This is a genomic window from Paenibacillus xylanilyticus (assembly GCF_047246825.1).
GTDB classification, from domain to species: Bacteria; Bacillota; Bacilli; order Paenibacillales; family Paenibacillaceae; genus Paenibacillus; species Paenibacillus xylanilyticus_B.
Genome location: NZ_JBFOLB010000001.1, coordinates 2,314,367 through 2,370,877 on the forward strand (window position 1 = coordinate 2,314,367; position 56,511 = coordinate 2,370,877).

The 56,511-nt window shown below is 45.1% G+C and carries 68 protein-coding genes and 1 pseudogene (2 of these 69 only partly in view); 10 read left to right on the forward strand and 59 right to left on the reverse strand.

Annotated features, from left to right (window positions below):
* The 3 genes from AB3N00_RS10095 to AB3N00_RS10105 all read right to left on the reverse strand — a co-directional run.
* Positions 1-286: the 5' portion of an S-layer homology domain-containing protein gene (locus tag AB3N00_RS10095; protein ID WP_413034398.1), read on the reverse strand. Its footprint begins 1,826 nt before the window's first position; the window shows 286 of its 2,112 coding nt (coding positions 1-286); it begins with the start codon at positions 284-286; its stop codon lies beyond the left edge, outside the window.
* Between the two features lie 132 nt (positions 287-418).
* Positions 419-3,049, reverse strand: a complete 2,631-nt coding sequence (locus AB3N00_RS10100) for a LuxR C-terminal-related transcriptional regulator (protein ID WP_413034399.1) — start codon at positions 3,047-3,049, stop codon at positions 419-421.
* Positions 3,050-3,222: 173 nt separating this feature from the next.
* Positions 3,223-3,804, reverse strand: coding sequence for a hypothetical protein (locus AB3N00_RS10105; protein WP_413034400.1), 582 nt, complete (start codon positions 3,802-3,804; stop codon positions 3,223-3,225).
* Between the two features lie 406 nt (positions 3,805-4,210).
* Here AB3N00_RS10105 and AB3N00_RS10110 point away from each other — a divergent pair, with 406 nt between their 5' ends.
* The gene (locus tag AB3N00_RS10110) at positions 4,211-4,711 is read left to right on the forward strand and encodes an SRPBCC family protein (protein WP_413034401.1); all 501 of its coding nucleotides are present in this window, start codon (positions 4,211-4,213) and stop codon (positions 4,709-4,711) included.
* 76 nt (positions 4,712-4,787) lie between these two features.
* Here the strand turns inward: AB3N00_RS10110 and AB3N00_RS10115 are convergent, their stop codons facing one another.
* The 12 genes and pseudogenes from AB3N00_RS10115 to AB3N00_RS10170 all read right to left on the reverse strand — a co-directional run bounded on the left by AB3N00_RS10115 (position 4,788) and on the right by AB3N00_RS10170 (position 14,661).
* Positions 4,788-6,713 carry an FtsX-like permease family protein gene (locus AB3N00_RS10115; protein ID WP_413034402.1) on the reverse strand — a complete coding sequence of 642 codons (1,926 nt, stop codon included), beginning with the start codon at positions 6,711-6,713 and terminating at the stop codon, positions 4,788-4,790.
* Positions 6,710-7,465 (reverse strand): ABC transporter ATP-binding protein, encoded by a 756-nt coding sequence (locus AB3N00_RS10120; protein ID WP_413034403.1) that lies wholly within the window; start codon positions 7,463-7,465, stop codon positions 6,710-6,712. Before AB3N00_RS10120 ends, AB3N00_RS10115 begins: the two co-directional genes overlap by 4 nt.
* Before the next feature lie 100 nt (positions 7,466-7,565).
* A complete protein-coding gene (locus AB3N00_RS10125) occupies positions 7,566-8,570 on the reverse strand; it encodes a sensor histidine kinase (RefSeq protein ID WP_413034404.1) in 1,005 nt (334 codons plus the stop codon).
* Positions 8,567-9,256, reverse strand: a complete 690-nt coding sequence (locus tag AB3N00_RS10130; protein WP_413034405.1) for a response regulator transcription factor — start codon at positions 9,254-9,256, stop codon at positions 8,567-8,569. Before AB3N00_RS10130 ends, AB3N00_RS10125 begins: the two co-directional genes overlap by 4 nt.
* 215 nt (positions 9,257-9,471) lie before the next feature.
* Positions 9,472-10,212 carry an SDR family NAD(P)-dependent oxidoreductase gene (locus AB3N00_RS10135; RefSeq protein ID WP_413034406.1) on the reverse strand — a complete coding sequence of 247 codons (741 nt, stop codon included), beginning with the start codon at positions 10,210-10,212 and terminating at the stop codon, positions 9,472-9,474.
* 2 nt (positions 10,213-10,214) lie between these two features.
* The gene (locus AB3N00_RS10140) at positions 10,215-10,952 is read right to left on the reverse strand and encodes a class I SAM-dependent methyltransferase (RefSeq protein WP_413034407.1); all 738 of its coding nucleotides are present in this window, start codon (positions 10,950-10,952) and stop codon (positions 10,215-10,217) included.
* 292 nt (positions 10,953-11,244) lie between these two features.
* Positions 11,245-11,757: a GNAT family N-acetyltransferase gene (locus AB3N00_RS10145; RefSeq protein WP_413034408.1), complete on the reverse strand. Its 513-nt coding sequence runs from the start codon at positions 11,755-11,757 to the stop codon at positions 11,245-11,247.
* Between the two features lie 23 nt (positions 11,758-11,780).
* Entirely contained in the window at positions 11,781-12,257 is a 477-nt protein-coding gene (locus AB3N00_RS10150; protein ID WP_413034409.1) for an NUDIX domain-containing protein, read from the reverse strand.
* A gap of 18 nt (positions 12,258-12,275) precedes the next feature.
* On the reverse strand, positions 12,276-12,800 hold the full coding sequence (locus tag AB3N00_RS10155; RefSeq protein ID WP_413035240.1) for a YfiT family bacillithiol transferase: 525 nt from the start codon (positions 12,798-12,800) through the stop codon (positions 12,276-12,278).
* Between the two features lie 90 nt (positions 12,801-12,890).
* A pseudogene (locus tag AB3N00_RS10160) lies at positions 12,891-13,352 on the reverse strand (GNAT family N-acetyltransferase); the annotation flags it as partial.
* Entirely contained in the window at positions 13,349-13,900 is a 552-nt protein-coding gene (locus AB3N00_RS10165; RefSeq protein WP_413034410.1) for a hypothetical protein, read from the reverse strand. The pseudogene AB3N00_RS10160 and the gene AB3N00_RS10165, both read right to left, overlap by 4 nt.
* 62 nt (positions 13,901-13,962) lie before the next feature.
* A complete protein-coding gene (locus AB3N00_RS10170) occupies positions 13,963-14,661 on the reverse strand; it encodes a class I SAM-dependent methyltransferase (protein ID WP_413034411.1) in 699 nt (232 codons plus the stop codon).
* A 224-nt stretch (positions 14,662-14,885) separates the two neighbouring features.
* Between AB3N00_RS10170 and AB3N00_RS10175 the strand changes: the two genes are divergently transcribed.
* Both AB3N00_RS10175 and AB3N00_RS10180 read left to right on the forward strand, forming a co-directional pair.
* A complete protein-coding gene (locus AB3N00_RS10175; RefSeq protein WP_413034412.1) occupies positions 14,886-15,659 on the forward strand; it encodes a sporulation protein in 774 nt (257 codons plus the stop codon).
* A gap of 170 nt (positions 15,660-15,829) precedes the next feature.
* Positions 15,830-17,200, forward strand: a complete 1,371-nt coding sequence (locus tag AB3N00_RS10180) for an FAD-dependent oxidoreductase (protein WP_413034413.1) — start codon at positions 15,830-15,832, stop codon at positions 17,198-17,200.
* Positions 17,201-17,316: 116 nt separating this feature from the next.
* On the opposite strand, the gene AB3N00_RS10185 is transcribed toward AB3N00_RS10180, so the two are convergent.
* Genes AB3N00_RS10185 through AB3N00_RS10195 form a run of 3 tightly spaced genes read right to left on the reverse strand, consistent with a single transcriptional unit; the run spans position 17,317 to position 18,755 of the window.
* Positions 17,317-17,607 (reverse strand): hypothetical protein, encoded by a 291-nt coding sequence (locus AB3N00_RS10185; RefSeq protein WP_413034414.1) that lies wholly within the window; start codon positions 17,605-17,607, stop codon positions 17,317-17,319.
* 27 nt (positions 17,608-17,634) lie between these two features.
* Positions 17,635-18,162 carry an AAA family ATPase gene (locus tag AB3N00_RS10190; protein ID WP_413034415.1) on the reverse strand — a complete coding sequence of 176 codons (528 nt, stop codon included), beginning with the start codon at positions 18,160-18,162 and terminating at the stop codon, positions 17,635-17,637.
* A 23-nt stretch (positions 18,163-18,185) separates the two neighbouring features.
* Entirely contained in the window at positions 18,186-18,755 is a 570-nt protein-coding gene (locus AB3N00_RS10195) for a hypothetical protein (protein ID WP_413034416.1), read from the reverse strand.
* A gap of 231 nt (positions 18,756-18,986) precedes the next feature.
* Between AB3N00_RS10195 and AB3N00_RS10200 the strand changes: the two genes are divergently transcribed.
* Positions 18,987-20,144 carry a glycosyltransferase family 4 protein gene (locus AB3N00_RS10200; protein WP_413034417.1) on the forward strand — a complete coding sequence of 386 codons (1,158 nt, stop codon included), beginning with the start codon at positions 18,987-18,989 and terminating at the stop codon, positions 20,142-20,144.
* A 175-nt stretch (positions 20,145-20,319) separates the two neighbouring features.
* Here the strand turns inward: AB3N00_RS10200 and AB3N00_RS10205 are convergent, their stop codons facing one another.
* From AB3N00_RS10205 to AB3N00_RS10345, 29 genes are all read right to left on the reverse strand, one after another.
* The gene (locus AB3N00_RS10205; protein WP_413034418.1) at positions 20,320-20,982 is read right to left on the reverse strand and encodes an HAD family hydrolase; all 663 of its coding nucleotides are present in this window, start codon (positions 20,980-20,982) and stop codon (positions 20,320-20,322) included.
* A 328-nt stretch (positions 20,983-21,310) separates the two neighbouring features.
* Positions 21,311-22,087: a Cof-type HAD-IIB family hydrolase gene (locus AB3N00_RS10210; RefSeq protein WP_413035241.1), complete on the reverse strand. Its 777-nt coding sequence runs from the start codon at positions 22,085-22,087 to the stop codon at positions 21,311-21,313.
* Between the two features lie 120 nt (positions 22,088-22,207).
* Complete coding sequence (locus tag AB3N00_RS10215) at positions 22,208-22,768, reverse strand: GNAT family N-acetyltransferase (protein ID WP_413034419.1); 561 nt, start codon at positions 22,766-22,768, stop codon at positions 22,208-22,210.
* A 462-nt stretch (positions 22,769-23,230) separates the two neighbouring features.
* The gene (locus AB3N00_RS10220; protein WP_413034420.1) at positions 23,231-23,932 is read right to left on the reverse strand and encodes a hypothetical protein; all 702 of its coding nucleotides are present in this window, start codon (positions 23,930-23,932) and stop codon (positions 23,231-23,233) included.
* An 86-nt stretch (positions 23,933-24,018) separates the two neighbouring features.
* Positions 24,019-24,798, reverse strand: coding sequence for a hypothetical protein (locus AB3N00_RS10225; RefSeq protein WP_413034421.1), 780 nt, complete (start codon positions 24,796-24,798; stop codon positions 24,019-24,021).
* 217 nt (positions 24,799-25,015) lie between these two features.
* On the reverse strand, positions 25,016-25,471 hold the full coding sequence (locus AB3N00_RS10230) for an NUDIX hydrolase (protein WP_413034422.1): 456 nt from the start codon (positions 25,469-25,471) through the stop codon (positions 25,016-25,018).
* A gap of 45 nt (positions 25,472-25,516) precedes the next feature.
* Positions 25,517-26,107, reverse strand: a complete 591-nt coding sequence (locus AB3N00_RS10235) for an HD domain-containing protein (protein WP_413034423.1) — start codon at positions 26,105-26,107, stop codon at positions 25,517-25,519.
* Positions 26,104-26,256 (reverse strand): hypothetical protein, encoded by a 153-nt coding sequence (locus AB3N00_RS10240; protein ID WP_413034424.1) that lies wholly within the window; start codon positions 26,254-26,256, stop codon positions 26,104-26,106. Before AB3N00_RS10240 ends, AB3N00_RS10235 begins: the two co-directional genes overlap by 4 nt.
* 14 nt (positions 26,257-26,270) lie before the next feature.
* Positions 26,271-26,726: a GNAT family N-acetyltransferase gene (locus AB3N00_RS10245; protein WP_413034425.1), complete on the reverse strand. Its 456-nt coding sequence runs from the start codon at positions 26,724-26,726 to the stop codon at positions 26,271-26,273.
* Positions 26,727-26,745: 19 nt separating this feature from the next.
* Positions 26,746-27,177: a cytidine deaminase gene (locus tag AB3N00_RS10250; protein WP_413034426.1), complete on the reverse strand. Its 432-nt coding sequence runs from the start codon at positions 27,175-27,177 to the stop codon at positions 26,746-26,748.
* 76 nt (positions 27,178-27,253) lie between these two features.
* Positions 27,254-27,991, reverse strand: coding sequence for an aminoglycoside adenylyltransferase domain-containing protein (locus AB3N00_RS10255; RefSeq protein WP_413034427.1), 738 nt, complete (start codon positions 27,989-27,991; stop codon positions 27,254-27,256).
* Positions 27,992-28,051: 60 nt separating this feature from the next.
* A complete protein-coding gene (locus tag AB3N00_RS10260) occupies positions 28,052-28,945 on the reverse strand; it encodes a PhzF family phenazine biosynthesis protein (protein ID WP_413034428.1) in 894 nt (297 codons plus the stop codon).
* Positions 28,946-29,041: 96 nt separating this feature from the next.
* On the reverse strand, positions 29,042-29,608 hold the full coding sequence (locus AB3N00_RS10265) for a histidine phosphatase family protein (RefSeq protein ID WP_413034429.1): 567 nt from the start codon (positions 29,606-29,608) through the stop codon (positions 29,042-29,044).
* A 52-nt stretch (positions 29,609-29,660) separates the two neighbouring features.
* A complete protein-coding gene (locus AB3N00_RS10270; RefSeq protein WP_413034430.1) occupies positions 29,661-30,509 on the reverse strand; it encodes an adenylyl-sulfate kinase in 849 nt (282 codons plus the stop codon).
* A gap of 61 nt (positions 30,510-30,570) precedes the next feature.
* Positions 30,571-31,089, reverse strand: a complete 519-nt coding sequence (locus AB3N00_RS10275; RefSeq protein ID WP_413034431.1) for a hypothetical protein — start codon at positions 31,087-31,089, stop codon at positions 30,571-30,573.
* 78 nt (positions 31,090-31,167) lie between these two features.
* Entirely contained in the window at positions 31,168-31,833 is a 666-nt protein-coding gene (locus tag AB3N00_RS10280; protein WP_413034432.1) for an HAD family hydrolase, read from the reverse strand.
* A gap of 181 nt (positions 31,834-32,014) precedes the next feature.
* Positions 32,015-32,518, reverse strand: a complete 504-nt coding sequence (locus tag AB3N00_RS10285) for a GNAT family N-acetyltransferase (protein ID WP_413034433.1) — start codon at positions 32,516-32,518, stop codon at positions 32,015-32,017.
* A 208-nt stretch (positions 32,519-32,726) separates the two neighbouring features.
* Positions 32,727-33,152, reverse strand: coding sequence for a hypothetical protein (locus AB3N00_RS10290; protein ID WP_413034434.1), 426 nt, complete (start codon positions 33,150-33,152; stop codon positions 32,727-32,729).
* Positions 33,153-33,167: 15 nt separating this feature from the next.
* On the reverse strand, positions 33,168-33,578 hold the full coding sequence (locus AB3N00_RS10295) for a hypothetical protein (protein WP_413034435.1): 411 nt from the start codon (positions 33,576-33,578) through the stop codon (positions 33,168-33,170).
* On the reverse strand, positions 33,575-34,021 hold the full coding sequence (locus AB3N00_RS10300) for a LytTR family DNA-binding domain-containing protein (protein ID WP_413034436.1): 447 nt from the start codon (positions 34,019-34,021) through the stop codon (positions 33,575-33,577). The genes AB3N00_RS10295 and AB3N00_RS10300 overlap by 4 nt, the downstream gene beginning before the upstream one ends.
* 214 nt (positions 34,022-34,235) lie before the next feature.
* Positions 34,236-34,580 (reverse strand): hypothetical protein, encoded by a 345-nt coding sequence (locus AB3N00_RS10305; RefSeq protein WP_413034437.1) that lies wholly within the window; start codon positions 34,578-34,580, stop codon positions 34,236-34,238.
* Between the two features lie 52 nt (positions 34,581-34,632).
* Positions 34,633-35,175 carry a hypothetical protein gene (locus tag AB3N00_RS10310; protein ID WP_413034438.1) on the reverse strand — a complete coding sequence of 181 codons (543 nt, stop codon included), beginning with the start codon at positions 35,173-35,175 and terminating at the stop codon, positions 34,633-34,635.
* 177 nt (positions 35,176-35,352) lie between these two features.
* The gene (locus AB3N00_RS10315; RefSeq protein ID WP_413034439.1) at positions 35,353-35,835 is read right to left on the reverse strand and encodes a GNAT family N-acetyltransferase; all 483 of its coding nucleotides are present in this window, start codon (positions 35,833-35,835) and stop codon (positions 35,353-35,355) included.
* On the reverse strand, positions 35,823-36,470 hold the full coding sequence (locus tag AB3N00_RS10320; protein ID WP_413034440.1) for a hypothetical protein: 648 nt from the start codon (positions 36,468-36,470) through the stop codon (positions 35,823-35,825). Before AB3N00_RS10320 ends, AB3N00_RS10315 begins: the two co-directional genes overlap by 13 nt.
* 35 nt (positions 36,471-36,505) lie before the next feature.
* On the reverse strand, positions 36,506-36,967 hold the full coding sequence (locus AB3N00_RS10325) for an NUDIX domain-containing protein (protein ID WP_413034441.1): 462 nt from the start codon (positions 36,965-36,967) through the stop codon (positions 36,506-36,508).
* A gap of 45 nt (positions 36,968-37,012) precedes the next feature.
* Positions 37,013-37,270, reverse strand: coding sequence for a hypothetical protein (locus tag AB3N00_RS10330; RefSeq protein ID WP_413034442.1), 258 nt, complete (start codon positions 37,268-37,270; stop codon positions 37,013-37,015).
* Positions 37,271-37,466: 196 nt separating this feature from the next.
* Complete coding sequence (locus AB3N00_RS10335) at positions 37,467-37,871, reverse strand: hypothetical protein (RefSeq protein WP_413034443.1); 405 nt, start codon at positions 37,869-37,871, stop codon at positions 37,467-37,469.
* Positions 37,872-37,886: 15 nt separating this feature from the next.
* Positions 37,887-38,375, reverse strand: a complete 489-nt coding sequence (locus tag AB3N00_RS10340) for a cysteine hydrolase family protein (protein ID WP_413034444.1) — start codon at positions 38,373-38,375, stop codon at positions 37,887-37,889.
* Positions 38,376-38,504: 129 nt separating this feature from the next.
* Entirely contained in the window at positions 38,505-38,702 is a 198-nt protein-coding gene (locus AB3N00_RS10345; protein ID WP_413034445.1) for a DUF1272 domain-containing protein, read from the reverse strand.
* A 171-nt stretch (positions 38,703-38,873) separates the two neighbouring features.
* Here AB3N00_RS10345 and AB3N00_RS10350 point away from each other — a divergent pair, with 171 nt between their 5' ends.
* The gene (locus AB3N00_RS10350; RefSeq protein ID WP_413034446.1) at positions 38,874-39,296 is read left to right on the forward strand and encodes an Lrp/AsnC family transcriptional regulator; all 423 of its coding nucleotides are present in this window, start codon (positions 38,874-38,876) and stop codon (positions 39,294-39,296) included.
* Here AB3N00_RS10350 and AB3N00_RS10355 read toward each other — a convergent pair.
* Entirely contained in the window at positions 39,285-40,118 is an 834-nt protein-coding gene (locus AB3N00_RS10355; RefSeq protein ID WP_413034447.1) for a metallophosphoesterase family protein, read from the reverse strand. The genes AB3N00_RS10350 and AB3N00_RS10355 overlap by 12 nt on opposite strands.
* A gap of 12 nt (positions 40,119-40,130) precedes the next feature.
* A complete protein-coding gene (locus tag AB3N00_RS10360) occupies positions 40,131-40,838 on the reverse strand; it encodes an AAA family ATPase (RefSeq protein ID WP_413034448.1) in 708 nt (235 codons plus the stop codon).
* 372 nt (positions 40,839-41,210) lie between these two features.
* Here AB3N00_RS10360 and AB3N00_RS10365 point away from each other — a divergent pair, with 372 nt between their 5' ends.
* The 3 genes from AB3N00_RS10365 to AB3N00_RS10375 are packed head-to-tail and all read left to right on the forward strand — an operon-like array spanning position 41,211 to position 44,086.
* A complete protein-coding gene (locus AB3N00_RS10365; RefSeq protein WP_413034449.1) occupies positions 41,211-42,095 on the forward strand; it encodes a PRD domain-containing protein in 885 nt (294 codons plus the stop codon).
* Complete coding sequence (locus AB3N00_RS10370) at positions 42,092-42,598, forward strand: PTS glucose transporter subunit IIA (protein WP_413034450.1); 507 nt, start codon at positions 42,092-42,094, stop codon at positions 42,596-42,598. Before AB3N00_RS10365 ends, AB3N00_RS10370 begins: the two co-directional genes overlap by 4 nt.
* Before the next feature lie 30 nt (positions 42,599-42,628).
* Positions 42,629-44,086, forward strand: a complete 1,458-nt coding sequence (locus tag AB3N00_RS10375) for a PTS transporter subunit EIIC (RefSeq protein WP_413034451.1) — start codon at positions 42,629-42,631, stop codon at positions 44,084-44,086.
* 147 nt (positions 44,087-44,233) lie between these two features.
* On the opposite strand, the gene AB3N00_RS10380 is transcribed toward AB3N00_RS10375, so the two are convergent.
* The 6 genes from AB3N00_RS10380 to AB3N00_RS10405 form a co-directional block, all read right to left on the reverse strand.
* Positions 44,234-45,250 (reverse strand): GtrA family protein, encoded by a 1,017-nt coding sequence (locus AB3N00_RS10380; protein WP_413034452.1) that lies wholly within the window; start codon positions 45,248-45,250, stop codon positions 44,234-44,236.
* Positions 45,251-45,252: 2 nt separating this feature from the next.
* Positions 45,253-46,242 carry a phosphodiester glycosidase family protein gene (locus AB3N00_RS10385; protein WP_413034453.1) on the reverse strand — a complete coding sequence of 330 codons (990 nt, stop codon included), beginning with the start codon at positions 46,240-46,242 and terminating at the stop codon, positions 45,253-45,255.
* A 246-nt stretch (positions 46,243-46,488) separates the two neighbouring features.
* Positions 46,489-47,445 (reverse strand): radical SAM protein, encoded by a 957-nt coding sequence (locus AB3N00_RS10390; RefSeq protein ID WP_413034454.1) that lies wholly within the window; start codon positions 47,443-47,445, stop codon positions 46,489-46,491.
* 302 nt (positions 47,446-47,747) lie between these two features.
* Positions 47,748-48,320, reverse strand: coding sequence for a GNAT family N-acetyltransferase (locus AB3N00_RS10395; RefSeq protein WP_413034455.1), 573 nt, complete (start codon positions 48,318-48,320; stop codon positions 47,748-47,750).
* A 70-nt stretch (positions 48,321-48,390) separates the two neighbouring features.
* Positions 48,391-49,047 carry a pyridoxal 5'-phosphate synthase gene (locus AB3N00_RS10400; RefSeq protein WP_413034456.1) on the reverse strand — a complete coding sequence of 219 codons (657 nt, stop codon included), beginning with the start codon at positions 49,045-49,047 and terminating at the stop codon, positions 48,391-48,393.
* A 331-nt stretch (positions 49,048-49,378) separates the two neighbouring features.
* Positions 49,379-50,512, reverse strand: coding sequence for an exosporium leader peptide (locus AB3N00_RS10405; protein ID WP_413035242.1), 1,134 nt, complete (start codon positions 50,510-50,512; stop codon positions 49,379-49,381).
* A gap of 985 nt (positions 50,513-51,497) precedes the next feature.
* On the opposite strand from AB3N00_RS10405, the gene AB3N00_RS10410 reads away from it, so the two are divergent.
* Positions 51,498-52,820 carry a hypothetical protein gene (locus AB3N00_RS10410; RefSeq protein ID WP_413034457.1) on the forward strand — a complete coding sequence of 441 codons (1,323 nt, stop codon included), beginning with the start codon at positions 51,498-51,500 and terminating at the stop codon, positions 52,818-52,820.
* Positions 52,821-52,954: 134 nt separating this feature from the next.
* Here the strand turns inward: AB3N00_RS10410 and AB3N00_RS10415 are convergent, their stop codons facing one another.
* The 4 genes from AB3N00_RS10415 to AB3N00_RS10430 all read right to left on the reverse strand — a co-directional run bounded on the left by AB3N00_RS10415 (position 52,955) and on the right by AB3N00_RS10430 (position 55,696).
* Positions 52,955-53,161, reverse strand: a complete 207-nt coding sequence (locus AB3N00_RS10415) for a DUF5316 family protein (protein WP_413034458.1) — start codon at positions 53,159-53,161, stop codon at positions 52,955-52,957.
* A 729-nt stretch (positions 53,162-53,890) separates the two neighbouring features.
* Positions 53,891-54,364, reverse strand: coding sequence for an ASCH domain-containing protein (locus AB3N00_RS10420; RefSeq protein WP_413034459.1), 474 nt, complete (start codon positions 54,362-54,364; stop codon positions 53,891-53,893).
* Positions 54,365-54,564: 200 nt separating this feature from the next.
* Entirely contained in the window at positions 54,565-55,101 is a 537-nt protein-coding gene (locus AB3N00_RS10425) for a hypothetical protein (protein ID WP_413034460.1), read from the reverse strand.
* 100 nt (positions 55,102-55,201) lie between these two features.
* Positions 55,202-55,696, reverse strand: a complete 495-nt coding sequence (locus AB3N00_RS10430; protein ID WP_413034461.1) for a DinB family protein — start codon at positions 55,694-55,696, stop codon at positions 55,202-55,204.
* A 411-nt stretch (positions 55,697-56,107) separates the two neighbouring features.
* Here AB3N00_RS10430 and AB3N00_RS10435 point away from each other — a divergent pair, with 411 nt between their 5' ends.
* A protein-coding gene (locus AB3N00_RS10435; RefSeq protein WP_413034462.1) for a hypothetical protein crosses the window boundary here: on the forward strand, positions 56,108-56,511 show its 5' portion. The gene runs 145 nt beyond the window's last position; only the first 404 of its 549 coding nucleotides appear in the window; the start codon lies at positions 56,108-56,110; the stop codon falls past the right edge of the window.

A 56,511-nucleotide genomic window follows, 5' to 3' on the forward strand; every position in this document is an offset into this window, starting at 1 on the left:
CCGCAATGCGAACCAGTGTGTATGCCAGATCACCACGTGTAAGGTTCAATCCCGGATGAAACAAACCATCCTGCATTCCCGGAATCATCTCTTGTTCCATGACCATCTCAATAGCTTGTCTCGCCCAAGGTGCAGCCTGCTGCAAATCATCTATACTTCCTGCTCCCGCTGCTGCGCTCACTGCTTGAGGAACAGTAAGCGTTGATACAGATAACAGTACTGCCAGATACGGCAAGATTCTGTTGCTTTTGTTGCGTGCTTTTCGTTTCGATAGATGTGTCGACATGAATTAACGTTACCTCCTACATGACTCTAACCCTGCATCATCTTAAGCAGCAAAGTTACTGATTGTCTTTATTGTAGGAGAGTCCTCATGGAGAAAATAGTCTACAAAACGATAGACATCCTTTTGCGAGTTTCACAGCCACCCTTGCTGCTCGGCAATCTGTACGGCATGTGCACGACTATTGGCACCAAGCTTGGCAAACACCCGTCTTATATGGGTATTTACCGTTCCTGCCGAGATTCCGAACTCAGCTGCAATCTGTCTGCTGGTCAGCCCCTCGGCGATGTAACCAAATACTCTCTGCTCCATGGGACTAAGTCGGACGGAAGATACGCCCTCCCGGTTTTGTTTTGCAAAGGCAGCTAACAGTTCTTTCACATATGCCAATTTGATACCCGAATCTTGTATGGAATGTGTACGACGCAAATGAAGATAGTGCTGTAAGAGGCGCTTGACGGGTTCCCCTTCGTTTACAAAGGAACGAATGTAGCCCTCTGAGCTGCCAATCACGATGGCACGTGACAGCGGGACCATACTCTCAACCTTATGCCCTTGGCGTTGAAGGATCTGAGCCTCAAGCAGGCCGCATTCAACTTGTTCTGTTAACCAGCCTCGTTCTTCAGCTAGCTTGCGTAAGCGTTCCAGTTCAATGAGGGACAGTTCATTTTCTCCCAGCAGGATCCTGGCTCGTACACGTACAAGAGAGCTAAATACCTGATCACAACTGATCTCAGGGTTAACTCTTTCGACTATGGAGTCATCAATCATAAGCTGTGCTGTCTCTGTAGGTTGAATCTCGAGCTGCAGTCGATGCTGATGCGCCTGAATGATGGGATGCCAGTATTCGAGATCTTTGGCAGATAACAGCACGCTTAGCTGTTGCAGCAATTTTATCCCTGCATTCGGTCTGCCTTGGGCAAGCTCTATTCTGGCTCTAAGTACGTAAGCCGGAACCAGCAGTGCAGCCACTTTGATCTGAAGTGCTACTTCGAGAGCAAGGTCCGCATAACGCGTAGCTTCAGACAAGTGATTCTGTTCCAGCTTCACTTCAGCGTATCCAGTGCCATAATATGATGTCACATAAGAATTCTCGGAAAACCAACGATTCGTGATTGTACCGAAGCACATCTCACCTCGTTGCAAAGAACCGTTAACCCCGTGGAAACTGCGCAGGCGCATGCTTTCTCTCCGGTCGTAATCCATGTACTGAAACGCAATATCATCCGGATAACCCTGATCGATATAGGAAATCAAATAGTCGGACAACCCCTGCAGATCCCTGTTAAGATAAGCCATATAAGCCCTCATCACACAGACCACCTGGAGCAAATATCTCCTAATCTCAGGGGGTAACTGGTCATGCAAATGTACCTCAATCATGTGTTCCAGTTCATCAAGTTCCTTCATCATCTGACCATAAGGCCGTTCACGTGCAATGAGAAACAAATACGACATATACAACTTGGGGCGAGCCTTGACGACCTCTTGTGGCAAAACATCGAAATATTTTCGAAGTGTACACCATTCTCCCATTATAAAATGGGCAAACAATTCTTCCAGCAATCGGGCTGCATCCTGCATATGCTGACCGAGAATATAATGATCCAGTGCCTCAGCCGAGTATCCTTGCTGTTCATACCACTGTGCAGCCTTGGCATGAAGTGCATTCACCTGTTCGGTTCCATAACGAGCCAGCTCACGCCGCAAAAATGAAGAGAACATATGATGATAGCGGAACCAGTTCGCTTCCCGATCCATCGCAATCAGAAACAGATGCTCCTTTTCCAAATGTCTGAGCAATTGCGGAGCATCCTCCATACCAGTCAGCACTCTGCTTAGATCGCTGTTCATTCGGTGTACAACAGAGGTTCGCAGCAAAAAATGCTGCAGCTCCTGTGATTGTTGATAAAATACTTCCTCCAGCAAATACTCGGAAACCGAACGATCACCGAAGTGATGCGGATCTTCCCGCAAAGGTTGAGCCAGCGGACTGGTACTCCGCGTACTTTTATCTTCTTCTGCGCTTGCAATATGAGACAAAGCGAGCAGCTTAAGCCCGGCAACCCATCCTTCCGTCTGCAGCACCCAGTTACGCGCATCCGCGCTGGTAATGTTAAGCTTCATGGCTCCCTGACAGAACTCTATCCCTTCTTCTGCGGTGAATGCCAGATCTTGAAGCATAACCTGGCCGAGTTCCCCACGGAGCCTCAGCTTCTCCAGCCTGAAAGGAGGAGATGTGCGACTCGACAATACGAGATGCGTTGATGGAGGCATGTTTTCTATAAAATACTCCATTTGTTCATGAATCTCCGCTTGGGTTACAGCGTGGTAATCATCCAGAATAAGTAAGACAGGCTTATCGGACAAGGCAAGGTGATTCAGTAACAGCACCAGCGCTGATCGCGGCTGTATGCTATAGCCTCGCAAAAAATGCGGCAGAATATCTCGGCAGAATCCTGTTCTTACCCGGTCCAATGCATGAATAACGTACAACCAGAATTGAAGCGGATCCTGATCTTTGTCATCCAGACAGACACAGGCTGCTTGTTCATGCTGCACCCAGCTGCCTAACAGGGTAGATTTCCCGGAACCTGCCGGAGCAGTCAGCAGCGTAACTTTGAATTGGTATAATTGTTCTCTGTTTGAACTGAGCCTTGGACGATCCAATGTATCTGGGGGCAAGGGAGGCAGTTCCAGTTTGGTAGTTAGGATCATGAATTGAATCCAGTCGTCTTCTAGACCCCTGGTATGCTCTTGATGCATTAAAATCCTCCTGAGTCAGCACAGTTGTGCTCTTTTCCAATATGTATCTGTGGTTTTGGCTACTACTACAAGTATACTCGGAACGCTGCCGAGGCCCCATACTTTTTTGGGTTTTGTTATAACGGCCAAGAAACCCTGCATGTATCGTGCAGAGTCTGTTTTTTTAAATACGATTATTCGGGTAACTGAGAAACCCATTCATGCAAAGAATCAATCTCTATAAATATATCTTCACCGTCGTTTCTCGGTTTGGCAATATCGAGCCCACTCTGTGTATGGTACTCATGCAGCAGCTTGTTCCATAGAAATTCAATAGCTCTCAACAGCTCTAACAAAAACGCCTTTTCAGATGTAACGAACTGAGTGAATACATCCTGTGGGTCCAACTCCATACGAATAGCACACCTTAATTGTCCATTAGCCAAGCACTCCATCTCGAGCAAGTAAGGATCAATTCCGTAACTCACACAGGCTTTACCCTGCTCCATCAACTTGCGAATAGCTCGCAAATAATCTTGCCATATATTCATTCCACTTGGGACCTCATATCCGATTAATGGATGTCCACTCTGGTCGAATACATGAATAGCCATCTGAAGAGCATCAAGTCCAAATTTTTGACTCATCATCAACCGTTCTACCTGTTTGCGATCATATACATCGGCATACCGCACTTCCGGCATTTGTGTCACAGCAATCAGCCAGTTATCTATCCCTGTCTCCTCTTCAATGAATGACCCTGGTTTAACCAGCAAAACTCTAGCTTTAATCAGTTGCCCTTCACCTCCTTCACCCAAAAATAACGACAATTCTCTATCTCTCTACTTCCCTAATTGAAGCATTTTGTAGTTCACCCTTATGTAATCTGTCCCACATTTGAGGGCGATAAAGGAATATATCACAACATAAATAACGGGATTAAAGCCATCCTTGCCAGCGTGATTCGATTAGCCAAATTCATCGTACATGCCCCTTCCGATTTACGATATCCATCGCCGTATTCTACTTTACAATCATTTCGTTCACAGTCCCTCCATCACCTGTTTTTCCAAAAATTTCTTTCTTGTGATATCAATTTAACGTTTAAAAGTGGACTTATTAGCCAGTATACTTAACCTGTAGCTGGACAACTCCATTTCATTTAGCAGAGGAGAATTCATTATGAGTACGACATCAACCGTAACCTTAACGATGAAACGTCAATTCGTTGTATCTCCAGAGCAGGTATTTGATGCCTGGTTAGATCCGCACAGTATGAAGAAGTGGCTATTCACCTTGGAAACGACCAATAAAGTGACCCAAAATGACCCCCGGGTAGGTGGAACCTGGGAGATCGTTGATCATCGTCAAGGTAAGGATTACCGAGCGATTGGTGAATATCTGAAGATCAATCGGCCGGGCACACTCATTTTCACTTTCGAAATGCCACAATTTAGCGATACACAAGACATCATTACGGTTAGCATCATGGCAAATGAGCAAGGTTCTGAAATGACTTTTACACAAGAGATGGTTGTTCCCCATGAAGAGGGCTGGACAGCGGATGATATCGAGAAGGCAGAACGTGAATATATTACCGGCTCAGAGCAGGGCTGGAGTTTGATGTTTGATGGATTAAAGCAACTGCTGGAAACAGGTAAAATTGATTATCCATTACAATGACAAAAAGGTCAGGCTGTTCTTCACAGACAGCCTGACCTTTTTTCGGATTTTGTTTTGTCATGATCCTTATTCCGATCTATAATGCTTCCTTAATCACCCGTTTATAATACCACACCGATAACAGACCAAAGATCGAATATAACAGCGTGTACACAATCATGACAATGACCGTAGGTGTCATCAGTTCAGTACCGAAGAAGAACCACCCTGATTTTACGGCAAAATAACTATGACTCAGCCCCACTACAAGTGGGATCCCGAAATTAAAAACCTGTTTGAGCTGGATTCCCTTCAGCAAATCGCCCTGTGTAAAACCAAGTTTACGCAAGATGGTATAGCTTGGCTTCTCCTCTTCACTCTCATTCATTTGCTTGAAGTACAGAATACATCCTGATGTAATCAGGAAGGTCAGACCAAGGAAACCGACAATGAACATAATTAGGCCCATATTGGTACGTTGGTTATTTCTGAACTCAATCTGCGAGAAGCTTGGCGCCTCCAATTGCTGCTCCTCAAAAATGGCATATGCCTTCTCAGCCTGATCCTCGTTTATAATGCGAACACCATAATAGTCAGTCGGCTCGCCTTCCTGCAGTTTGGGATCGAGATCCTTCTGAAGCTGCTGATACACTGTTTCATCGACAACAGCTACAGGTGTACCTTTGGTATAGTACACAGGAAGAGCTCCTTTTTTGGTCGTGCCGATCAATTGTTGATCAATGGTTTGTTTATAGCCGTGCAGTACGATTGGACCCTTTTCCTGAATGGTAATCATCTGCTGAATGGCACTTCCGTAACCCATGAAGATTACTTCACCCGGTTTCAGATCGATATCATCTACCATGCTGTCACTGACCACGCTGCTGAACAAAAATTCTTCCGGAAAGGAATCATCCATTACTTTTTTGGCATCAATATCAATATAAACAGGCTGTCTGTGCTTCTCCTCATATGGGATCTGCTTATTCTCAAGTTCTGCTACAAAACGATTCTTCACATCCGCTTGAGCAAAAGAGAAATCCTCCGGCAAGCTTTCTTTCGCTTGAGACTCTGCCGAATAATACGAAATATAACTAAGTGACAGCATGCCAATGGCAAGCGCGGACACCGTCGTAATAATGGTAAGCAGCAGTGCATTCGATTTCATGCGGAACATGATGGAGGACAATGACAGGACCTCATGGATGGAAAGGTAGCCGTTTTTGCTTTTGCGAATCAGATTAAACAGAAAACTGACTGATCCCTTATAGAATAGATACGTCCCCAGAATGACCGAGAACAAAATCATCAACATCATATACATCAGCTGCTGCATATCCAGCGCCTCACCGCTGAACATCCTTGCTGATAATACATATCCATACACAATCAGGGCTATACCCAAAATGCCGATGATCATTTGTCCGGCGGACATCTTCTGCACCTGCTGCTCAGCCTTGGCCGTTACCCGAAAGAGCGAGAGAATGCTTTGCGCCTTAATGAAGGCATAGTTCATCAGCATAATGAGCAGATACAATACTGCAAATACAATCAACGTCTGGACCAGTGCCATCGGTGAGAAGTACAGTTTCGTAATCGCATCAATGCCGAGAATTTTGAACAAAATCATCAGCACCAGCTTGGAGCTGAGAAAACCGATCAGAACACCTACCGCCATGGAGCCAAAGTAGAGGATGCAATTTTCCGCACTCAAGATGCCAAAAATTCTTCCTTTCGTCAGCCCGATGAGCTGAAACAGTCCAATCTCCTTGCTGCGTCTCTTGATGAAAATGGTATTCGCATAGAGCAGGAAGATGCCCACGATGACAATAAGCAGCACCGAAGAAGCACCAATTGCAGCCGCTCCTTTGGTCGAAGCCGCCACCTCATCCATGGAAGGATCATATTGTAACGTCACGAAGGAAAAATACAAGGCCACGCTAAAGATTAGCGCAAATACATATAAATAATAACTCTTCAGGTTTTTTCTCAGGTTACGGAAGATGATGTATCGCAAACTCATTGCTGCACACCACCCAACACGCCCTGGGTTTTGATAATGTCGTTGAAGAAGGACTGCCGGGATTCGTCTCCTTTATTCAATTGGGTGTAGATCTGCCCGTCCCGAATGAAAATCACCCTGCTGCAATAACTCGCGGCAACCGGATCGTGCGTGACCATCACGATGGTAGCCTTGTGTTTGATGTTCATTTCGCTTAATTTGCCAAGCAGATCCGAAGCGGATTTGGAATCCAGTGCGCCTGTCGGCTCATCCGCAAATATGATGCTCGGATCGTGGACAAATGCTCGCGCAGCTGAAGTCCGCTGTTTTTGACCACCTGAAATTTCGGATGGATATTTGTCTTTCAATTCGTAGATGCCCAGTTCACGGGCAATTTCTTCGAACTTCCGATGTGCCTCCTGCTTCGGGATGCTCGTAATGGAAAGCGGCAGCAGCACATTTTCCTTCACGGTAAGCGTATCAAGCAAGTTATATTCCTGAAAAATAAAACCGAGATGATGTTTGCGGAATTCAGCGAGCTGTTTCTCCTTCATTCCGGTAAACTCCTTGCCTTCGATTTCAATGGTGCCCTGGCTTACCCGATCGATCGAGGAGAGCACATTAAGCAGTGTCGTTTTTCCTGAACCCGAGGGTCCCATAATCCCTACAAATTCTCCTTTGCCAACACCAAGATCGATTCCTTTCAGAACTTCCTGCTTATTGAGTTTGTTGCCATATACTTTACTAATTTTTTTGGCTTCCAGTATCCACATATCCCACACACTCTCCTTTGGTATGTCTCTATCATAGGCGGGATCTGCCAATTTATCGTGCGATTCACCGAACAAAACGAAAAAGCATGTGACAATGTTGTCACACGCCCGCAAGATGCACCATATCGTTTTTCCGCGGAAAGATAAGCTTGACGATTGTGCCTTCGCCGGGAGCAGACTCTACGTGAATATCCATATGAAGCGTTTGTGCCACTTGCCTAGTCAGATACAGTCCCATTCCGGTTGCCGCTCCCTCCAACCTGCCTCGGGTTGAAGTGAAGCCTTTATCGAAAATGCGCGGCAAATCCTGTGCTTCGATCCCTCGTCCATAATCCTGAATCGACAGAACATGGTGTCCATCCTGCTCCCAGCTCTCGATAACAATATCCGAGGAATCACTGTATTTCACCGCATTGCTCAGCAGCTGCCGGATGATGAAACCCAGCCATTTGCTGTCCGTCAGCACACGCGTAACATTCAGTGACATATCGAAACCTATGCCTTTGGAGATGCACCAGGACTTCAAGGCCCGAATCTCTGCATTCAGTATCGGTTCAAGTTCGGTCTCCTCAATATACAGATCATTATGCATAAACGGAATTCGTTTCTGATGCAGCTGCTGATCAAGCAGTTGATGAATTCGCAGCCATTCATACGTCATCTGATTCCGCAGTTTATCATCCGGCGTACGTTCAATCATTAACTGTAACGCTGTAAGGGGTGTCTTCACTTCATGGATCCAGGATAATATCTCATCCTTCTCCTGTTCGAGCAAAATGAGGTTGGATGAAGACTCCTTCCGATAGCGCTCTGTCTGGGAGGCTACGGCATCATGCACGATAAGTTCGTACGGACTTTCCGCTATATCCAACTCCCCCAGATCGTATGTATGGTCCCAGGTCGTTAATTTTTTATAGAAACGTGTCTCCCTCGGATATCTCGCCCAGATAAAACCGATGCAGACTACCACATTTAGAACGATCACGTATGTTAATGAACGAACGGGTATGGATGAATCAATATACGCCACAAACAAAATGATGAGCTGCATGCATACCAGCAATAAAATCCAGCTGAGTTTTTCTCTAATATACTTCCCGATCATCCTTCAGCCTCTTCTGTTGCCAAATATCCCTGACCAACCTTGGTCTCGATATACCCATCCAGGCCCAGCGGTTCCAGCTTCTTGCGAAGCCGGTTGACGTTAACGGTCAGCGTGTTATCACTCACAAAATGCTCATGATCCCACAAGCTCCGGATGAGTTCCTCGCGGGTGACAATCTGATTTTTGTGCTCTACCAGCACTTTAAGAATCAACATCTCGTTTTTGGTCAAAAGAACCGATTCCGAACCCAGCGTAAGTGTATTCTTTACATACTCTATCGCTGCCCCGCGCCAGGTTCGAAGTTCGATCCGTTCCGTGTTGTAATTGTATACTCTTCGCAATGTGGCCTGAATTTTGGCAATTAATACGTCGAAATGAAAAGGCTTCTGGATAAAATCATCCGCACCCAGCTGCATAGACATGACCATATCCGTCGGATGATCCCGTGAGGACAAAAAGATTATGGGCACATTCGAGTGTGCACGAATCATGCGGCACCAGTGAAAGCCGTCATACTTCGGCAATTGTATATCAATGATGACCAGCTGCGGTTGTACATCGCTATACTCCTGCATTACTTTGCCGAAGTCATGTATGCCGTATACGTCATAAGACCACTGGGATAACCGTTCCCTGATCTCACTGAATAAGGATTCATCGTCTTCAATGAGCATAATTTTAAACAAGTTCCTTCACCACATTTCTGTTCTTCTAAAGCTGAATAGGGTAATTAGACTCGGCTGTTGCGGGACAGCCGTTACGGGTTACTAATTTTGAAATGGATCAATGCCCGCTGATTAATTCCACGCGTGCACTATGTTGTCAGTTTACAGGGAAGATGGAGTTATATCAAAAGGATCCTCACACTGAGCAGTAAATCGAGAACAAGTACTGAATGATGCTAGCTCTCCATGGTATGAACGACCTTACTTGTATCACTATTCTCTTCAATTCGTTCAATTAGCCGCTTCGCCACTTCTCGTGGTGATTTTAATTGGCCTGCTTCATACACTTGATTAAATAAACCGGATAGCTCAAATTCACCGGTACTTTTGCCTCTCGCCACCGCCTGTAGTTCCGTATCCACCATGCCGGGATCAAATGCAATGACCTCAACCGGATTCAGCCTCTCGGCTAGCTCCATCGCCACACACTCCGAAAACATGTTCATTCCGGCTTTTGAGGTACAGTATGCAGCCATGGAAGGTGCCGGGTAACTGCCTGAACCAGAGGTCAAATTCACAATCTTCCGCCGTGCGGTCAGGTGGTTGGTTTGACGAATAAATGATGAACTCAAAATCATAGGAGCTGCCAAACTGATATTCAAATTCATGCTAATCTCCTCTGTGCTGCACTGGTCTATCGGCTTCAAGGGTTCAAGCATCGCTGCATTATTAATAAGTCCTAAGAACTCGGTTTCCTCTAAAGGAATCTGTTCCAGTATTTTTTTCACTAATTGCTCTATACCCATCAGATCACTCAGATCATACTGGAAATGAAAATACAGATCATTGCCATGCAGAAGCTCAGCAGTCCCCCGTGAAATTCCATAGACCCGATCTCCCTGTTCCAGTAACAGCTGAGCCAGCTGCATACCAATTCCTTTGGAAGTACCTGTAACAATAAAAGTCCTGTTCTGCATGCTTAGCCCCCCTTTTTTTCGACAGACAGCGGTTTTCTCCACAACGTCACCCACAGGATCGGCAGGCCAAATCGAGGATCATTCTGCCCCATCGCCATCATCGGACGCAGCTCCACACATTCAAACGGATCTTCCAGCAAATAGCGAAGCTTCTCTTCCGTAAAGGCCAGTCCACCCTTCATGGACTTCTCCTGGTATACTTCCCAGTCGCTCATCACGCTCTCTGGCCCACCCATATCTCCATAACCCGGAGCAAAACAAGTCATGCCAAAATAGCCTCCTGGCTTAAGTGCATCGTTAATCATCTGAATGTATGGGATACGCTGGTGTGGCAGTAAGTGGTGCATGCAGCCGGAGTCATAGACGAGGTCATACTCTTGCTGTGGTTGCAATTCAAATACAGATCGGCATTCAAAATTCACATTTACTTGCTCTTCCGCAGCTCGTTCCTTGGCCCACGCAATCGCCGTTTCCGAAAGGTCGTATGCATCCACGCGATACCCTTCTTTTGTTAGATAAAGCGCATTCCGGCCCGGCCCGCAGCCCAGCTCCATCGCTTTTCCTCCGGTCAGCAAACCTGAGTTCACTTGATCGACCAGATTCTCATCAGGCTTGTTAGGAAAAAAGGGAATGGGGCGATTCCTATCTTCATAAAATGGCTCCCAGAATTGCTTCGCTGATCTGAACTCTGCATCGAGCATATCGTACAGATCCTGGACATGTTTGATCGTTTTCTCCAATGTCATATTCCTCCTCGATTTCCTTCAAAATGTCCTGCTTGTTTCCTCTTATGTATGAATCTTTTCGTTAGTTATCATTGCAAAGCTTATTAGTATATAGCCCTTTTTTGCTCGTCACATGGCTTTCATACTGGACACTCTATTATACCATTTATACCCAATATATCTCTATTTTTCTTGTGAGTTTTCATAGGAAAATCCGCTTTAATATAATCAAAAAAAACAGAACTTGCGCAGGCGTTACCTTCTGCTTAAGCTCTGTTTCTTCTTCCGTGTTCAAATGTACAACTATTCAAATCTTCTTCAATTTCTTCGTTAAATAAAGTACGACGTCATCATCAATGATGGTTTCATCACCCGGCATAAGGTAACGATCATGCTTGTGAATTCCCTTGCCATCCGGAATATATCCACGGTGGGCGTATAGGATCTGAGCTTTGCCATAATCGGAGAATACACCGACCCCAATCCCTGCTGTATCCGTTCGTTCTTGAATCACTTCCTCGGCACGGTCCATTAATCGTGAGCCTATCCCTTGACGCTGGTATTTGATCAGCACATTGAAATCATTAATTTCCGGAATCCCCTGCTCCCTGAAAGAAGGATAGTATGAGTTCCACAATACATTGACGTAACCCGCAAACGCCCCATCCAGCTCAGCTACCAAAGTAACCCGTTCACCTTTCTGCTGTTCTACCAGATAGTGAAGATACTGTTCTACGGGTTTTTCCCAACCTTGTTCCTGAAATGCCTGCGAGATTGCGACGGGGTCATGCTCATTCAAAGTTCTTATTTGTATATTCATCATGCACGCTCCCCTAACATCGTTTAAATATTATTATGTAAACCGGTTAAGTCCATATTATGCTGGTTTGTTCCCTTGGAGGAATACCCTGTCCAATAATCCAAAAACGAATAAAACATATCTCCAAAGCTCATGCCTGCCGGCAAGGCATCTACCAACTTCAGTTCTCCAATTTCATAATTTGGAAGCTCTAACGACATGGAATCGAACTGGTCAACCGCTGCGTAATAAACCATACCGAGGTTCCCGTTCATTTCGTAAATTCCAAAGGGCTCCAACATGAATCTGACTGCTCCTGTCTCTTCATATAGTTCCCTGCATGCAGCTTCCAGTGGAGTTTCCCCAGGTTCACATGTGCCCCCGGGAAACTCCCAGCCATTGCGTTTATTGTTGTAAACGATGACGTATTTCTCCTGAAATTGTGCCATCATAATAACGAATGCAATTTCTCGATCCGATTGCTCTACTTCATTCAAACTCAACCAATGCCGCTCCACCATAATAGTTACACCTCTCTGTTAAATCCCCAGCCTGCTTCTGAGCGAAGTAATGTGAGCAACATGGTGTCTGCCATGCCAGGAGTAAAATCCGAGGTTATAATCCAGTCTCGTCGTTTCCTGTGAACCCGGATGGTAGAATTGTTTGGCATAGTCGGCATCGGTCAATGTGTTTAGCAGTGCTGCCCAACGCCGGTGCAGCGCATCCAGTAGTTGCAGAGAAACCTCGATATCCAGATCCCGTGAGTCACTGAGCTCAGCCCAACGCTCTTCATAATAAGGTCTTATCGTTGGTGTATCCTCTGTCAACGCCAGCTTGAAACGAATCACGCTGTTCATATGGCTATCTGCCATATGGTGGATAACCTGTTTGACCATCCAGCCACCTTCCCGGTAGGGCAAGCTCAATTGTTCTTCGCTTAACCCTTTTACAGCTTCTCTCGCCTGCTCCGGCAGCTCGGCAATATCCTTAATCCACTGTTCCCTCTGTGCGGGTGTGACCTCACCTGTGTGTTCAAATGTGCCAATCGGATATCTCAAATCCATCTTCGATTCCTCCTCGTCATACTCCATCAACCAGCAGTCTCTCATCTGACCTTCGTGCTGCTCATGTTCCTTTAACAACTTCATTTTTCTGAAACCACACTTCTCATAGCAGGCTATCGCACGTACATTCCATGCCTGAGGATCCATAACCACTTTCTGCGCCTGCTTCTCATTTACCAGATAGGCTACCATGGATCGCACTAGTTTGGTGCCAATGCCCCTGTTCCAGTACTCAACATCGCCAATAAATTGATCTGTTCCATAAACAATCTCATCCGTGTCTCCATAACCATATTCCTTCCGTTCGTTTTCTTCAAGCTCGTAAAACTGAATATAGCCTATAGGCTTACCTTGATATTCAATTAGGCAACGATTCGCAACATCGTCCTGACTGTAAAAATGTTCTCTTACCAGATCGAGGTTTTGCGGCCGATCACGGCCTTCGTAATATTGCAGCACTGCCGGATCAGTTAGCCACTGAACGAGCTGAAGTTCGTCTGCTTCTTCCAACAATCGGACGACGATCTCATTTGACTTGTATATTCGCTTCACTCGGCATTCTCCTTCATCATTTCCAGACGCTCTCCCTTGACCCAGTTGAGATTCTTGCCTAGCAACTGCTCTTTATGCACATAATAGATCTTGGGATTTTCTAACGAATCAACTCCTTCACTTAAAGGAGTAATCGTGAAACGCATTTTGTAAGTACCCACTTCATCAGGTATGGAGAATCCCCAAAATTCACCATTTTCGTTACTCGTGTTGATCCCCTCATCCTGCAATGCTTGATGAAGCAACTGTTCCGCTGTGCCAGAGGTACCAACAGCAGACGGACGGAAATATGGATCATTCTGTTCTTCATTGAAAGAAATGTTGCCCCACCCGAAGATCACGGGGTATACCATGTGAATATCGTTGTCTTCTTTGGTACGGGTAATCTGCATATTCACCTCGTACGCATCCGTACCGATCTGTCGGATAGTGCCTTTCATGCTAACATCCTGCTCTTTCACACTGGGGGCCAAGTTGTTGTAAGCAAACAGTACTACAACAACTGCAATAGCGATTCCCGTGATCCAAAATATCGTTTGTTTTCGCATATGTCTGCCCCCCTCGCTGTGTTAACTCAATTAAGTCCATTTCCGATTCATTTCGTCACACCTCAAACCATTGAATTGTTATTTCCAGGTTTTACGGCTTTCCAGATGTACTTATGTTCTCGCACAGCAATTCTTCCGTCCATTTGATTCTCCTGGATCTTAGCTCTCAGTTGTTCATGGTACTCAGGCTGTGTGTAATCCGGATTGCCTGGAACATCAGAGAGAAAGAGTGCGAACTCTTTTTCATCCGAAAAAATCATCAACGCCTCATTGAACTCCTCAATCTCGATCTGCTCATAACGGTTATTATGCAATCGTTCCTTTACTTTACTTACATCCGTATGTATGCCGAAAATGATGCCGCCCTTTCGCAGCACTCTCCCATGTTCAATAATGGAAGTAGGACCTCTGCGATCATAAATCAGATCAAACTGTTCGTCTTCAAAAGGCATCTTCGACTTCGTTGTGGCGTACACAAAATCAACGTTCTTCACGTCACTTGCTTCAAGTCCAGCCTGAGCGATGTGAAGCAGTTCCTTTGAATTATCAAAACCCGTGATATGACCGGTATGTGCCGACATTTTTAATGTAAATTCACCGTGACCACAGCCTGCATCGAGTACGGATTGGCGTTGTGAGAGCATTCGGATCAACCGTTCCTCAAAAACGTCTTCAGCTGATTGGCCCTCCCAAGTGTATGCAGACCTACCCTTATAACCCCCGTTACGGAGCGCAACCATATCATACCAATCCATCCCCATCGTCCGCTCTCCTTCCAGAAGGAAATTCCTGATTAAACCATATTCGACAACCGGAGTTTGATTCTCCTGTCTTTTTCGCGAACTTTTTGCCTGGTCAGAATATCTTTTGGATTCACTTCATCAAATCACATAAAATTTGAAACGACAATCTCACGGATTCCGTATTAAGGTCGAAGTCGTATTTTTTCCCATGTACAAACCAATATGATCTGGAGGTTGAGCGGATGTCTTTTTTTAAGAAAATGTTAGCCAGTGTAGGTGTGGGGGCAGCTAAGGTCAACACGGAACTCGATACACCCGAGGTTATGCCTGGAGGGATTCTCTCGGGGACCGTATATATACAAGGCGGAGATGTGGAACAAAACGTGGACCGGATCTACCTCACCATCAACACGCATTACATAAGGGAACGCGATGATCGTAAAGTGAAGGAAACAGCCGTAGTGGCCAAATATTTACTAACTGAAGGATTTACACTGCAACCCGGGACGAAGCTCGAAAAGAAATTCTCATTTGACCTGCCTGAAAATCTCCCAATTACGCTCCACAGCGCGGAGGTATGGGTAGAGACGGGCCTTGATATCTCAAGCGCCGTTGACCCTTCGGATCGGGACAGACTTCGTGTTGTACCTACTCAGGATATGCGCACCGTGCTGGATGCCATCGACATACTTGGATTCCGATTGCGCGAAGTGACCAATGATTATGCTCCAAAACTTGGCGGCAATCTGCCATTTGTACAGGAATTTGAGTTTGTGCCGACAAACAAGTTCCGTGGCTATTTGGATGAACTGGAAGTGATGTTCTACCCGATGGGGGATTCCATGGAACTGCTTCTGCAGATCGACCGCCGCGCTCGCGGACTTGGTGGCATTTTCTCGGAGGCAATGGGCACCGATGAAAGCTTTGTACGCCTGCATTTATACGATAGACATCTGGAGCGGGGGGCTCACTCCGTTGCCCAAGGTCTTGAAGAAGTGATTTCGAAGCATCTGTAAATTCATTTTCCCATCATCAACAGCTCTCCGGCTGCATTACATGCAGCTGGAGAGCTGTTTTCACTTACATAAGTAGTCTAATTCATAACAGTTTCATCCGTGATCTCCCAAGCCAGCTTCCCTGCTGGAAATAATGGGTATATTAAATACAAAAAGAGGAGGCGAAATCATTGAGTGCACAACTCCACGAACAAGGAAGGAACGAAGATCAAACCATTATTATTGGCGCAGGTCTGGCTGGCTTGAGCTGTGCCTTTGAACTTGTAGATCAGGGAAAGTCCGTACTGATACTCGAAGCCGCACCCTATGTAGGAGGACGAACAGGCAATTGGGATGAACGTGGAATGGAAGTGGAATCCGGATTTCATAAATTCATAGGATATTATAAAGAATTACCAAAATTACTTGAACGTGCAGGCATCGATCTGGACGAGATGCTGGCATGGGAAACGACGATGCAGGTTCGCCACCCAGATGCAGAGGAGTACGGTGAATTTGGATTGGACATCGTTCATGCTCCGCTTAAAACACTATCAGGTATGCTAGGCAACAATGATTTTATTACGCCTGGAGATAAGGCCTCCCTTGTCCCGTTCCTTGCTGCCGGCTTCAAAGATTGTGTCTCGCGTCCAGAGGAACTGGATGAGATATCGCTGCTTGATTTTGCAAAACAGCATGGGGTAAACGAGCAGGCTCTCCAACGAATCGTTGAACCGTTATCTTCCGGCATTTTCTTCATGCCCCTTGAACAATATTCGGCTTACGCTTTCTTCGGCCTCTTCCTCCCGGGCATTCCGCGAATTCATAAAATGCGTATCGGTGCCTTCACCGGAGGTATGACCGATGTGATGTGCTCGCCTCTCGCTGCTGCAATCGAACAAAAAGGAGGACGAATTCGCACCAACGCTCCCGTTACCCAATTGCTGTATGGTGCGGATGGTCTGGAAGGCGTGGAATTGGAAGACGGCGAACTGATCCCGGCCACTCGTGTCGTTGTTGCCGCCAATATTCGTCGTTCCCAGCAATTGCTTGAAGAGCACTTCAGTGAGCATGAATGGTTTCAACCTTTTCTGAGCCTGGATGCCATGCCGCATGTTACAGTACAGTTTGAATCGGAACTCCCTCTTCTTCCTGAGGACCGGACTACTTTTGGGCCAGGTACCGACATTGGGTCGTTTGGAGAACAATCCCGCACGACATTTCGCGGGCGTCCAGGGAGAGCTTCCATCATTTTGGTAAATCCGGATGAACTGATTGATCTGTCAGATGAAGAGATCTGGAATCGAACTCAGAGAGGCCTAATTGATATTGGTCTTGCCGAAGGAGTATCTTCCGTAACTGACTACCGCATCGTACGGGGTAACGAAAACTTTTATCGGATCGCCCCAGGCAATGAACGCAAGCGTCCTGAGCAGGTGACTCCTATTCGGGGACTGTATCTTGCCGGTGATTACACCAAACAGCCGATGTTCACCACGATGGAAGGCGCCGTGTTATCCGGTCAGAAGGCCGCAGCTGGCATTCTTGACGAATCAACGTAAGGTTAGAACGGAAACCTCCTATTGAATTCAAAAGTAAAATGGGCAGCCTTTGACGTCAATGACCTGACGAGAGGGCTGCCCTTCGAGTATAAAGACCATTTAAGGTAACTACGTTTCTATGTACGCTTCATCCAGTGTTGAAGTCCTGACCGGATTCCATAATAAGCGGCTGCAAACAGAATGAAACCAGCAACCCAGAAAAGAATCAACGCGAAATCCCATTGAACGACGGCTCCAAAAGCGACTTGGGATTGCAAGTTCGTTGAAGATGAATAGGCCACTGGCACATCAGGTTTATAATTCACTGTCATTAGCATACCCCGAACTATTTTCCATCCAATGATACCCAAAGTCATGAACAGCGTAACCAGTAATGATTCTACGCACAAACGTTTATTGATCCTCATCATTTGGCCCCCTTATACATGGTTAGTTCATCGGATCACTCTGGAGAATATATGACTCACCACTTCATCTGTTGTTAGGCAGTCGGTCATCACATACTCCTCAAAACGGGACCCATGAAAAGCTTCAGCACACTTCTCTGCTTGTCTGAATGTCCATCCGTCAGGCGTATCCCCTCGTTTCAGCAACCGCTCATATAACGTATCCATAGAAGTCATTAGCGTAAAGTGGAACAGCTCAGGATCAAGCTCTTTCAGGCCACGATGGATGTACTCAAATTGATCGGATTTATAGATCGTCATTGGCACGATCAGGTGTTTACCGTACTTCTGCTTGATTTCACGGGCGACTTGCACGGTAAGGACTTTCCAGAGCTCCATATCCTGAAAATCGTCCGTTCTCTCCTCATCCATTTTCACATCATCCACGATCACATTTCTCAGCATATAACCAATCTCTTCAGGATCATAGATCATGCTGGTCGGAAGGAGCGTTTGCAGCTTATTGGCAGCCGATGTCTTCCCTGAGCCAAATGCGCCGTTAATCATCACAATCATGGCATCTCTCCTGTGATCTGGAATTAATTCGTCATGATGTGCTCCATTTCCCGTTTCAAGCTCTCTTTGTTATGTTCCACATATTGATATAAAAGTTCGAAACTTTCTTCATTATCTTCCTGCATGCTTAAGTTCCCTGCTTGCAATTCAACCCGCTGCATGACCTCATGTATGTGCGGACCATGGGTCTTCAGCGACGTTGTTACGTCATGCTCAGACAATGCATTTACATTCTCTCTCAATTGCTCGGGGGTCACCCCATTTTCCGATAGCTCTTGCTGGATGCTTTTCAAAATATCGGCATCAGCCTCATTTCCAACTCGCTGCATGGCTGCTATCGTTTCCTCCAAAAACTGCCCGCTTGCATTTTCCAAAAATCCGGTAATGCCATTCATGGACAGCTCGGTATCCAGATCAATAATCAGAATGACGTCACGCAAGACTTGCGGAAGTTCAGGTCCACATTCACGAATCGTCGCAAACTCCGCACGATATAGATCCATGGCAACACTTCCCACCACTTCTTCACCCGACATGGCTTCAAGCTGATCCAAAGGTAACAATTGCTGTAATTCTTCCTGTAACTTATTCATCGATCTGCCTCCTATATACACTTGCCCACTATGCGTAGAAAAAAATCTATCGCTCACTTACCCTATTACATCATAGCAGAATATGCTATTTCAATTGAACACATCCATGATTACACCAGTACAGGCTATCTTCAAATTTACATAAAGCGTCTTGAAGTTAACCTGCATTTGACCTTCGGAAAACGATCCGTTGTTATGATCTTGACATCAAGAGTCATGGGAGGGGTAAAGATGCGCCTGGCCTTGTTTACCGACACCTACGTTCCCGAAACCAATGGTGTTGCGGGTACGCTGCACCGCTTGAGTAATCACATGAACCGCAGAGGTATTGAACATCTGCTGTTTACTCCGAAGTCTGTCATCGATGGCAGCCATTCCGCTTCGGTCAGACCGGTCGCCAATATCCCCTTTTTTCTGTATCCGGAATGCCGGATCGCCTTCCCTAACCGGGCCTCCATTTATCAAGAACTGCAAGCCTTTCGGCCGGATCTGCTGCACATCGCCACACCGTTCAATATGGGCCTTCTTGGTCTCAAGTATGCACTCAAACATCAACTTCCGCATGTGATCTCCTACCATACCCATTTCGATCGCTACCTCGAATACTACAAATTAAAAAGCATGATCCCTCTCTATTGGAAGTACATCAAGTGGTTTCACCGAACCTGTGATGCAACCCTAACACCATCCGAGGAGACCTTAAACACACTGCAATTGCAAGGCATTCAGCGGCTTAAGCTGTGGTCACGCGGAATCGATTGCAATCTGTACACACCAGATAAACGAAGTGATGCGATTCGCACTCGCTACAATATAACGGCCCCTCTTATTTTACTCTACGTTGGACGAATTGCCCCCGAAAAAGACATGGCTACGCTCACGGTTGCCATGCAGCACCTGCCCGAAAACATGCAGTCCCGAGTGCACTGGCTCATTGTCGGAGACGGACCTCTACTTCCCAAAATGCGTTCTCAATGCCCACCCAATGTTACCTATACCGGTTATATGCATGGTGAAGAGCTTGCGGCTATGTATGCTTCGGCCGATTGGTTTGTATTTCCTTCCTGCACAGAGACCTTTGGAAATGTGGTGTTGGAAGCCATGGCTTCGGGACTCCCTGTTCTCGCAGCGAATGCTGGAGGTGTTAAGGATCTCGTGGCACATCACCGCAGTGGTGTTTTGTTTGAGCCAGGTAATCCTGAGGCCTTGATCCGTGAAATATGTCTCTGGGGCAATCACTTGGATCAATTGCGGTTGATGGGTCTGGAAGGCAGGAAGCTGGCTCTGCAGCGGTCCTGGGAGCATATTTTTGACGGATTGATCGGGGATTATGAAGAAGCGATTGAGAACCGCAGCAGGCGCTCGAAGTCTCGAATCATTACTGCCTGATCATCTAGTCCTTTGGCAAAACATTTGAACGCCGTAAGCTGTTCAGCTACTCAGGATATACCCAAAAGAGTGAGGAAGCGGCAAGCCTCCTCACTCTCTACAACAACCTCTTCAAAGAGTGGTTCTCTGTGTGGGTTCGAGGACAGAAACAGCCGATTTGCCGGTCTACTTTTTGCTAGAGCAATGCTACCAATTCTCGTAGATGCGTAATGGCATGCAAAGGGCGCGCTGTGATGCTTTCCTGCCAAGGCTGGTTGACCTCCATCCAGATGGTGTTCATGCCTACTTTGGCAGCGCCCTCCACATCGTTCACCGGATGATCTCCTATGTAAATGCATTGCTCAGGAGATAGGCCGAAATGATCCAGTGCAAGCTGGAATATCCGAGGATCGGGCTTCTTCACTCCAGCCTCTTCAGAAACAATAATGCAGTCAAAATCATCACGGATTCCGAGCTGATCGATTTTGCCATACTGAATATCTGTTTTTCCATTGGTGATTAATCCCGTTTGGTATTTGCTTCGGAGTTGTTGTACAACTTCTCGCGCCTCTTCCATCAGCACCGCGCTTCTTACATACTCCGTGCCATAGAATTCCATAAGCTCTGCATGCGGTGGGGATACGGCCCAAGGCAATTCCTGCAGCAACTCAGTGAATAGAAGTGGTTTATCCTTATAACCGTCCTGATCAAGTTCAATAATTCGCTGACTGATATCGGCAGTGGTCTCCATGTGACTGAAATACGTCTTAATCAGGCTTTGGGTAAAACCTTCAAAAGTTCGCGTTCTGTTCAAAATGGTATTGTCCAAGTCAAAAATAACCGCTTTAATCTGATCCATCGTGCTTCATCACCCTACCCTTTTACTCAAATTCGTCTCTGGCCACCGTTACGTGTCTTTCTCCATAAGCTGCTCCAGCTTCCGATTGATTCGTGCTTGCTCCTGCATTATTTTTTTGGTTTTCACTTCGATGCTAAGTAATGTGACCGTCATAATTAAGATACATATGAAACTAATTAATCCCAGTATCTCTCTCACCTCTACATATGGCTTTATTTATCGCCGACACCCTAATTTTAACTTATCAAAAAACTTGTCACGTACCTATATCTATCATTTTATATTAAAATCCATAATTGGGATATCCTTCACACCCCATGAAAGACCCTTATATCAACTTAAACTTCCTCAAGGCATGGGTCACTCCATCCTCACTTGCTCTTAGAGTAACGTAATCCGCCCTTTGTTTAAGCCGTTCTCCTCCATTTCCCATGGCGATGCCAAGGCCCACATACTCCAGCAGATCGATATCATTTCCCCCATCGCCGAAGGCCATGGCTTCCTCTCTGGGTATCTTCAGGTAGTCAAGTACTCTTGCTGCAGCTAGTGATTTGGACACTTCGTTTTCTTCCAGGACGTTGCAGACATACGGATGAAATCTCACGAATCGTAATGAGGGAAATCTGGTTTGGAACTTCTCTGCCTCTGACTCATCCGCATATAAGCAAAGGCAAACCACCTCCTGCTCCAAAGAATCCATTTTCTGCGGAGGATCCGTTACTCCAAGGGTTTCCCGCAAGGCATCGTTCACGCGGATATCCGTGGCACATAATCCATTCGTCGCTAATGACTCTGTAAAATAGGAAATGCTGTGACCGTTCGATTCGGCAAATTCACTAAATTCATGGATCATCTGTGCGGAAAGTACTGACTTATGTATAACTTCATCACCGATTTTGATCAATGCCCCGTTGGCTGAAATAATGGTATCGATCCCCAAATCACTGAATTCCTTACACAAACTGTAGGGCCTGCCTGTGACTAGCACGATTCGAATGCCTTTACGTATCAATTCACGAATGGACTCCGCCGTGGCCGACGATAAACTATGATCCGTTTCGCTCAACAAAGTACCGTCTACATCGAAAAATACGATTCTAATCAGATGTTTTTCCTCCTTTACTCTTGGTCATTTGCAGGACTTCATGATGTACTTAAAAAATCACAACTTAGTAAAAGAGATGACTCCTGTCCGAGCCAGGTCGTCATCTCTTTTTGTACGTTCCTAGTTTGCAGCAAAATCCTTCACATCACATAACCACACCATATGGTCTGTTCCCTCGCCCCAATAATTCCGCGCAACGGCGTAGGGTTGTCCAAACTTTCGCTGCCATTTCTTCTGCGCTGTCCGGTAGCCGCTATCCAGGCAAAATTGCTGAATGCCTCGCTTCCGAAGTTCGGTTGTGAGGGCCTCAATGAGCATTGAACCTATTCCTTGTCCTTGAGCTTCCGGCAGAATGTATAAGCTGCCCAATTCACCGATATGATTCAGTCGATTTTCACTCAGAATCCGGATCTCCTCACCGCAGGGCGCATATGAAATCGTCCCAACTACGCGATTTCCCCGTTTAGCCAGCAGAAAAAAAGAATCGGAATTATTGGACTTGTCGGAGTGCAATGTGGATTGAAGCAGTGCCTTCTTGTGTTCAATTTCGTCCCTGATATCATCATGAAGCGAACCCAGCCCTTCTTGATTAAATGCCTCCGTAATGGAACGTTCAAAAACCAGATAGGCACTCTCCACATCCGATGAAGTTAAGTGTTGAATGATAATCTGTTGATTCATATATAACTGCCTCTCCATTTCACGATGTCTGGTTAATTTGTGCGTCTCTCGATTAATGATCTTAGTTGATTTGCATCCTCTAGCGGTATGCTATATCCCGTGGTGGTGTCTATCCCGTCTACCAACAGGGCATTCATTTCAGGATCAGTTCCTATTGAAAAATCATATTTGGTCACAGAATTATCCGTATTCGTTATACTCATCTTGTATTGCGCTACATAATTAAGATTTCCGGGTATAGGTTCCGCGTTTTCTATCGCACCCATGATCATCCGAATCTCGTCATGCTCATCGAACTGACATCTTGGCAGGGTTCATATGTGTAATCCGGGTTGCAAGTTAAGGTAATGAGCGAAGGAAGATTTTCATCTGAACCAGAAGTATTGGTATGAGTACAACTCGCAAGGAAAACAGCGAATAAGCATAAGAGGATTGCTGCTTTTTTCATTCGTAGACACCTCCCTAGCTTCCCAGGTTCACATCCAGACGCTGCAACTCAGGGTCCCAGGAATGGATTAACAGGATTAATCGCTGCACCGTATCTGTCACAAATGAACTTACCATGTCATCAGTCATGTATGTGGGCACAATTCCGGGCTCGTTGGCTTGCTCGTTAAAAAAAGTGACTGTACGATCCCGCCAGCGCAGAATCTCTTCTGCGGTTAAACGATCTGCAACATCATAACTCGGTGTGCTCTTAAGCAGACGCCATACATCTCCGCTCCAACTAGCATAATGGTAGAGATTAAAATCGATCTGATCCGTCTCCTGGTAGTACAAACGGCCAAGTTCATCCTTGGTTCGCTTCACTCCATTGTTTTCATCCGTGCTCGTGACCCGTTCCACGAATTCAGGGTACAGACTCCGAAACCAGTAATAATCCGTCAGGACATGCATGAAATAACCGCGTACAAACCACTTCCACCCTTCATCCGAACGTTGTTGAATGTAGGATGAATAGCGTTCTTGTAAACGTGCAATATAATCTCCTTCATCCTTGGGGTTGAAGTGGGTGAATTCCTTGTCCACTCTCGTTGTACCTTCACGCATATGAATCGAATCGGGCGCGATATTGCCAAGATAAAATGAACCTCGTTCAACACGTTCTGGATAGGAATCAGCAAATAGCACAGCTACATGTAAGTGAACCATAGGCAGTGGCATGGTGCATTCTCCTTTACATCAAAGTCTGCTACTCATAGAACCGACTTGAACCGTTACTAAACAGCACTTACCATGAGACAGCAAAATCATCCATGCACTCGTTCCACCAGGATTGTATTAAACAGCTGTTCCAAATCCGTATGAAGAGTCGGCTGTTCGCGAACCAACAGACTTATGTACTCCGATCCGCACTCATAGAATACCAGACGATTATATGGAGCTGAATCTCCCCAATGATTCAGTTCCAGTCCGAATTTTTCTCGTATCCGATTCTCGATATATCGCGCATAGCCTTCGTTCCACTCCAGCCAGTTCCAGTACTCCCCTTGTTCTTCAGTTAAGGAGCTGAACAACGCTTTCCTTGCTGCTTGTACTTGTGATAAATCTCCGCTCTTTAGGGCAGACAACAGGGAGTTGATCTGCTGGACCACACCCTCGTCCTCATAAGGGAATTCGTAATCCAGCTCCCATGTCACACGTTTAATTTTCTCCATGGCATGTTTAATTTGAAGACGATTCCTGATCTGCTCATATTTATCATAGACATAACAATGAACATACTCGTGAAACAGGTACACTTTCTGCTCAAAATTTTGGAAAGCTGAGTCCGTCACAATTGCACACATTCGATCATCCATATGGTGCACTGGCATGGCTGCCAGGCACTCGTCAGGAATGTTAAGGTCATCCGGAACGGTTTTCACCCATTCATATTGCCCTTTCTCCGCGGAGTAATCATACATATATAATAGGGACTCAAATGCGACAACCACGGGATAATGGTCTGCAAATAAAGGATGTATAGTAACCAGATCCTTTTGAAGCTCGTTCAACTCATTGATTTGTTCTAAAAAAGTATCCACCATGTCACTTGCCCTCTCTTTACTTAAATGATGTGTTAATCATACTAAAACAGAAAAAATAAAACACTGAGAGAAAAATGATAATCTTATGGTTGATTGAATTTTACGAGTTTTAGAATCGTTCTCCGCGTTTTTCGCTCAAGTAAATATCAAGCGCTTGAATGCCACGTGAGCACTTCGTCACAATAAAAATCCTGTGTCAATGCACACCATCCTTTCTTTATTGGGATTGGATGTAACCTGCCTTTTTTAACACATATTCCGTAAACGGATTGATTTCTGGGACCGGCTGGTTCAGGTCAAAATATCGGAGTTCGAGCCCTTCATCATCCATAACCGTTGGACTACCCGTGATCCCCTTAGCTTCATAAACCGCCATCACATTATACACTTCGTCCCCATGCGGATATTTGTAATACATGTCCGGTCCTGAGAAAACAGTAATGAGTCTATACGTCTCTGCCTTCAATCCTGCTTCTTCATATAGTTCACGCGCAGCAGCCTCTTCCAGCGACTCGCCGGGTTCAAGCGAACCACCGAGTGTTCCCCAATCCAGACTGTCTGTACGTCTTTGCAGCAGCAGATGTCCCTGTTCATTGAACACCAGCACACACGAACCAGCCATGATCAACGGTCGGGAGCCGACCAGTTTTCGAAGTTCCATTATGTACCCCATATTAGCTCCTTCTCCTTCTCTTAACGGATAAGTTCCAGCACATTCTTATGATTTGGTCAGGATTCCTTGATCCACAGAATGTTGAATGAGCTGCTGTGCGTACGTCCACAATGTATCGGAAGCGGTCGCTATTTCACGATTTCGGTTCAAGACCTGTTCACTTGTAATGTTGTATTTCTGCCACGTATCTCCTTCATTCTGATAATTGTGGATCAGAGGCTGTAACCGATCCAGAGACGAAGCAAATTGTGCCTCATCCGTCTCCTTCGCCTCAAACTCTAACCACAGATTCAGCAGTTCTTCAGCCTGTGCCTCAGGCAGCATGCCAAACAGCCGATGAGCCGCCTTGATCTCACGATCATATTTATCCTCGTACCCCACCGTATCGTAAGCAAAGGTATCTCCGGCATCGATCTCGACTAGATCATGAACGAGAAGCATCTTAATGACTTTGAGGATATCCACATCCTTGCTCGCATGACTCTGCAAAACCAACGCCATCATGGCCAGATGCCATGAATGCTCCGCATCATTTTCACGTCTCTCGCCATGGATAATTCTTGTTCTCCGTTCAATCGTTTTCAGTTTATCAATCTCAACGAGAAATTGTATCTGATCTTGTAATGATTCGTTCATATTACATCCTCCTTCAAATACGAACCTGACTCTACATAGATCCGTCCCGGATTCATCCCAGATGCCACTGCTCTAACTTCAATATTGCGGCATAAGTCCGTGAGATGCTTCACCTTATGGAATTCAAGTTGGTTAAGCTCGGTAATCATAGAATCATTCCTCATCAAATTTTCAGTTCATAGATTCGTGTCTCCGCATCATCAAGCAAATAACCTTTGCCAATGTACGCCCAGTTATGTTTCTCATAATAGTCCTTTAAATCCGTGCACAAATAGAGCTTGTCATAGCCCTTCGCCTTTGCCTCGTTCATCGCGTGATTCTGTAATTGTCCGCCCAGATTTTGACCCCGGTACTCCGGCTCCACATGAAGGCATGCAAACCAAGGAAAGAGATCCTGTCGGCTATTCAGATCGCTTCGCAACAAGGCATACCCTCCAATAATCCTGTCTCCGTTCAACATCACGTAAAACCTTGGTACATCACTGTTCGTCTCTACAGAACGCTCAATACAATCCCGATAAAAATGATAACTTGTTTCCGTACCCCATTGCTTCCAAAAATATTGAACAGCTGCCTGCAGCATGTCCGGCTTTTGCCGAATATCAGCAATCTCGAACATCATGACCTTCCTTTCTTCACTATGTCCTTGTGTATTTTTGTGGCAGCAACTGCCCAATCATTGTTTTGGTATATCCCTCTTCCCCCTGCAAAATGACCTGTGTGTCCTTCCCATAATCACTGATCAATTCTCTACAAATGCCACACGGTGATACCACATCCAACTGCAGGTCAGAAGTTTCCGTTGAATCGTCCGGATCGATCTCCGGATGCCGAACAGCAACGATGGTTGCAAATTCAGTTTCACCTTCTGAAATGGCTTTGCCAATCACAATAGCTTCCGCACATACCGAAACACGACCAATGTAGGCTTCCAAGTGCACCGCAGTATATATCCTTCCTGATTGTGTTCGTACTGCTGCACCGATGTGATGCTTACCCTCTCTGTATAACCGCTTGATTACGTTCTGCGCTGCTTCAATCAGTTCCATATCTTCTGTTGTTATGGTCATCTTGGTGTCTCCTTCTAAAAATCATTAATTCTCAATATGTGTAAAATCAATAATGCACAATACCAGTATAAGAAAACTATTGAGCCGTTTTCTCCGTCCAGATATTAATCTCACTCAACATATATTCTGCATATTCCAGAAGTAACGGTTCACTGAGATCTAATTCTTCCAGTACACCATTATACTTTGCAAGACATTGCGAGATGACGCCCTTGTACTTAGACGGGAGCTCTGTAAGGGCGCGTTCTCCTGCCTCTCGCTTGGAATAAATCACCGAATCTCTCACATACAACAAAACACGTGACAAATTCAGTACATAGTAGACAGGGTTTTCCACAACTTCTTCCAGAGCTGCTCCCACATCTGATGTAATGGAGGCGATCATATATTCACGAGGTACAGGATGGAATACATCCTTAATGGGTTTGCCATATAAAACTACACCCCGGTCATAAATGACCGCCATGTGTGCTACCAAATCCGGATCCTCATATCCGCCGCAGAGATATTGTTCATCGGTTCGATACTTTTCCCGGTGATAGGCTGAATAATGAAATTCGAAAGGAGTTGGGTATGCCAAGTTCGCCATCGTGGATTCCAATACAATACTGATCTCAAAACCTTTCGTAATGTTTAGCTCCTCTTCAAAATGCATTAACTTTTTGGCAATGCTCCGATAGGTCTCAGCAGATTGTTTATTCCGGCATACCACCAATATATCGATATCGCTCTGATTCGGATGGAAGCATCCCATGGCCATGGAGCCGTGCAGATAGATTCCCACCATGGAATCCGATAATTCTTCTTTTAACAAATGAATAACGGATTGTAAAATTGCCTTTTCATCCACGACAGACACCCTTTCAGATATGTATTAGTTATCTAATTCAATGTTCATTTCACGAACAAAAACAGCCGTCCCTTTAATTCTTACATCCATGTCCTGCCCATTCTGAGTCACACTCACTTCAACCTTTCCATCTCTTCCGATCTCATGCCCCTGCTCCACGACCAATTTCACCTGATCAACCTCACGGTTCACATACGTTAAATAATAGGCGCCCATCACCCCGGAGGCTGTTCCTGTCACTGGATCTTCCGTGGTGCCTGAGTATGGTGAAGAGAAATGTCTGGCATGCATCATCGCATCTGAATCACGGGTTTCAAAGGTAAACGGGTGTAGAGAAGCCTTGGGGTTTTCAAGTAAAATATCAGGGAATCGGGAAGAATCCGGTTTCATTTTTGTAAAAGGGTGCAGTTTACGAATGGGTATTAATAATGTCCAGGTTCCGGTACTTCCATAAACGATTGGCTTGGACAGATCCAGGTCGTCCATAGTTAGATTAATGGCGCTCGCCAGCTTCTTGATATCACCTTGGAACGGCACAAAACGCGGTTGATCCTGCTTCATCTCCATGCTGATCGTATCGCCATCCTGCTCAAACCGAATAGGTAATATGCCTACATTGGTTTCGATTGTGAATGACTCTTTGTCCTCCAACAGACCATGTGTCTTCAAACCATACAGCGATGCCATCGTGGCATGACCGCACAGATTAATCTCATGGCCTGGCGTAAAATAACGCAGTCTCACGTCAGCTGCTTCGGAGCTGTGCACAAACACCGTTTCATTAAAACCAACCTTATGCGCAATCTGCTGCATCACCGTCTCACTCAAATCATCAGCATGGAAGACCACTCCTGCCGGATTTCCTTGACCCGGAATGGTGGAGAATGCATCATAATGATAGACCGTAATCTCACTCATAATTAGAACCGCCCTCTCTGTGATTAATTAGACGTACCAATCGTTCAGTCTCTATTTTTGAAAAGGGAATCACAATAGCACCTCCTTTCATCATCGTTATATGTTACTGATTGTGTACTGCCCCGCCTCACCAAGAAAATCTCTCCTTGTTAACCCTTTTTCTCCGAGTAATATCCTGTAGTTGGTTATCGTGCCATCATGTGAAATGATAAAGGTATTGCCGCCCTGTTCCCTGCACCATTGAAGCAGCTGTTCAGCATATACTTCAAACTGATGTTCCTCCATCCGATTAATACCTTCTTCCCAACAATTCAATCCCAAGTCAACCAATTGTATACCGGCAAACTGAGCATGAAGTTCATCTTTTGAATAGATCTGATCGCAGACTAAAGGAACGTACTCCGGATTCTGAGGAAACATTCTTGGGCCAACAAGTGGACAGATCATAAGCTTTTCTCTTGCAGTTAGAAGAAGTGCTGTTTCGATGGTACGTTTCGTTGGGCTCACCAAAATGACGTCTTCGGACTCAAGCTTCACCTGTTTCCGCAACGCTGCGACCTGACTTTTCCCCAGTTCAGTGAGACCCGGATGAAGCCAATTCAATTGGTTCGGATAATCAAGCAAATGCTCAGCGTGACCATGACGAATAAATGTAATGTCCATAGACCCTCTATTTCTGAATGTAATGTTGGATGCTGTTTCGTTGTACCTTATATTAAGATTCCTCTTTCAAAATTTTCTTCAGCTCCTCCCGGCAAGCAGCCAGGTTATAATCTGAATTATCCAGCCAGTGTTTATCCATCTTCAGCATATGATAAATCTCGGTTTCCAACTCTTTTCTTGCCTGAAGAACCTTCACCGTGCCTTCAACTCCCTGATATCCCTTTGAATTTCCCAGCCCCTGATTCGTGTAATAGTGTATGAAACCATCAGACCATTCCTTGGGCCGTTCCTTCATTGCTTTGTCAAAGGTATATGCGATATCCTGCTGATGAATATAGATTAATAGCGGATTTAATGGCGCAGCGATGCGTTCCAAATCCAATACATATTGCACGTTATCTTCTCTCGATTGATTGCATTTGACTAAACCTATCGTTAGTGGATTTTGAATAAAACAACATTCAAATATGGTGATAGAATCATCCGGAGCGCTTAACACGCTTTCGGTGAAGCTCCGCCATTTTGCGGTGATTAGGTCTACATTTTGTTCAAAAGATAACTCGTAAATATCCCGGCTGAATATCTCTTGCACCACATCGTCGGGAAAATCCTTTCCACGTTCCTCTTTTATTTTCCGATAAGGAATGAGATAACCATTGCGATAAGTTGTGGCTCCGCTCTCCAATATGCCTCTGCATGCCTCATAAGTACTCAGTAAATCCTCAAATTCTTCTGCAGTATAAAAGGCAACTCCATCATAATCAGCGGGATGATCCAGATTCCCTTCTTGGAAGAGCTGGACCTGCAGCCCTTGCTGAATCAGAATGTCGGAAACCATCTTGGCAATTGTGGACTTTCCTGAACCCGGTAACCCTTCAACAAGTATTAATTGTCTCGCCATTATTGCATCACCCTTGACTTCATTTTAAATTTGATAGATTTTAATGATCATGACCTATTTGTTAATCAATATCTGCAATAATCCATTGTGCCGAATCCCCATCTACTTTCTTTTTCCAAAAAACCATTATGCTGCTGGATTCAACGTCGTTCTCCTTTAGTTCAGTAACCTCTACTACCCCCTGGTAGAGCTTCTTTTGTTCCTGAATGGTAATGTCGCTCATGGAGATAACCTTGCGTACTTTGGTTCTGCTCATGCCCGATACGGGCGATTGTGGATCAATAAGGCTCATGTACCCCTTTTCATCTTCTTCCCATAAGTAACGTAAGCGGGTGTTCATAAGTTTAACGATTTCCAGCTCATCCCCTGTATAATTCGTTTCATCGATGTATACAGGCGGGATGTCTTCGTCTCCTTCAGATGTCAAACCGTTCTTTTGCGTTTCATCTGCAGTGACACTTTCCGATACAGGCTCCGCATGTTCCTGTGGATCTTCATGGTTCGATTTATCCTGACAGGCGATTAAGAATAGAAATAGACCAAGCATAATGGTTAACTTTTTCACAATCCGTTCCCTCACATTCCTGCTTCTATTATTCTTTCAACTCATCCATGGATAGCACCGTCCCCAATATGACTTTATCCAACATCCGAATCACTACAAGATGTTCAGGACCTCTGTCAGATCCCTGCACACATATTCCGGATGGATATGCCCAGGTTTGGACTTACCTTTTCGATTTAACCAGACAGCCTGGATTCCCGCATTTTGTGCTCCCTGAACGTCACTTGTCAGCGAATCCCCTATATGAATGACATCATTATGGGATAAATCATATTTGGCTAATGCTTCATTAAACATCTCGGGTCTCGGTTTGTAAGATCGAACATCTTCACTGGTAACCACACCTGCTGCCTCGATGCCATGCTTCTTCATTGCCGCTCTTACATCATCTGTATCGATATTGGAGAGGATATACACCGGGATTTCCACCGATTGCAAAAAGGGAATGGAATCCTCAAATATCCCCGGATTACGCCAGTGAGCCAACTGCTCCTGATTAAGCAGCGCTGCAACAGCATCCGATTGAAAATGCCGAATCGTTTCTGCCAAGGACTGCACATTAAGAACTCTTTGCGTAGTAAACTGACTGCCGTGGCTTGCATAAAACATTTCTGAAAATGCCTTCCACCAATAATCGCCTATTTCATCAGCCGTACATTCAACACGCGCCGTAGCTTGTACTTGTTCGTAAATCACCGGAAGAATATCGTCATCCTCGTGCACAACCGTCCCGTAGAAATCAAGAAAAATGGCTTTCATCCCGCTTCCTCCCCAATCATTTAAAATTTCCAAAAACGTACGATTCAAACTTCCTATGTATGTTACATTTTCTCTTTGGTACATCATAACCCATAATGTGGAATTTGCGAATGATCCAAGTACGCTCTTTTCATTCCCTAAATCTCTCGAATAAAAAACACGCCGCTCTGCATGACTTGCCTCATGCAAAGGGCGTGGTGTGGTGGTAAAACTTTGTATCTACTTTCATCAACGGAAAAGCATCAGGTAATTCCTCACGTGTAACCGAAACAAATCCATTTCTCTCATAAAATCGATGCGCTGCCACGAACTGCTGAGTCGTTCCAAGATAGATGTCATGCACAGCATTTTCCCGGGCCCACTGAAATGCCTGATGCAGGAGTCTGCTCGATACTTGCAGTGTCTTACCTCTATAATTTTCAGCCACAAACATCTTTCTAAGCGCTATATTCGCTTCTCCAATATCAAGCAAAGCAATCGTGCCCACCACTTCGTCATTGGCAGCAGCGACCCAGAAGTTCCCGTTCCCTTTTTGATAAAAGGTTTCGATTTCAAGCAGATCCGGTTGATCCTCTCTGGTAATGGGAATATGGTATTCCTGCTGTTGAATCTGCAAAATCAAATCAAGGACCTGGGATTGATACTTGGAAGAGTACTCTTTTATATCGATATTGGGGCTATTCATGATGTATTCTCCTTGGATGGTATCGTTATTCACCTGTTCTTAAGTTCCCTGTCTACCAACTGTTCATCAAACCATATATCCTCATCGTCTTCTGCGATCACCAATCGCCAACCTGGTGCGAACCCTAGGGTTCTTCTTGATTTTAGAGTCCCATTCATCCACATGTGCTGTATGTAGAGGTACGGAAAGATCATCTGCATCAGAATACTCATCCGCCCAACTGGATAACCTCAGTTTCAATACCATAATATTGCTTATAGTTTGAGATCCATTCCTCTTTGGAGAAGTCTACAAAATCATATGGCTCACACTGCCTGAGATATTGTAACTGTTCTCCTGCTTGCTGCCCGCCCTTTTGTTCCAGATAAGTTACGGTGTCGTTAAACCCAGCACCACACAGCAGCTGTACATCCACATAACTGCCCGTATCCTGGTTCTTTCTTTTGGCCTGCCAGATTAGCTGAGTGTCCTCTACGTGACCGATCGCAAACAGCATGATACATAAGGTTTTGAGATAATCGTTGTCCGCCGCGTTTGTATTGTCGATCTCTTGCTGCAGCAGTCGGCGAATGCGCTCCCTGTCCCCAGAGTCCGGCTCCAAGCCGAACTCCTGAAGCGCCTCTTTTTCGTTCATATGGATTCCCCTTATCTATTTCAAAATCTTGTTGAGTTCATCCGCTTTTTTCTTGCTATCCATTCTAGCATAAAAATAAAAGGCAATCGTGTGCAGCACAATCGATAAAAGCCACATGCCAGGGAACCACGGTGCAATAAGCTGGAACATTTCCTCTGAAAACAACCACACACCTGCCATGCCTCCAAGAATATTAAATGTGGACGAGATCGCAATATTCCATACCGGTTTCAGTGTGAAATAGTTCCACAGCGCATTGTACATGACACCAAATAACACGGCTGCTATAACTGCAATTCCGGCTGTATTCCATAGATAGGTCATTTGAATGGGCTGATCTTTGAAAAAAATAGTTAGCAATAATGTGGCCCACAACGAAGTTACTGTAAATACCTGAAAAAACGAATGTTTGAGATTTGCGATCATAATAATTTCCCCCTAAAATTTTTGATATAGTATCGACTGACGTAGTAGCTGGAACCATCTGCAAGCTCAACTTGAATTCTGGCATGGTCTGTTGCGGCGAACGCCTTAATGTGTTTGGTGTTGATGATCGTTGAGTTGTTAATCTTCAGAAAGTGGGATGAATCGATATCTTCTTCCACAAATTTAAGACGTTTGCCCAGCAGATACCTCTCTCCTGAAATAACACGCACACTGCACATTCGATCCTCAGACTCAATGGCAAGGATTGTGCTTGGCTGGATCTGGACATTTCGGTTATTCTTCGCATTAATAACGACCAGCTTTCTTTCCAAATGACTGATTGCTTCATCGATCCCCTCCCAATGCAGTTGTTCCGAAGGGTTGGTAACGACCTTGGCGATCCTTCGTTCCATGGATGAATCTGTTTCAAAAATCACTTTCACGTGTTGCCCTCCTCTCACAACTCATATTACAGGCAAACTTGAACCTGGCATACTGAATTGCGTTTTGTTGCAAGAAATTGCAGGTTTGTTGCACTTAGCTAGTTCTCGTACAAGAAGTGGATAATTCGCCCATAATTAAATACATCCTTTTCACGTTGTTATGAGAATTATTAATCAGATATCAAACTCTTCAAGGATACCAAACGGGGAATGTTCAATACTCCCCGTTGTACTCTACATAACTCGTTTGTCTGAAACGTGCGACATGATATGGCATATACACGCTCTGAGAATAAGGTGACAAATGTTCGATAAAATCAATCGCAGCCTCTACCATTTCATCTGATGCGAAAACTGACTCATCCAAAAAACCACTCAGTAACGCAGCATCCCCTTTGAACTTCAGCATAAGGTAGCCATATCCTGGATCGGCAATCACCAAGTTAACAATCTCTTCTTCGGCAGGTTCTCTTGATCCATCATAGAACCTTACCACAATATCCAGCTCCCTACGAAATACATCCACATCGCATGAAAAATTCTGATATTCAAATCTCATATTGTAGTCCCCTTACCACAATCTCTATCTATATACTTATCAAGTCGATCCGCTACTCTTCCTTGATTTCAAGATACATCTCCTGATTTTGCTGGATCTTCTCATTCATACTTGCAATGACTTCCTGAGCCTTCGCTCGATATCGAATGAACAGATCTTCGATTAATTGGAACAAGTGCGGATCTTGCTCTAAATCCGTTGGCGAAAACTCTCGCCATTCTTCCCGGACTCTATTCTTTTCTGTAATTACACGTTCGATTTCGTTTAGCAGAGCTACCATTTCATCTTGATTGAAATAAAGCATTCCGTTCTTTATGCCGCTCCAACTCTTTATCTCAATGATATTGTAAGCCGAAAACCAATAAAACTCCGCCAGACTTTTTGTATGATTATGATAGGAATAAAACAGGAATAATGCTTGTTGGCCTTCATTTAACTGACGGTACACCTCGGTTTTGGCTGTGATATCTTTGCCTCGAACGGAGATCAACATCGGTTGTATACACAGCCAGCTAAGTTGCGTTGAGCCCAGGTCTGCTTGTTTGATTTTTGCCCTCATAACATGCTCCTCTCTTCTCACCAATGGATGTAACACACATACTAGACTCCTTACTTTTCATGATCAGGTGTCTGCACAGCCGGTTCGTTCTTGCCCCACATTCTGCGCCTGGATGTCTCCATTCTGCCTGGCGCGGGAACATGGTTGGACTTTGGCTAAACCAAATTTGGCATGTTGGCCTAGATGGATTCATAGGAACTGGCCCAGCCTTCCTCAATCCACTGTTCTATGAAAAACGAACTGGAGACCATGTGCACCAATCCTGCGAATTCCCGTGTCCCGAAAACCTGCTTTCAAATACAGGCTCTGTGCTGCAACATTCTGTTCATTTACAGCGAGTATGACTTCCTTCATTTCGGGGTCAATTTGCTGAAGCAATGGGGTGAGTGCATTCATGGCAGCCAGCGCATATCCTTTACCCTGATGCTCCGATGTAATAGATAGAGCTCGTATTAAGATAGCATTGGAGTATCTCTTTCCTTCAGCGTATTCTGAATTTTTATGTAAAATAAAGAAGCCCACCGGCGTCTCCTCTTTTAGAATAACAATGGGAAACTTGTCAGGGTTCGAAATGGCCTCATCAATGACTTCTGCAGGCAGGGCCGTAAACGTAAACTGTTCCCCCGTCAGTGAAAAACGAGCTAATGCTTCATCATATCGTTCATGATACATGGTGAGATGAATCAACTTTTCCATAGGGGCGCACCTCTATTTTCAATTTGGTCGATCCATCCGGCCAATAGCTGTTTCAGTTCCTTGGCAGTGGCATGAATGAATCCTTCCAGAACTTCCATGGACAAAATTCTCAAATCCCCTAGAGGCTCATGGGCAGGATTGTTTAAAAAATCAACCTTCTCTTCCCTATACTGATACACCTCCTGTTCCAGCAAACCACCCAAATCATAAGCTTTACCAGTACCCAGTTTATTCAGTAGATCGTAGGCTCCAGAGCGAATCCGCAAAATCATAAACTCCAGCTTCGTCACGTCATGCGTATATATACTTCTTCCATCGGGGTGGTCCTCATATGCAGGATAGATGTTGAAGGTCCACACGCGATCCGTATAAACATGGGCGATGTAACCGCACAAGTACTGCAAGAATGCAGGATCATGCTCCGCCTGCAGCCTATTGGACTCCAAAAATGCCCGCAGCTCTTCATCTGTCGCGAACCTGCCTTCTTCGATCATCAGATGTGTTTTTGCCTTTTCACTGCGCACATTGCTTCTCACATGGATGGAGTCAGGAGCAAGACTTCCCAGTAGGAATTCCGGGGATGGATTAGATATAAATTCGGATGCAATCGCAAAATGAACCATTGGCCAAGGCATTGAAATCACTCCATTTTCGTTAATTTATAGCCTTACTAACGCAGAATCCCCTGCTTCTCTTGAAGCAAATCCATGAAAACAGGCTTCTGTACCTTATTAATCCTATCGATATCGATTTCATCCAAGCTTGTAAAAATCAATTGCAACGACTCCTGTTGTTCGTCTTCAAACAAAAGTGTTCGCTGATCCTCAGCCAGTTTCCCGTCCAAATGAACGGTAACGTTAAACAAAAACATGACAAATACAACCTCGTTGCCATCCGGATATGTATATTTCATTTTTTCACCTGTGTAGATTGACGCGAGCTCATACGATGTCACTTCAAGGCCTGTCTCTTCCTTCACTTCTCTGATCATGGTCTCTTCAATACGCTCTCCGGGCTCCATGCCCCCACCAGGCAATCCCCAGTCCCCATAATCGGACCTTCGCTGCAGTAAAATTCTCCCTCCACCATCTCTAATGATGGCCCCGCCTGTAACCACAATTCGACTTGTCATCTCCACTGATCCTTCTCTCGTCATTGAATATGAGATAACTTACTGTTAAATACCAAAATGCACGATACACTTCCCAGGCTCATCAGCGTGTTTTGCCATCATGGCAAGCTTTTTTAATTCAGTGATCAAGTCAGTTTTGATATACAGCAATTTCTCGTAGTAACCTTTGTTGTCTCCACCAACAATACAGTAATTCCCTCTAAGTATGATCGGATCAGGTGCGGAACTGAATAAATCAACCCATGCATGCATGATATGATGAAGCCTTTGCAACACTTGTTCATCTTCAAACGGTAATGCCATTCCCCCACACAATCGAATTTGTTTTCACTTCCTTTTCCCATTCATCATAACCCATGTTTTGGAAATTGCGAAGTTGTTTCACGTTCAAAACTTCCTGTTCCTGCTCCCAAATGCAATCGAAAAAGACCCCGGTAAGGCCTCCTTCTAAGGCGATATCAGGATCTTTCTTTTAGATTTATACATAGATATAATCCAGTTACATAATGCGTCGATTAATTAAAAAGGCCATGCCTGCTTTTTTGTAGTCTCTGAGAAAATCATTAGTCACATGATCATGTCGCAAGATCCCCATATAATCTGTACCTGGTTTCTTCGGTCTGTAATCTGAATCAATCCTATAGATATTAAAATGGACTTGATCTTCATCGTCAGATACACTCGTAGAGTTCAGCAACTCAATGACCTCAATCTTGCTAAGATAGCTAAAACCCTTAGTTTCAATGATATAAAAAGGATACTCAATATGATCCAGACGTACTAAACGTTGGTATTCCTTCAACTCCTCAGGTATGATTTCCAGATAATTCTTAGCTTGTTGTGCTTCCCGAAATATGCCCGAGATCCACTTCAACTGGCCCCTCTCAGCGAAAACGATGAACACTTTAGTTCCCCTCGCTTATTGGATCAAATAATCAACGACAGGATAAGAGATAACATTTCTGTCCCTGTACGTTGACGTCACCGCTTCGTGATGTGTACTGAGAATTCCATTTTGCAGCATAACCGGTTTGAACCCACGCTCGCTTGCCCCGTTATAGGTAAACAGGACACATTCCTCTGCAGCAAAACCGGAAATGATCAGCAGCTCGACACCAAGACTGCGTAAAACTTCCTCCAGGTTGGTCTGCCAGAATGCGTTAGAGCTTTCCTTGGTGATGATGAGATCCTGCTCACGCATATCAACCTCGGTTATACCTTGATACGCATCCCGATTCGATTCCTCCATACCCTCCACATCCTGAACATGTATCACAACATGATTGTTCGAACGCAGCACGTCTGCCACATGGTTGATATATTCACAGGCATGGTCCAGCACTCTTTTCTCCAGTCGATCCCGCACGATGATTTCTTGCATATCCACGATTAAAAAGCCTATTTTCATCCAAACACTCCTCAAAAAATGGTTTAATGTCTTACCGGTCATCTATAAATCTAAATTAATGCTTCAAATATATGTATTCGGGTTTTCAGGCGGCACTCCTCTAAATCAAGTACAAGCTGAAGGCTTTGACTAACTAATAGAACAACTCAATGAATTTTCACTTCTTGGTCTTTTCACAAGTTCTCCTCCACAGTTAGGGCATACATAATTCACCTCCACTGCACACTCATTGCAAAACGTACATTCATGCGTACAAATATACGCTAAAGAATGATTATGGAGTCCACTTTCGCATTTTTCGCATTTACTTCTCATTTCTAAAGCCATCCTATTGACCTCCTATAGTTTTTATTCTTTTTGGAAACTTTCTGATGCTCTAATTCTAATAAATAGGTTGCTAACTTTACATATTAATCTTATTGTAATTTTATTAAATATCTTTCTTTTTAACTGAAAAAAATGCTGTTTAACTTAAAATTTTAATGAGGAGATCAAAACATGGATGAAATCGACAAAGACATATTATTACACTTGCAAGAAAATGCCCGATATTCCTTTGCAGAATTAGGAAGAAAAGTGGGATTGTCTACCCCCGCCGTTAATGAAAGAGTTAGGAAACTTGAAGAAAAAGAGATCATCGTTGGCTATAAAGCAATCATTAATCCGGAAAAAATAGATAAACCTATCATGGCTTATATCCTATATGACAATACAAAATGTGAACCATTTGCAGCGTTTTGCAAAAATCACCCTAGTGTTATTGAGTGTCATCGGTTGGCTGGATCATACAATTATTTAATCAAGGTCTTGACTGATTCCGTCCAATCTTTAGAAAACTTTATTGATGCTTCCATGTCATTTGGACAACCCACTACACTAATCAGACTTTCCTCACCTGTTGAGGGTAAATCAATAAACTAAATTCCCCGTCCTGATCGCAAAAGCATAATCCTTTCGTCCATTTGCCTGGGCAATCGAGCTGGCCTTCTCCCAATCATACTCAACCATAACGTGTTCCATGTTCCAGTTTGCCTGGGCAATCGAGCTGGCCTTCTCCCAATCATACTCAACCATAACGTGTTCCATGTTCCAGTTCCCCTGCGCATTACGATAAGCAATCGCATAATCGGCGTAAGGCGAGCTGGATTCCATCACATGCGGATAGGGCAATTCATCATGATAGGCAGGCAAACCGACACTTCCTACGTTCATGATGACCTTGCCTCCGGGCAAATATTTCGTTTGAAACACATGACTGTGTCCGCAAAAAATATAACGCTGCTGTACCTCCAGAAGTTCGTTCGCCAAATGAATCGTGTCTTTATATTGAACTCCTTCCGCTGTCACCTCTTCCAGCAAATACTGATCATTCGCCCATGGCGTGCCGTGGCAAAATAAAAGCTCCTCGGACGCCCACGTACGAGCACATGATCTGATCCAATTCTCGATTCCCTGATCAAGCAGGGGTTTTACAAATTGAAAGGTTTCCGATGGGCTTTCTTTTTGCAAAAGAATCTCGTCACAATTTCCCATCACGTGAACCATATTCTCGTGGTTCATTAATAATCGTGCTGTCGCCAGCGGATCAACCGGGCCAAACAAGCTATCTCCCAAATTGACGGTAAGTTCAATATTCCGGGCAGCAATATCGTGTAACACGGCCTCCAAGGCCAAGTGATTACTATGAATATCTGAAATAATGGCGACAGACTTATACATGTCATCCTCCACTTTTTTTAACAATACAAACCAAAGTCAGTCCTTAAACAACTCATCCAGCATACGATGGCGATTCTCCAGAAAACTGCGGGTGATCTGGTAATGTTCCGTATCTTCATAAGCCATTTTTTGAATACAGCTATCGTCGAAATTCAATATGTCCGCACCGGGATAACCCAGCAAAATGGGCGAATGCGTAGCGATAATAAATTGTGAAGTTCCAGACAGGTCATGGAGAATGCGCAGCAAGGATAATTGTCTGGCAGGAGATAGTGCGGCTTCGGGCTCATCGAGCAGATAGATGCCTTTGGAGCTGAAGCGGTTTACAAACAGATTCAGAAAAGACTCCCCATGGGATTGCTCATGTAACGAACGCCCGCCATAGTATTCAAGGGTACCCATCTCATCGACATGGGATGCGAATTGATAGAAGGACTCGGAGCGCATGAAGAAACCATTCGTAATCTTTGGCAACCAGGCCAGTCGCAGATAATCCCCTAATGAGGATTCCGAAGCATGCATCTCAAAGACGTTATTTCTGCCGCCCCCGGCTGTATTGAATCCACATTGATGAGCGATGCCTTCCAGCAGCGTGGACTTACCCGATCCATTTTCACCTACAAAAAATGTAATGTTATTCCTGAATTCCAATCTCTGCAGGGACTGTATAGCGGGTATATTAAACGGATATTGTCTGGCATTATCTACTTTTTCCTTCATGAACTGCACACTTCTAAGATACATAGGCATACTCCTATTCATGTTAGATTTGACTCCATCTACCCGAACACGATCAACATCGGATTAGGCTCATTTCACCTTAAAAGGTGATCATGGCTCCTTTTTTGTCAAATACGGCAGATACCTTTTCGTTTACACATTCCCTATATTAAACGACGAACAGATGGATGACAAAAAATTATGGTTGACGGTGGCAGATCAGCTTCTATATTATGTAGGAAGAACGTTCTGCATAAAACATAAAATGAATTGGCGTGTTACCACCCCAGAGGGCATGAGCCAAGAAGCGAACATGAGACTATACTCGCTTCTTGGCTCTTTTTGCGTTCCGGAGGCCTGAAAGCGTTAACTTTAGAAATGAGGAGGCGGTGAACCGTGAGTAAAGGAATGATTCTGCAGGTGGAGCGGGTCGTCGGCAGCAATATTGTTCTGGCCCGGTCACACCAGAATACCAAGGAGTACGTACTGATCGGCAAAGGGTTAGGATTTGCGTTCAAGGTGGAAAGCAGCATTCAGGCCGATGATCCGCGGATTGAGAAAAGGTTCCGGCTGGAAGACCGGGAGGAGTGGGGGCAGGCGCAGGAGCTGATGAAAGACTTGGACCCCAATGTCATTGACATCTCTGACCGAATTATCCGTCTCATCGCTGATCAGTTTCCCGGCAAGCTGAATGACAAGATCTACCTTGCTCTTCCGAGTCATATTCAGTTCACCTTATATCGTATCCGCAACGGGATGGAGATTTTGAATCCTTTCCTTACGGAGACAAAGCTCAGCTTTCCGAAAGAATTCGAAATCGCCTCGGAAGCGGCGGCCATGATCGGAGAGGCCTTTGGCGTAGAGGTACCGGAGGATGAGGCCGGGTTCCTGACATACCATGTGTACTCCTCCGTAAATCACGTCCCTGTCGGACATTTGGTTAAGGTATCCAATGTGATCAGCAAGCTTCAGTCCATGATTGAAGAGGAGGGTGGCGTTCGCTTTGACCAGGGCAGCCTTAGCCAGGCAAGACTCATGATACACCTGCGCTTCTCCATGGAACGCCTGTATCACCAGCCGATGACGGCCCCCACCTTCGCACAATATGTGAAAAATGAATATCCGTCCGAATACCAGCTGGCCAGAAAACTGAGCGCTGTTATGGCCGAGGATTTGGGTACAGAGGTACCCGATGAAGAAACGGCTTTTCTCGCCATGCATTTATATCGGCTCTTTCAAACCCATGCCAAAACCAACAACAGAAAGGACAACACACAATGATCTGGAAATGGAAAAACAACAAATCTGCAAAAACATCTGAGACAATATCCGTCGCCTCCCCGCTCACCGGAACCTGCGTCAGTTTGGAAGAAGTGCCTGACGAAGCGTTCGCGCAAGGACTTATGGGACCGGGAGTTGCAGTGATTCCCCAGGAGGGCAGGCTGGTCGCCCCTATCGACGGCACTGTGGTGCACCTGATCAAATCGCACCATGCCGTAATGATTGAGCATGCTTCCGGGCTGCAGCTGCTGCTGCATATCGGCATGAATACTGTCAGCCTGAAAGGACAGGGCTTCGCACCCCAAGTGCAGACCGGGGATCGGGTCACTATCGGTCAGACCCTGATTGAATTTGACCTGAATGCGATCGCTTCGGCCGGTTATCCGGTCATCACCCCTGTCATCGTTGCGAATGCGGCTGAACAGCCTTGGGAGTCGCATCCGGAGTATGGCAGCGTAGAAGCAGGCATGGGAACGATCATGAAAGTCAGCTTGTCGAAATAACCTAAATCAAAAAAAGAAAGGAAGAACAATATGCTGAAAGCACTGCAAAAGCTGGGAAGATCCCTGATGCTTCCTGTAGCAACCCTGCCTGCGGCAGGTATTCTTCAAGGCCTCGGTCTTCTTAATTATGAAAAGGACATTCCGCTCGGTCCCGTGATCGGGGGATTTCTTAATCAGTATGTCGTTCCATTCCTGAATGAGGGAGCGGGGGCGATCTTCGGCAACCTTGCGCTCATCTTCGCCATTGGGGTGGCAATCGGACTGGCGGGGGACGCGGTCGCCGCGCTTTCCGCCCTGATCGCTTATATGGTACTGACGCGGATTCTGGGAGCCGTTCCAGGCGTATTCGGCTATATTCCTGACGATGTCAAGCTGGATATGGGCGTATTGGGCGGGATATTTGCCGGACTGCTTGCAGCCTATATGTATAAAAAATACCATAATATCAAGCTTCCTGACTGGCTCGGCTTCTTCTCCGGCAAACGATTTGTGCCGATGGTCACCGCCGGCTCCATGCTGGTGTTGGCCATCCTGTTCGGCATGATCTGGAGCCCGATTCAGGATGCCATCGGCGCTTTCGGCGCCTGGATTGTAGGCTTTGAAGGCATTGGCTCCATGGTGTTCATGATCGCCAACCGCCTGCTCATCCCGCTCGGTCTGCATCATGTCCTCAACTCCATCGCCTGGTTCCAGATCGGAGATTATACCAATGCAGCCGGGGAAGTCGTGCACGGCGACCTGACCCGCTTCTTCAACGGAGACCCTACGGCAGGCATGTTCATGTCTGGCTTCTTCCCGATTATGATGTTCGCTCTTCCGGCGGCGGCGCTTGCCTTAATTCATACAGCCCGGCCTGAAAAGCGTAAAATGGTCGCTTCGATCTTTATCGGCGCAGCGGTAGCTTCGTTCTTAACGGGTATTACCGAGCCGCTCGAGTTCTCCTTCATGTTCGCGGCGCCTCTGCTGTATGTGGTACATGCTATTCTTACCGGTGCAGCGGCACTGATCATGTACCTGCTGGATGTTAAGCTGGGCTTCGCCTTCTCGGCAGGTCTGATCGATTACCTCGTGAACATGAAGCTGTCGACCAATCCGCTGCTCATGATCCCGGTCGGACTCGCATTTGCGGTCGTCTATTATTTCCTTTTCCGGTTCATGATTGTCAAGTTCAACCTGAAAACGCCGGGACGCGAGGATGACGCTAATGATGCCGATGCCCCCACTAATGCTTCCGCCGTGGCAGCGGCGTCTGCCGACACCAAGGCTGGCAAAGTGCTCGCGGAGATTGGTGGCGCAGACAATATCGAGAGCATCGACGCCTGCATCACTCGCCTCCGGCTAGTTGTTAGGGACGACAAAGCCGTCAACGACCAGGCGCTCAAACAGCTTGGCGCTTCCGGCGTCATGAGGCTCGGTGGCGGAGCTGTGCAGGTCATCTTCGGCACCCAGTCCGAAATCCTGAAGGATGAGATTAAGAGGCTGATGTAACGCTCGTCCTCCTTTGATAAAAGGTCGAGAACAGGGTAGGCTACCCTGTTCTCGATCTTTTTTTGTTAACCAAGAAGCGTAGAATATTCTTTTGAAACGGTTTTGATTGAAAAAAAGAGAGTAAGCTATACGCTCACTCTCTCTGTGTTAATAGACAAATCTGCGCTGTGCCCAATAGCTGAACAAAAAGATGGACACCTCCGTCAGCACCTTGGCCGCGATGAGGGGAATGATCAGTTTTTCGTTATAGAAGTACAGGAGTCCGTAATTCAACAGGAGCACCAGAATAACCAGCGAGAAGTATTTAGGTAAGGACTGGCGCACCTTCGACGTTTGGCCTCCGGCTGAAAACACATATTTCCGATTGATCGTATAGTTGAAGATGGAGCTGCACAGCCTCGCAGTAACGACAGACAGAAACAGATTATGCGTGAAATACTGGATCACGAACAGTAATCCAAAATCGATCAGAGCGGACAGCACCGATGACGTACTAAACATCAGGATCGGCATATAAATGCGGAACGAGTCTACCAGCGGACGGAAGTGGGAGGATTTGTTATGATCCAGATATACCGTGTCAATAAACTCCTCCGTGATTTCGTACCCTTCCTTCTTTGCGGTTAGCAGCATGTTCATCTCGTACTCAAACCGATCACCCGGAATCTGACAGAGCCAGTCCAGCATGGAATATGGAAAACCACGCAAGCCCGTTTGAGTGTCATATACTTTGGTACCCGTTGTGATGGAAAAGACCGCCCGGGTAACTGTGTTGCCAAAACGACTGCGTGCAGGAATCGTTCCGCTAAACCGGCGGCTGCCGAGCACGATTCCTGGGGTGGTCTGCTCCAGCAGCACATCGAAGATACGGCGGATATCATGCGGCAAATGCTGCCCGTCACTGTCTGCACACACAACGCCAACCTGTGGTCCACATTCCTTGATATGCTGGAATCCAGTCTTCAGCGCGCACCCCTTGCCCAGATTGACAGGGTGGGTCAGAACGGTGCAGCCATATGCTTCAGCTGTCTCAAAAATCCCGCGATACTCTGCCCCACTGCCATCATCCACAATGACAATAGGCCCTAATTGAAATGTCTGCAGCTGCAGCACCAGATTTAACAAACGAACGTCCGGTTCGTAGGATGGAATTAATATGGTCATGATCATTGTCCCTCCTTGAGGTAAAGGATGTCACTTACGCCGCGTTCCTGATTTCTGCCCAGCGGATTATTCACGACCCGGCCCATAAAATACATGGTGGATGAGCCGCCGCCGTCCAAGTTATAGGCTTCTGTTGCTCCCAAACCTTGCATCACTTCCGCCAGCTCTGCCAGCGTCATGCCCCGGCTGTCGTTCTGCCTTCCGTCCACCACGACGAATACATAATGATTCGGGGCAATCATGCCGATTGCCGTTCTCGGGTTCGCATCCTGGATGGAACGGTTGCCGAAGTTGTTGTCGATTTTCACACTGCTAAAATCACTTACAATCTCACCGTCCTGGATCAGGATCGGTCCAAACGACAGTGTATTGGTGGCACCTTCGGCCAGCAGCTCCGAGGAGGAAACTTCCGTCTCGTTATACGTCTTCATCGTCCCGTCACTGAAGAGTGCCATTGCATCACGAACCGGATCATCCCGGTACACCGTACCGTTGCGGATAATTACGCCATCATCACGGAAACCATAGTAATCCCCATTTATGGCGAATATGGCATTGTTGGCCGCAGCGATCTCTGACGTGTTTTCGGTAATATTCGTGCCAAAGCTGTTATCCGCCAAAGCCGAGCGCAGACTGCTTGCATCCGTCAACTGCACATCTGCGACGTAATACGTAATCTGATCCGAACCGGAGCCTGTCTGCACCTTTTCAATGCTGACCTGCATATCATCGCTTGAATAGTTCCAGTCATCTGAGGTTGCATTGACTTCCGTTTCAGTGGCTGCCTCATCATTCGAACTTCCGGCTGCTGCCGTATTGTCATCCGCTACGACCACTTCCACATGCCGCATCAGGTAACGATCAGCGAGACTGTAGATAATGCCACCGATCGCAAGGACAACGACAAGCGTAACAATCAGCCATTTACGCCTTTTATCGGGGTTTGCTTTTCTATGTGGTTCTTTCGGATTGGGTTTATCATAAATTCTCATCATTGAAGCCACCTCTTCATCATCTAAGTTCTTAAGGCCATGATAGGCGGGGTAGCTTAAATGAATCTGAAACATGTACAAAGACAAAAAAAGAAGGCCACCTCTCCCTCTGGGGAAACAGGTAACCTTCAAACCAATGGATATATCATTATGAACGAACCTTTTAAAATAGGGCTGGTATACACGAGGTTATGTTCAGGCTCATCTTCAATCAGTGAGACCCGATATGGTCATTCCCTTTTTTCACTAATCACCTGCAAAAAGCGCATCGTACGCGGGGCAAGGCCGTTTTTCCAAAAAATCCGCTAACGCGGGTGGCTGCTTGGCATAAATTTCGTTCAATGACGTGCCTTGATAGATGTTTCCAATCACTACCGGGTGACACAGCTCACAGATGAGGATGTCCCCGTTGCCGTGCAAGTGCAGCTGTTTCGTTCCATCCACACAATTGGAGAAATATACACCTGGCTGCTCATGCAATCCCAATTGATCGGCGAAGCGATCCATACAGGTAAAATATAGGGTTGTGTCGTCCTTCTTGTGTTTAATCAGCTCGTTTACAGAGCGAATGAGAGATTCTTTGGAAGCTATTTTGCTCCACTTGCTGTGAGGCATCACAATACTATTCTGAATCTCATGAATCCGTACACCCAGATCATAGACCTTCTCGCTAATGGCCAGCATGTTCGATTGTGTGCCTTCAAACAGCAGCGTTTCCAGTACCGTCTCCAGTCCGGCTTCCGTACACAATCGGATATTGCGTTCCAGTCTCTCGTACATGCGCGGGTGAACACGGTAGTAGGTGGAATAGGCTTCCGCATCGGTATAATTGAATGAAATATGAATGTTGGACAACCCTGCATTACGCAACGCATGAATGCGTTCTTCGGTCAGCAGGCTGGCATTGGTATTCAATTGGGTATCGATCCCATGTGCTGCACAATAGGTTACGATCTCCAGACAATCCTGAAACTTCAGCGTCACTTCTCCCCCAGACAACCGCACACGCTTCAACCTCGGAAGTTCACTTATAATGCGGATCACTTCCTGGGCATCAATGCACTGTCCATCGTCCCGATTGTAAGCGCAGCAATAGTCACATTTAAAATTGCAATTGGATGTCACCCCGACCTCCAGCCCTTCCAGCTCATACACACCGGGTGTTTCAAGTTCGAGTGATTTATATCTGTTTTTTGCGGTCAATTCCATATACCTCCTGGTTCCTTCGTTCCATGTTATATACAACCTGGAGATTATAGCGGAAGGATGCAGAATTCGGATATGACATTATGTACGCTGATTAACGTGGAAAAAGATAAAAACCCATCTCTCCAATCACCGGGAGTGGGCCAGTTTATTGTATGTACATATGAATTAGATAATATTAAATATGACGCCAGCCCATGGGAAGCGGCCCTATACTTCTGTGTTATTCAGTAAAGTGATAAATAAAACAAAATATAGCATTCCTTTGCTCAACGATAACAACCCTCTCAAACACTCATTTACTTATGACGAATAAAATCTTCTTTTAGAATGGCATACATCTTCAAGTCCCGAAGCTCATTTTTGACTCTCATGTAATTTCGCAAGACACCCTCGAATTTCATGCCTACCTTCTCCATCACCTTGGCCGAACCTGTATTGTCCACCATACATCTGGCTTGAATTCGTTCCAATCCGACTTCTTCGAATCCAAATTGAATGATTTCGTTCACCACTTCCGTCATGATCCCTTGATTCCAGTACTGATCGGACAATACATAACCCAGTTCCACCCTCATACTGCTGCTGTCACAGCCTAAATAATTGCAGCTGCCAATCAGCCTTTTGGTCCGTTTATCCTCAATCCCCCAAGGTCCGAGCTTGTCCATCTCATAGCGGTTCATGACAAAATCAATAAAACCCTTGGTATCTTCCTTACTCTGATGCGTCTCCCATGTAGTAAATTCCGAAACGGCAGGAACTGAGCAATAGCTGTACATATCGTCCAGATCATCATAGGTGAGTGGCCGGAGCAAAGTTCGTTCGGTTTCCAATACGGGAAATGGGTCAAAAAAGCTTTCAATCGTCTTCATACATGTCCCTCCCTGGGATTATTAAAAAACACACTTTAACTCATTCAGTATTGTCCGGTCCGTTGTAGTATCAAGGCCACAACCTGTACTGCTTCCACAGCCCACCTTGCAGCACATATTGAATTCGTACATGCTTCCGCTCTGAATCTCCCTGCCAAAACTCCACCTCTTTTGCGTTCACCGCATATAATCGCCATTGAGGTGATACGACATCTGGGTCACGTTGAATCCGTTCCTTCTGGGCTTCAATGGAGCTTTCCAGTACTTCCTCGCTCTCCAGTTTCTGACTCTGGTGCCCTGTCATGGCAACTGCGCGTGCTCCGGCCAAGCGTTTCCGGAAATCATCAGCTCCTGCTTCATCTCCCATATCCTCTGCTGTTCCCTTAATGCGAATCTGTCTTCCGAGCGCAGGCCAGTAAAACGTCAGTGCTACGTGAGGGTTATCTTTCAACTGCTGTCCCTTTTGGCTCTCGGAACTGGATGCAAAGTAAAACGAGTCATCTACAACATTCTTCAGAATCAATATACGCGCATCCGGACGACCATCCTGGTCCACCGTCGAGATCGTCATCGCATGAGGTTCCTTTACATCGGAATCGATCGCCACTCGCAACCAATCCAAAAAAAGCTTTCCAGGACGATCCGGCAAATGTTCAATATCCCAAGAAGGGAACGGCCCAGATAATGATCTCAAACTACGCAGCAGCTCACTCGGTTCATTGCTCATATCTTCACCCCACCTTCCAATTCACTCCATTGTAGCGTAATTGTAATGTACTGGAAACAGCGATTTCTAGAGTGAAAAAAAGCCCTCTCAATAGGAGGGGAAAAAGAGTGAAATGTAATTTAGCCATACCTTTGCCAAAATTAATACATACTTATGCTTCCAATACGTCAAAAGTTGAAGAATCGGGTTCCTAAACGGACAAATTTACTAAGCTTTCATATTGACATCAGGATAGCGAAAAAAGAAGCAATCTGCCCAACCTGCAGACTGCCCCATGCTTGAACTATCGTTTCCCGTTAGCTTAGTGTTTGAGTGCTTACTACATACCACTTTAAAATGGCGGAAACTTTGCTGCGATCCGGTCCAATGCTTCCTGCACTGTTGTGGGAACGGGAGCACTCCAGTTCGCCGGATTAGCTGGTATATACGCTAATCCGAACGCATCGTCAACCCGAATTAACGTTGTCCCCGTTCCGATCAGCGTGACCCGGGTACGTATCGGGATCGAGTCAACAGTCGCCCGCACCCGGGTCGCAACGTTGTTAACACCATTTACTATCAATCTTCCCGAGTTCGGGTCAGGGTTAAAAATGTTTTCCGTAATCGCAAAGCTGGTCAAATTCAACGGATCGATTGGAATATGACCAGATTGCACGTTAACGATAACGTTCCCATTTATTCCACCGCCAACTAAATTTACCTGTGTATCTGTCGTAGCCTGTGAATTGATCGTAATATTTCCGCTGGAGACGAAGGATGCAAACATCACCATATTGATTCCGTTTTGCGTATATCCTGCGGAAAGCATTGAATCCCGGATATTCACCTGGTTGACGGAGGTGGTTAGCGCCGTAAAAACCGGCGTAGGTGTCATATTTACGCTGACAAAGAACAGCTTTCCACTGAAGCTGCTAGCTGTCGCAAAGTTAAAATCAAGTGGCCCTGTTAGTAAAGTCAGGTTCACAAAGCCCGAACGGTTATCATTCACGAACCCGGTTTCAAACCAAGACGGATCGACAATGTCGAAGGGGATGGCCAATCTCGTTAATAACGTACTCGTTCCCACCAATTGGACGTTGGCCTTCAGATGAACGAGTGGTTCCGTGTACGTACCCGGACCAATCGAAATTGCATACCGTTTTGTTGGCGTTGCATCAACGATGGACGCCATCGCAGCCGTGACCGTCAAAAATGGTAGACATTCCGATCCGTCGGCGGTCAGATCGTTACCAGCTTTATTCACATAGACGATTTGGGTCGCTACAGGCGGCGGTTCGATACATCCCGGACCAGGCGGACCTTGCGGACCTGGTAATCCCGGCAGTCCTTGCGGACCTGGCAGTCCCGGCAGACCTTGCGGACCCGGCGGACCCGGCAGTCCTTGCGGACCCGACACACCTGCAGGTCCTTCGGGACCAAGTACGCCAATTGCTCCTACAAGCCCTGCAAGTCCTTGGGCTCCCAGAGCTTCCGCAATTCCTTGGGGACCGAGTTCACCAATTGCTCCTACAAGCCCTGCAAGTCCCTGGGGTCCCAGGGCTCCCGCAATTCCTTGGGGACCGAGTTCGCCAATTGCTCCTACAAGCCCTGCAAGTCCTTGGGGTCCCAGGGCTCCCGCAATTCCTTGGGGACCGAGTTCACCAATTGCTCCTACAAGCCCTGCAAGTCCCTCGGGTCCCAGGGCTCCCGCAATTCCTTGGGGACCGAGTTCGCCAATTGCTCCTACAACTCCTGCAAGTCCCTGGGGTCCCAGGGCTCCCGCGATTCCTTGGGGACCGAGTTCGCCAATTGCTCCTACAATTCCTGCAAGTCCTTGGGGTCCCAAAGCTCCCGCAACTCCTTGAGGTCCAGCTTCTGCAATTGCTCCCGCAACTCCTTGTAGTAATTGCTGTCCTACAAGCTTTCGGGATCTAACAATCACCTTAGGCCGAGGACACTTCACTCGTATAAATTTTTTATTAACTTGAAGACGACGTAACTTTTTTTTCCCATTTGGTGGGCAATCGATTATGGTTATCTTTTTACAACGTTTCTTTCTATTCAGATCACTCAAACAACAACACCTCCCCATAAGCCGTGGTTCAGTGTATGTGTGTTGTTTATACTAGGAATGGACTAATAACCTGCTACGTTATTGGGGGCCGTTATTTTTTATTCCATCTATCCTGCCCGTTAGTTGAACAAAAGCAGCCGATCATGTTGATCCGCTGCTTTCTTAGTTGTATTAAGCTACCGTTTCCCGTTAGTTCAATATCCTAGCATACGTGAATAATCTAATGTCCTGATGGTACTATCTCCCACCTCAAATGTACTTTTCATAAGTCTCATGTGTGCAGGATTGCCTAACGGGCTAGCGATTTGCATTGGCAATATTTACTCATTAAACTGTATTCTCATCTTTGTTAAAGTGGATAAGCATTATGAAGACAAAGACGGGAGTTTTAATAGACATGAACGTTCTCACCAAATCCATCATTGGTCTGCTTTGCGTGACGACATTAGCGGGCACGTATTTCAGTTATACGGAGCATCAGAATAATCGGCAATGGGAGCAGCAACAACAGTACAATACGCAATACTGGTCGCATATGCAATCGATCTACCTGCGTGATTTCGACTATGCGCTTGCGGAGTCCCTTGCGGCATCTACGATTTCAGATCGGCAAGCAGCACTTCAATCTGCGATTGAAAATGCCAATTTTATCTTGCAATATGTAAGGATCGGATCCGTTACAATGAACTTTCAATCTTGGTCATATGAATCGTTTATCGCGGACGGCAGCCGTTACTTGGCCTATCCTGCCAGCGAGAAGGAAATTTCGCTTAACCCGGATCAATTAGAACAAATTCAGCGTTTGAGAACGTTCGCGAGGACCGCCCTACCGTATCTCGATCAGATGAGAAAGAAAGCTGTTGATTCCTCATTATCAGATATACAACAGATTTTGACCGAAATGGAAGATGCTTTGTCTCAACTCGACTCTGTCTCCACGTACGGCAATAAAGCCTTTAACGAATTCCTGTACAACCAAAATCCTTACATACCTCCGAAGCCAGGAACCGTTTTCGCCGGTGAAACCACTTATACGGCTACGGAGCTTGCGGCCAAAGCGAAAATCTTCATGGGCGATGCTTGGAATAAAGGGGCAGGTAAGCAATTCGTCCACATGGTCTCTGGTGGGAGCAGCCCCCAATTCGGAGAAGTCATGGATTTCAAGTTATCGGACACCGATGGAAAACAAACCAGCTCCTATATTGCAACACTGAGTAAAAGCGGACACGTGCTCCGAGTGACACGCCACGGTTCGATCCCCAAAGAAGCAGCTGTGGAGCAATCTATGGACTTAAAGCAGGCTGTCGCGGTTGCGGACACCTGGATGGCGCGCTGGTCTGACGAACGTCTGACATTAGTAGCGAAAGAGATAAAAGATACCTCCATTTATCTCACGTATATTCCGGTCCGGGAGCAAGTTTCCATTCCGCAGATGAAAGTCGTATGGCGATTTGATCGTCGTACCGGTGCGTTGAAGAGCTTTGATGCGTCTAATTATTATTCCCATTACAATAAAACCTTCCCCGTTCACCCGAAGCTGACAGCGGAGCAAGCCTCTGAGAAACTCGGTCCAAAAGTAAAAGCCTCGGGTAAACCAAAGCTGGAGATCCACAACAACAAGCTTGTATACGCATTTCCCGTCACTGGGATTGAAGGCGTATCTCATGTATACGTAAACGCCCGCACAGGCGCTGGCGAAGGCATTAATTACAACCTGTAGCCACAACAAATCTAGGCAGCCCCACGAACATCCTCGCTGCGGGCTGCCTAGATTTTGCGTGCCAATGTTGGGTCACCACTTCCTTTTTAGTTTTTTTACGTTTCTCCGTGACTAAAATTAAACTAACCTGCCCGTTAGCTGAATAAATACATCAATCCAACAACTGCAAACGAGCAGACACCTGCTAAAGCAGACCATGTAGCAACTTTCTTCTTTATTTCACGGTCTTCCTTAGACTCTGAATAAAAATTACCTCTTTGTTGGTAACCAGTCGTCCATGCTCCAATGCAAAGTCCCGAAACAAAAATGAGAATGATCCCTAGATAAATAAAAAAATTCATATTTCATCTTCCTTCCCAATCACCCTAGTTTTTAATAAAACGTTTATTACAGGGAAAGGTTCCAAGCGAAGAAGTGAAATCCTATTTACATTAACCTGCCCGTTAGTTGAATAAAAACAGCCGATCACGTTGGTCAGCTGCTTTGTTGGTTTTATTGAGCTATTGTTTCCCGTTAGTTTAATGAGAGTTGCAGATTGCAATTAACTAATTAAACACTTTAAGAAATCCCCTAGTACTGTTATAAAGGTATTAATCAAACAGTGACGAATAAGATAGTTCAATAATTCATTACGGATTTTAGGAGGAACGCATGCTTTATAAATATTTATCGAAGTATCCAATATGGTTTACAGTTATATGGTGTTTGACTGCCTTAACTGTACTTTTAAATTTGCTGTTTTGGAGAAACGTTTTAATAATTCTCTTTTCAGTGATTATTTTATATGTGGCTAACGGGTTTCGAGCGTGGAATAGTGATCGGAAATTATCTCTTGTATCATTTGTATTGACATTCGTTTTCTCTTATATCTTTTATCGGTTTTTGACTTTGTAGACGCTGTAGAAAAGGAATATGTCTTCCTTCTAAAAGTTTCTGGAAACTGTTACGGTCGGTACAAAAGCCTCTGTTTTCTGGATATTTGACTATCCTGCCTATTAGTTGAACAAAAGTAGCCGATCACATTGATCTGCTGCTTTCTTCGTATTATTGAACTATAGTTACCCGTAAGTTTAATTTCTTGGTGCAAAAGTATCAACGACTCGAAAAGTTTGACATACCAACATTAAATCATCACTAAAAGTAAGATTGTATAAACCAAGCTCCCACGTAAAAAATTTGACGTGCTCTTCATACCAATATGTATAACTCAAATCGCCTTCACCTTCATTTTTCGCAAAGTCAGCAGACACTTCATTCATTTTGAGCAGTTCTACGTTGGTGTATTGGATAATGGCTGCAGGTTGATTGCTTCCGTCTAATACAATATCGTATTGTCCTTGTTTAGGTGGCTCCTCGTTTTCAAACTCATATACACAATATGCAGCACATGTTGCTGTTTTTATGCCGTCAACAACAAGCTTTGCTAATTCATCGCCCATCTCCTTAGATCCATCTCCAAACATCCAAGCCGCAGGAACTTCTAAATTCAGGTTTTCTTTTTGAGCATACAACTTCCAATATTGTTCAGTTATGTTTGTTGTCATGATGTTCTCTCCCTGTTTTAATCCTTCCAGATCAATTTAATATATGGGTAATTATAGTAATTAATTAACTTGCGCAGCCTGAGTTTGTAAGGTATATATCATCTTCTTTATCTATGAGTTCTTTAAAAGGACTCATCAACTCTCACGTTTCACTATAGTTTCCCGTTAGTTGATTAATAAAACGTTACCTTGTCATTAGCTTATTCTAGATTGTGATCTAGCCCTTTCCCAAAACAAATCTGTTGAGGTAAATCCATATTGTTGTATGATTCGAGTAATTCGGAACGAATATCCAGTGTTTTAATAGTAAGTATATATCCATTTATCGTGTTAGCAATCAATTCAATTTCGGATAAATTGTATGAAGTTATATCCATTTTCGAAATGATCACTTGACTACCAAGCACTTTTGATAAAGAAGAGGTAATTTGTTTCTTTACAACGTCATTTAAACTATCAAACTGGAGTACAAGGTTTTCAAGGTCATCCTTACTACATTTCATCAAACTGTGGGATTGGATAGCACTATGCTTTGGAGATGAAGACTTGATAGCATAAATCTCAATGATGTCATCCATTTTAAATTTAAAGTTTATACCTTCTTCTGTTTCAACGAATAGGTAGCCCTCATTTAGTTCTCTAGAAACACCACGGAAAAATTCATCTTGATTATTAACCTTAAATACTACAGAACGTTGTTCTTTAACTGTCATCTCAATAAATTGTCTCTTATTCATCATATCATGCAATCTGTTCTCCTCCCTTTTAGAGATAAAGTATTATATATAGGTGTGTTATTCCCTTGTCATTAACTAACCTGCCCGTTAGTTGAACAAGTTACCCAAGTACGTCGTCCGTCTCGTTTAGCCTTACTAGCTTTTTCAAAAAGATCATTTGTCCAATATGATGTGCATTATGGATACACAAATTTGAAATGACGTTCCACCACTGTGCATTGAAGTAGGAAGCTATTCTTCCTTCCAGTTTCGATACCTCACAATTAGTAATAATGCCACGCCATTCGGAGAAGCCATTACTCAACCGTCGAATGGTTTTACGCCAACTTTCTTCATCCATCTTCAGGTCCATTTCAAAAGTTTCTTCATTACTTATATTACTATTTTCAAATATGTCTTCGTTCATAAAACGTGATAGCCACATCTCATTCCAGTATATGAGGTGATTCGCGATCTCCCAAATGGAATGTGAATTACCATCAGGTTTCCAAGTTGCCTCAGCAACTGATATATCATTTAAAATGGTTTTAGACGATTTAACCCAACTTTCATCATCATGACAAGCTGCCAATTGATCGAGTAGAACTTCCTTCACGCTAGTTATCATTACCACCTCATGTCGATTATTTATACTCTTATGTTTTTTAGAAAGCTTCCTTTACCTAACTAGATAGGCGTTCAGCTATTGTAACAACACTGAAGGAGAGAGGAATAAGTTGCGTTTTAAGCACCTCAATTATATTCGGAACTAGAAAGATATATAAAGAAACGAGATAGTGATAATCAGCATGTTATTTTATTATATTGTACTTCCTTTACTTCCATATCCAAATCCGTTTTCCCTTCAAAGTTCTGGAGGTCCCCGTAATGTATACAGCATTATCACAGTAAACGGGGTAACTTGGTCTTGATCCCATTGTACTGTCCATAGGTGTAACATCTATTAATGTAACTTTTTCATACTTCGAAGCGTCTTATCTACAAATATTTAAAAAGGTGGGATATAGTGATAAAAGCAATTGTAATGACTACACTATTAGTCTCTCTAATTTTTTTGACGGCATGTAGTGGAGAAAGTCTGCCAAAAGATGAACAAAGCACATCGACAAATATACCGACTCAGAATGCAGCTACCGATACAACAAAATCACAAGATACGAGTGCTAAACCATCGTCGAATTCCAGCTTTAAAGCTGAATTGGCAATTGACTTAGAATCAGCCAAAGATTCGTTAAACGAAAACGAGCGCCCCGCTCTGGATGTACTTGAAACAAACCTGACTGCTCTCGTGCAGCATGATCACAAACTGTACCGATCCGGTTTTGTCGATGATCAACTGGCTGAGGCCATGGATTTTTATTATGGTGAGCAGTTCCAATATACGTTTTCAAGCATTGAAAGCATTGAGAA

Excerpts from the sequence above, each read along its gene's own strand:
- AB3N00_RS10100 (WP_413034399.1), bottom strand. The coding sequence starts at position 3,049 with ATGCATCAAGAGCATACCAGGGGTCTAGAAGACGACTGGATTCAATTC.
- AB3N00_RS10110 (WP_413034401.1), top strand. The coding sequence starts at position 4,211 with ATGAGTACGACATCAACCGTAACCTTAACGATGAAACGTCAATTCGTT.
- AB3N00_RS10115 (WP_413034402.1), bottom strand. The coding sequence starts at position 6,713 with ATGAGTTTGCGATACATCATCTTCCGTAACCTGAGAAAAAACCTGAAG.
- AB3N00_RS10120 (WP_413034403.1), bottom strand. The coding sequence starts at position 7,465 with ATGTGGATACTGGAAGCCAAAAAAATTAGTAAAGTATATGGCAACAAA.
- AB3N00_RS10125 (WP_413034404.1), bottom strand. The coding sequence starts at position 8,570 with ATGATCGGGAAGTATATTAGAGAAAAACTCAGCTGGATTTTATTGCTG.
- AB3N00_RS10135 (WP_413034406.1), bottom strand. The coding sequence starts at position 10,212 with ATGCAGAACAGGACTTTTATTGTTACAGGTACTTCCAAAGGAATTGGT.
- AB3N00_RS10145 (WP_413034408.1), bottom strand. The coding sequence starts at position 11,757 with ATGAATATACAAATAAGAACTTTGAATGAGCATGACCCCGTCGCAATC.
- AB3N00_RS10150 (WP_413034409.1), bottom strand. The coding sequence starts at position 12,257 with ATGGTGGAGCGGCATTGGTTGAGTTTGAATGAAGTAGAGCAATCGGAT.
- AB3N00_RS10155 (WP_413035240.1), bottom strand. The coding sequence starts at position 12,800 with ATGGATTTGAGATATCCGATTGGCACATTTGAACACACAGGTGAGGTC.
- AB3N00_RS10165 (WP_413034410.1), bottom strand. The coding sequence starts at position 13,900 with ATGCGAAAACAAACGATATTTTGGATCACGGGAATCGCTATTGCAGTT.
- AB3N00_RS10170 (WP_413034411.1), bottom strand. The coding sequence starts at position 14,661 with ATGGGGATGGATTGGTATGATATGGTTGCGCTCCGTAACGGGGGTTAT.
- AB3N00_RS10175 (WP_413034412.1), top strand. The coding sequence starts at position 14,886 with ATGTCTTTTTTTAAGAAAATGTTAGCCAGTGTAGGTGTGGGGGCAGCT.
- AB3N00_RS10185 (WP_413034414.1), bottom strand. The coding sequence starts at position 17,607 with ATGAGGATCAATAAACGTTTGTGCGTAGAATCATTACTGGTTACGCTG.
- AB3N00_RS10190 (WP_413034415.1), bottom strand. The coding sequence starts at position 18,162 with ATGATTGTGATGATTAACGGCGCATTTGGCTCAGGGAAGACATCGGCT.
- AB3N00_RS10195 (WP_413034416.1), bottom strand. The coding sequence starts at position 18,755 with ATGAATAAGTTACAGGAAGAATTACAGCAATTGTTACCTTTGGATCAG.
- AB3N00_RS10200 (WP_413034417.1), top strand. The coding sequence starts at position 18,987 with ATGCGCCTGGCCTTGTTTACCGACACCTACGTTCCCGAAACCAATGGT.
- AB3N00_RS10205 (WP_413034418.1), bottom strand. The coding sequence starts at position 20,982 with ATGGATCAGATTAAAGCGGTTATTTTTGACTTGGACAATACCATTTTG.
- AB3N00_RS10215 (WP_413034419.1), bottom strand. The coding sequence starts at position 22,768 with ATGAATCAACAGATTATCATTCAACACTTAACTTCATCGGATGTGGAG.
- AB3N00_RS10220 (WP_413034420.1), bottom strand. The coding sequence starts at position 23,932 with ATGCCACTGCCTATGGTTCACTTACATGTAGCTGTGCTATTTGCTGAT.
- AB3N00_RS10225 (WP_413034421.1), bottom strand. The coding sequence starts at position 24,798 with ATGGTGGATACTTTTTTAGAACAAATCAATGAGTTGAACGAGCTTCAA.
- AB3N00_RS10230 (WP_413034422.1), bottom strand. The coding sequence starts at position 25,471 with ATGGGGTACATAATGGAACTTCGAAAACTGGTCGGCTCCCGACCGTTG.
- AB3N00_RS10235 (WP_413034423.1), bottom strand. The coding sequence starts at position 26,107 with ATGAACGAATCATTACAAGATCAGATACAATTTCTCGTTGAGATTGAT.
- AB3N00_RS10240 (WP_413034424.1), bottom strand. The coding sequence starts at position 26,256 with ATGATTACCGAGCTTAACCAACTTGAATTCCATAAGGTGAAGCATCTC.
- AB3N00_RS10245 (WP_413034425.1), bottom strand. The coding sequence starts at position 26,726 with ATGTTCGAGATTGCTGATATTCGGCAAAAGCCGGACATGCTGCAGGCA.
- AB3N00_RS10250 (WP_413034426.1), bottom strand. The coding sequence starts at position 27,177 with ATGACCATAACAACAGAAGATATGGAACTGATTGAAGCAGCGCAGAAC.
- AB3N00_RS10260 (WP_413034428.1), bottom strand. The coding sequence starts at position 28,945 with ATGAGTGAGATTACGGTCTATCATTATGATGCATTCTCCACCATTCCG.
- AB3N00_RS10265 (WP_413034429.1), bottom strand. The coding sequence starts at position 29,608 with ATGGACATTACATTTATTCGTCATGGTCACGCTGAGCATTTGCTTGAT.
- AB3N00_RS10270 (WP_413034430.1), bottom strand. The coding sequence starts at position 30,509 with ATGGCGAGACAATTAATACTTGTTGAAGGGTTACCGGGTTCAGGAAAG.
- AB3N00_RS10280 (WP_413034432.1), bottom strand. The coding sequence starts at position 31,833 with ATGAAAGCCATTTTTCTTGATTTCTACGGGACGGTTGTGCACGAGGAT.
- AB3N00_RS10285 (WP_413034433.1), bottom strand. The coding sequence starts at position 32,518 with ATGAATAGCCCCAATATCGATATAAAAGAGTACTCTTCCAAGTATCAA.
- AB3N00_RS10290 (WP_413034434.1), bottom strand. The coding sequence starts at position 33,152 with ATGAACGAAAAAGAGGCGCTTCAGGAGTTCGGCTTGGAGCCGGACTCT.
- AB3N00_RS10295 (WP_413034435.1), bottom strand. The coding sequence starts at position 33,578 with ATGATCGCAAATCTCAAACATTCGTTTTTTCAGGTATTTACAGTAACT.
- AB3N00_RS10305 (WP_413034437.1), bottom strand. The coding sequence starts at position 34,580 with ATGAGATTTGAATATCAGAATTTTTCATGCGATGTGGATGTATTTCGT.
- AB3N00_RS10315 (WP_413034439.1), bottom strand. The coding sequence starts at position 35,835 with ATGGAAAAGTTGATTCATCTCACCATGTATCATGAACGATATGATGAA.
- AB3N00_RS10320 (WP_413034440.1), bottom strand. The coding sequence starts at position 36,470 with ATGCCTTGGCCAATGGTTCATTTTGCGATTGCATCCGAATTTATATCT.
- AB3N00_RS10325 (WP_413034441.1), bottom strand. The coding sequence starts at position 36,967 with ATGACAAGTCGAATTGTGGTTACAGGCGGGGCCATCATTAGAGATGGT.
- AB3N00_RS10330 (WP_413034442.1), bottom strand. The coding sequence starts at position 37,270 with ATGGCATTACCGTTTGAAGATGAACAAGTGTTGCAAAGGCTTCATCAT.
- AB3N00_RS10340 (WP_413034444.1), bottom strand. The coding sequence starts at position 38,375 with ATGAAAATAGGCTTTTTAATCGTGGATATGCAAGAAATCATCGTGCGG.
- AB3N00_RS10345 (WP_413034445.1), bottom strand. The coding sequence starts at position 38,702 with ATGGCTTTAGAAATGAGAAGTAAATGCGAAAAATGCGAAAGTGGACTC.
- AB3N00_RS10350 (WP_413034446.1), top strand. The coding sequence starts at position 38,874 with ATGGATGAAATCGACAAAGACATATTATTACACTTGCAAGAAAATGCC.
- AB3N00_RS10360 (WP_413034448.1), bottom strand. The coding sequence starts at position 40,838 with ATGTATCTTAGAAGTGTGCAGTTCATGAAGGAAAAAGTAGATAATGCC.
- AB3N00_RS10370 (WP_413034450.1), top strand. The coding sequence starts at position 42,092 with ATGATCTGGAAATGGAAAAACAACAAATCTGCAAAAACATCTGAGACA.
- AB3N00_RS10375 (WP_413034451.1), top strand. The coding sequence starts at position 42,629 with ATGCTGAAAGCACTGCAAAAGCTGGGAAGATCCCTGATGCTTCCTGTA.
- AB3N00_RS10380 (WP_413034452.1), bottom strand. The coding sequence starts at position 45,250 with ATGACCATATTAATTCCATCCTACGAACCGGACGTTCGTTTGTTAAAT.
- AB3N00_RS10385 (WP_413034453.1), bottom strand. The coding sequence starts at position 46,242 with ATGAGAATTTATGATAAACCCAATCCGAAAGAACCACATAGAAAAGCA.
- AB3N00_RS10395 (WP_413034455.1), bottom strand. The coding sequence starts at position 48,320 with ATGAAGACGATTGAAAGCTTTTTTGACCCATTTCCCGTATTGGAAACC.
- AB3N00_RS10400 (WP_413034456.1), bottom strand. The coding sequence starts at position 49,047 with ATGAGCAATGAACCGAGTGAGCTGCTGCGTAGTTTGAGATCATTATCT.
- AB3N00_RS10410 (WP_413034457.1), top strand. The coding sequence starts at position 51,498 with ATGAACGTTCTCACCAAATCCATCATTGGTCTGCTTTGCGTGACGACA.
- AB3N00_RS10415 (WP_413034458.1), bottom strand. The coding sequence starts at position 53,161 with ATGAATTTTTTTATTTATCTAGGGATCATTCTCATTTTTGTTTCGGGA.
- AB3N00_RS10420 (WP_413034459.1), bottom strand. The coding sequence starts at position 54,364 with ATGACAACAAACATAACTGAACAATATTGGAAGTTGTATGCTCAAAAA.
- AB3N00_RS10425 (WP_413034460.1), bottom strand. The coding sequence starts at position 55,101 with ATGAATAAGAGACAATTTATTGAGATGACAGTTAAAGAACAACGTTCT.